This window comes from uncultured Gimesia sp. (assembly GCF_963976445.1).
Lineage (GTDB): Bacteria > Planctomycetota > Planctomycetia > Planctomycetales > Planctomycetaceae > Gimesia.
Map to the genome: position 1 here is coordinate 1 of NZ_CAXBKP010000001.1, position 57671 is coordinate 57671.

Consider the following 57671-nt stretch of genomic DNA (forward strand, 5'->3'; position numbering starts at 1 on the left):
TTTGGTTTTAATTGTAATTTGTGGTAAAGCGAACTGGCAGGAATTCGATCCCCACTGCCTACAGCAACATTACCGATACAGAGATAGTCCAGACGCAGTCCTGCCCCTCTGGCATCAGTCAGTTTCTGTTTTTCAATGTAAGCCCTCACACGAGTGTAATAGCGCTCTGGCACAAGCAAGCTGAGAGCAAACGGGCGCAGTACCATTTCAATGGCTGCTGTCCAGGAACGCTGATCGGGCTCGACGGCGATCAACTCTGCTGCATAAGGCAGTTCACTCTCGTTCAAATTCAGATCTGTACAGAGCCGGCTGCGAATTGTGGTAAACCGAGGTGGTAAATTACTGCGCTGCTGCTGTAACGCCTCCAGTTCGACGCGTTCTTCATTTAGCTGGTTTTCAACGGCTGATTTTTCCCCAATGGCAGTTTCGTGTTGATCTTTTAGGGCACCTAACTTTGGGAGATTCGTTGACAGCAGCTCCCGCAATTTAGCTTCAGCCTGTTGAAACTGATCTCGATCCCAGACTTCTTCAATCACCCCACACTGTTTGAGAGAATTGTGATAATGGTGAAAATGAGGCGTTTTCGTTTTCAGAAACACCCTTTCATTATCGATCAGTTCAGGAATTCTTCGTAACCGTTCGCCTCCAGCCTGATCAATGTCGTTTTTTAAATTCCGCACCGTTTCTCTGGTCTGCTCCAGATCCAGAGTGAGTCGTTCTAGGATGGTTTTCTGAGCCACTTCCTTTTTCTCAAGCAATTCCAACTCCGGTTCAACCACTTGAAGTTTTAATACTGGAAAACAGGATTGAGAGGCGGTATACAGAAATTGAAGCTGATCCAGTTTCTCTGCTTTAAGACGGTACTTTTTTCCAATGGAAGCAACCGGGACCAGAAGTTCCTGGGCTCTTTGCGCACGAACTAGTTCATGATGTGCATTACTGAGGTCATCAAAATGTTTCAGGAGTCCCTGAATTTTGTCCTGCCAGTTGGCTGCTTCCAGCATGTGGGATCTGATAAATGTATTCAGACTTTGAATATCTTTCACAGCAACTGTCTGATTGAACATGTTGATGGCTTTGCTTCTCATCCCAGTCTGCTTGATGAGCCATCGTTGGTATTCGGCATAAGAACGCGTCGTCTGGTAACCACACTGTTTAAGATGTTCGCGAACTTCGTCCGACTTCTGAAGGCCCTGCAGATCGGCCTTCAATTCATGTACCGCGGTGGAGAAAGCAAATACGCGGTCATCAGAGCCGTCTGATTTCAAATACAAGATTTGAGTCAAAGTGAAGGATCGATCCAGTTGCTCGTCCTTAAAGACAGCTGAGATCGCCGTCAACATATTCCCCTTTGGCCGGAGATAACGAATTACATTTCCCTGTAATTCATCAGTCGTACGGTCATAGGCTCCCTTGATATAGCTTTTGGCAGTACGTTCCGTTTTCCTGGCACCGGCTGCCACATTGTAATTTCGGGTTTTCCCATCCACTAATAATGTGAGGATGGCATCCACGAGTGTTGATTTTCCCGAACCGTTGTGCCCGACCAGCAGCGCAGTCCGCCCCTGTGGCTCAAAGCAGAATACATTTCCATCTGAACTGTCAAAGGTTCCCCAGTTGAAGACTTCCAGCTTTTGCAGCCGATAACCAGGACGATCAGGACGCATGTCGAATAAGTGCTGCATAGAAGTCTAGTCCTCTTTGCTTTCGGTCGCAGTGAGTTGATCCCGCAGACGTTCCAGTTCTTCGATGGGAATCCGCGCTTTCAATAACTTACGGACTTCCCAGGCATCTGGTTCATCCTTAATACTGCCTACAAATTTGATGTTTGCAAGTTGTTTCATGGCGGCAAGTAACTGCTTGCGTAATGTGACTTCATCGGATGTAGATGGAAAACAGGGTTTCCATAATTCGAAGAGAGAGTCTACCTCGACAACACATCGTTCGTTGTCGAGATCTTCCTCTTCAAATTTCCGGTATTCCTCACGTAAGAGAACACATAGCAAGGTCATATTATATGTCAGGGGCGTTTTTCTGAATAAACGCGGTAGTCGATCATAACCTCCGGTGCGTTCATCGTCACTAAACTGACGGAGGTAGGCGATACCTTCCGTTCGGTCAATCACTAACGACAAGCCGATCTCACAGAAATAATCCATTAAGTCTGATTCATGACTCAATAAAAGCGACCAGTGTTCCTCTTGTTCCTCATAGATTACGCCCTGCAGTAGCTGCACTGCTACTATTCCCCGTTCGCGGAATTCCGGTAATTCATTCATCGACGGCACTCCCCGAGAGACGCCCTGTTTTCTCTATCTCAGAAAGAAAAACAACTTGCGGAATCTCATAGTCCTGGGTTCCAGACTCTGATGTGATTCTGACCAGATCGAAGTCGTTTTCATGGACCTCATGCCCGCCGTCATAGGCAAGTTGAATATATCCGAGTATTTCAAGCGGGCCGTTTTCAGGAGGAAAAGCATTCAGTAAATCAGGCAGTGGTACACGATCTTTAAACTCGATTTGACTGTTAATATTGGCTCGCATGTCGTCCCAGTCAAGCCGCTGCAGTTCGGCGAGTCTTTGAAAAACATTTAGTCGTTCAACTGCATCAGGTTCTTCCTGTTTGATTTCTACCGCTTCAAATTCAATTGGTGTCTGCCAGAAAGGACGCTCCATTCCGTTATACAGATCCAGTTCCGTAAATACATTCATGGATAATTCAGGGGGAGATTCCGACTGACGCACTGCTGACGCATGGATTTCCCTTAGAACAGTTGCCAGACGCAGGCGTGTTGTACTGATGCGTGAATCCAACAGACGTCGGAGGGTGGAATTCAGGCGTCGCGTCGTTTGCTGAACCCTCGAAGCTTCTTTTGAGAGGTTGCCAATCATACCTTTGACACGAGATTTTCCCTCAGTTTGAGAGTCAAGCTCATCCAATTCGTCTAACTGTCGGATGATCTTTTCTAGTTCATCTTGCTGAGACTGTGATAGCAGCATTTTAAAAAATGCCTGGAAACTAGCGCCCTGATCTTCTTCCTTAAGTCGATCCTCGGCTGCCAGCGCAGACCCTAATATCTGCCCACGAGAGTCAACTGCCTTCGATTGCTGTTTCTGAACATTTCGAGTGATGGATTTGAAAGATTCTTCGACGGCTCGAAAATCGCCCTGCAAGGAAATCAAATCGGCGATCACATCCGAAAAACGTTCGCGAATGGCGGTCGAACTATGAGTTGAGACGATATCGCCCGCCTCGATGGACAGAATTTCTTCATCAATGCGATCTCGTTCTGATCGCAAGTGATCCAGTCGCCGTTCCCGGTCAGCAGAACCTCGAATAACAATGTCAGATAAAGTTTCAATGATGCGGGTCAATCGGGATTCTGTGCCAATAAAACCCAGTGAATGATCCATGACATCGGTAAGAAACTTCAGGACGTCTTCAGAATGCGGTGTCAGTTGAAATACGGATTCCGCATGTTGTGAATCAAAATAGCGTCTCAACCAACGCGTCTCTCCGGTAGACCATTGAGCGAGATAGACGTCAGCCTGATCACGCATGAGCTCGGGTTCTGTTTCGTGAATCTGTTCCAGATAACTCTTCAAACTTTGCACAAGCATGGAATGTGGAGTTGCCAGATTACTTTCCACCTTAAAGTGCTGATTCAGAAAATAAATGACATAAGCGGCGTGAGTTGCGCGTAGCAACTTCGCAGAAGGGTTGGTTGAAAAAAATGTGATCAAACGGTCCAGATCCATTACTGCTGTTCCCAGGTGCTTAAACCTTCATTTCATATATCTACCTTAATGTACACTTTGCTAAGACGAAATGGCACAAGAGAGTTTCGAAAAACGTCAACGAGACGAGTATTTCGATGGATTCCATAAAATGGATAAGGGCTAACAGTAGTAATGGTTTAGACTGTTGCATCGTAAGTCGATGACAGTTTTCAATCTGGAATTTCTATACATAATGGTATGTAGGTCTAAACTCGAATTGCTCTTTACTCATTACTCCACCTGAACGTAATGGTATACGCCAATTGTAACACTATTTTTAGTTGTAGATTGAAACGTGGCCCAGGGAGAAATTTCAGCTCAGGCTCTCCATTCTTTAAACGATTACAGTACCTGTAATATCGATGGTTTTTCTACTTCTGAATTGTTTGATTTTGCATATCTCAAAATCGGGATCGGACTGGGTACGGGCTGCCTGTCAGGAAACTGTAGAATGACCGATTTCTGAGGTTGAGGAATGGCAATGTGACTTGTAGTCTTCCAAGCAGATTCTGCAGGATAAAAACTGGAAAATTCCATTATTTAGGACTTGTGTGAGGCATTAGCTGAACTGGTATCAATCTGCCTGATGATATTGGAAAGGGGCGGGATGGTTTCTGACAGGGACTTGCGCAGAGTAATTCATGAAGTCCTCTTATATTTTGAAAAACGGTGTTCTATTGAGAATTTATGTCTAATTCAAAGGAAACTCTCACTAATTACGAATGCTTAATACTTTTCATTAGCAAGAATTTTTAATAGTTTTTTCACGAAGTCATTCAAAGTCACGCCAAGTGCACCACAGACATCATATAGCTCCAGAATGTCCAATCTGCGTTCCCCGGATTCGTATTTGCTGACAAATGACTGAGGCCGTCCCAGGCGTTCCGCCACATCATCCTGCCGCAGGCCTGCTTCTTCCCTTGTTTTCCGCAACAAATCGAGCAGAATCCGCTGTCGTTGCGTATATAGATTCTTCTTCAAACTCCCTGTACCTCCTAAAAATAGTACAGGGAGATTACATCCCACTTGAGGATATCCCATTACAGGATATAATGAACCGGTCAAAGTAACCTTTTACTCAAGGGGAATTAATGTTTGGAGTACTGAAACCACAACGAAAACTATTGAGTCCAGCTGAAAGCAGACGCCACATGTCAGCGTACTGCAGCCTATGCGGGCTACTAAGTAGCCAGTACGGACTGAAATCACGCATGCTAGTTGTACATGACATTGCCACCCTGTGGTGGTTACTGGAAGCACCTTCCAGTGAAAACGAGCAAAAGCTGACCATCGGGAATTGCGTACGAGGTGGAACTGGCCAGTTAGGAAAGAGAGGAGTTTCTGAACTGCAGAAGTTTTTGGCTGCAATGAGTGCTTACACCATCGGCATAAAGGTTAAGGATGACATCCAGGATGGTAGTAGTTGGAAAACACGGCTGGTAAATCGCATGTACTCAGCTCAATTTGAGAAAGCTCGGACTGATCTGGTAACAGTGGGATTCGATGTCGAGCATTTGGAGCAGATTCTGAGTACTCAGTTTGAATTGGAAAGAAAAGGAGAAAAAGATTTCCAGATCGCATCCGCGCCTACTTCTCAGGCCTATGGCCTGGTTACCAGAGAAATCGCAAAAAGATGCCATTCGCGTTTTACCGAAGAGAAGGCACAGCAGGTCGGAGAATCTCTGGGCCGTGCTGTTTACCTAACGGATGCGATTCGAGATTTCTCTCAAGACCAGGAAATATCGTTTAATCCTCTTTGTATCGAGGCAGGTCCGAAGAACCATACGTTGCCACCTGATCTAAAAGACAAGGTTTTGACCTATGTCGGTTCGCACTTGAGTGAAGCTGGCATCTTTGTAGCCCAGGTTGGTGAAGAACTGAAGCGATCTTGGCATGCTGTAGAGCGTTCACTCTTGGCAGCTGCTGGTATCAATGACCAGAAGAGTATCACACTCTATTCCAGTTGTTGTATTCCATGTGGTGATGGCGCCATCATTGTTGATGGTGATGAATGTGGTAAAGCGATTTCTGGTTGTATTTGCGGCAGTATTTGCTGCTGCTTCGCTTGTAACTGTATGTGAATCAATATTGGCACAAAGAATCACCTAAATTTTGGGCAAAAACGTGTCATAATACTAAGGATGAGGAGTGTTAGCTATTGTTAAGAACATGAAAGCTAATAATACCCGGCTGAATACTCGTTATCATCGGGTTTACCAGCTGGCTATTCTCATAAACAATCACTCCGTTTCTGGAAGTGGACTATCGATATCGACGGCCTTAATGCAGCGATTCAATCGGCGTTTAAATTCTAGTCTGATTTTTTTGGTACTTTCGAATTTTCGATCCAACACAGTACCATCGAGCGCTTTCCCTTCCAGAAATTCTGTAAACGCCATATCAATTTTTTTAACCTTCCGATTCAGGCGTCCTTTGTATCTGGCGTTCAAACCACATTCTAAGAAAGTAAACATCTTCAACATTGTCGCAAATCTTTCGTACCCCCATTTCTTTCTATCCTTGCTGTTTTTGTCCAACCAACCATTAAGATGTTTTTTATGACCATACAACAAATGATATTTTGCAATATCATGTAGCTTCAGATCTTGATCTGCGAGAAGATACCAGGGAACGAAAAGAGTGACTCCCGATCCAGCAAAAACATCCTGTCTATACTGAGAATATCCAACTGGATTTGAATGCATTGGTAATGGTAGATGAGGGGTAGTTAATGTCTCCAGGCTCCAATCGTAATAAAACCGTGTGTATTCTGCATAAAACGGTCTTTGATTTGTTGGGATGGGAGTCGAGTCATTTATCATGTCCATTGGAGGAATGATTGGTAACTCGCCTCGTTTTTTTATCTGGCCCTCCCACTGATCAATAAAAGCTGCTTTCTGAATCTGAAATTCGAGGCTTGTTACTAACCAGCCTGCGTATCCTTTTTGCCGCTCATTTGCATTGACTTTATATTGTTCCTGTTGCTTAACATAATTGTTGATTGTTAGATCTGAACAGCCATAGCTTTTCATATCCTCAATAGTTGCTTCTTGTAATTTCTGATTGACTCGGTCATGTTCCTCTTGGAGTTTAATTACAGCTTCACTCACTGGAGGAAAATACTCTTGGAGTAGTGGATAATGGAAAGGTTGTTTTAAATAGAGCCCCATACCAGCAATCTCATTCAAATCATACTCAAACTTGAGATCTTCTTTAGACCAGAGACTAGGAAGATGTTTTTTGATAGCTTTGATAAGGCCAGTTGGTAAAGAGTAAACGGTATCATCATCTAAGCAAGGCTGTTTAGGATAGCGATTTTTTAACTCTTCCCATGCTATAATATTTTCTACTGGGCTAACAGATTTTTGAGCCACGTAATATCTCCTTTGACTAAGCTGCTAAAATATAAAGGAAAAAGAACGAAATCTAATAGTTTAATCAGTATTTATAATCACAAAACCCTATAAGCATCAAAATGAGGGAAACGAATTCCAAAACGTTTCCCTCGATTATATTCCATGTGCTTGCGATAGTTTTACCAGATCAAATAATTCCTTTTTAATTATCTGGTAAGTTTGATGCATACTGATAAACACAGCGATCGTGACACGACGCCCGAAACTGACGAAAGTCAGATAATAAATTCTCCTGACAACTCCGAAGAAACCGTTCAAAAGACTCAGTCCGATGATCGTAAAATGGTTCGTTCGGAACTCATGGGAGCTCACACGCATGAAACAAGTGTCGGAGTCAACCTCCATATATGGGAACGAAATGGTATTAAACTAGCGCGCGGCCGCTATGAAAGAAGGGCTTTTGGAGAAACGCTCGGAGCAGATCCAAAAGAAGCCAAATCAAAACTAATACAACTGATACATAAGCTTGAGTCAGGATCATTCGTGCCCCCCAGTGAAGCGCGTAAGAAGATGTTAAAAACAAAGAAAATTCCCAATCTAACTCTACGCGAGCTTTATGATAGATTTCTGACTGAAAAGCGTAAGCTAGTGGGAGAAAAGACTGCCAGAACCTATTTCAATCGGCTTGCTCCGATCTTGGATTTTGCGGAATTAACTCGATCGCTTAAAAAATGGCCCATTGCACAAACAATCGATAGAGAATTTGCTCTTGAACTACTTGAATTTCTGTTCAACCGTAAAGTTACAAGAAACGGTAGTGCAAATGCTCCGACTAAATTAATATCATCAAGGCATATTAATAACTGCTTGGAGACATCAAGGATGGCCTTCAACTGGGCTTGTAGAGCTGATATACGCAATCTTCCCCCCGATTTCGTCAATCCTGTTACTCATGACCTTTTTGAAAAATCATTCAATAAAGACCCGCTTCGTGATTGTGTTTTTCCACTTGAGCGAAGGGTTGAGCTCTTAAATGCCATGGATGACTGGCAATTCAAAACTCTGAGCATAATATTCGTTTTGTCCCTCCGTTTAGAAGATGTTGAAGGGCTCATCATTGGTGATGTGGACTTCAAAAAACAGCAGGTATTTTTCGGGAGTCGATTTGGTGGATCAGATTTTAACAAAGGAAAAGTTAATGTTAAAATTCCATTACCGGATGAGCTGATGCCTTTATTACGGATGTCGGTGGGAGAGCGTTTGGAAGGCCCCCTTTTCCTAAATCGAAAAATATGTCAGGGTAAAACTTCGAGAAAATATACGTTTAATTCAACTTCAAATTTAGAACAACAGTATCAAGATGAATTGTCTAAAGCACCGAAAGGATCTGTTCTGAATAGCCAGGATAGGAAAATTGTATTTCGTAAATTCTTGAAAAAAGCTGGTGGCATCACCAGTCCCTATGTGGGAAAACAACTGCGTCAGGTGATTGGGAAAGCTGAGTTAGGTAAACCTCATGACTTTCGCGGTTCCATTACGCAGGAGATGAAAGAGGCTGGAATACCATTATTAGAATTACGATACCTTACAGAACATAGTGTGAATGATATTATCAACGTGTATTCCCCCGTGAATCCTGAGCAAGAGATCGTTAAGTATTACGACAAGATCAGACCTCTGCTGGAAGCGATTAAGACCCGCACAGAACAACTTATAATATCGGAAAAAAGTACTTGTCAGAGTCGCTCTAATGCAGTACAAGATACATTACCTGAAGGTGGTCAGGATGTTTAAATTCGGTTGGTGCACCGCTGGTGCACAATTGGTGCAAACACCAAACAGCTGAATGAAGTGTGTGGTTGCAGAACCGATAAAACATCGAAGTAAGCAACTGTTTTATTTTCAATTAGTTACGCACCATTGGGTTTATTTTTGTCGCGTTGAAATCAGGTTTGAAACCACCAATGCGGAGAGTCCCCCTCTCTCCGCATCCAAAGAAAACTGGCTCGCAAACACTTTAACCCCTTATGTTTGCGAGCCAGTTTTTTTTGTGGATTCAAGCATAGATTGCTTGGAATAGACAACGAGCAGGATTTTCCGCTTCATCCCGCTCCCTGTTTCAATGCAGTCGAGTCGATGCGGTATGCTATTGGTAATACTTCATAGAACCTTTATGATTCATTCGCTACCGATGTCTCGTATCGTTGTTTTTCAACCTGCTGGTATTCAATACGACAAGCCCTGATCAGCGCTATCGAGTCGGAACGAGATTCGCATTACTTGAATCAGAAACAAGTGATCGAGCAAAAACGCTTCTTTCTGTATCAGGAAGCATTTTTCCTGCGCACATCCTGCAAATTTATCAGGCAAACCTACCTCTGCCTGACAGTTGAAAAGTTAAAATATTTATGCCAGAACCGGAATGGGAACGTCTTGCCTCAGAGTCACGTCGTGAGTCGAGTGCGAACTGGAAACGCTGGGGGCCTTATCTGGCGGAGCGGCAATGGGGCACGGTACGCGAGAGTACCGCTGACGAAGACCCGTGGCTCGATTTCACCCATGAAGAAGCGACCTGGCGCACCTATCGCTGGGGGGAAGATGGCCTGCTGGGAATTTGCGACCGTCAATGTCGGCTCTGCTTCGGTCTGGCTTTGTGGAATGGGAAAGATCCGATTCTGAAAGAGCGACTGTTTGGTCTGACGGGTCCAGAAGGCAACCATGGCGAAGATGTCAAAGAGGCCTATTACTATCTCGATTCCACGCCGTCCCATTCGTATATGAAAGCGCTCTACAAATACCCGCAGGCCGAATTTCCGTATGCCGAACTACGCGAAGTAAACTCACAGCGCACTCGAGAAGAGCCCGAGTATGAACTGACCCACACAGGCATCTTTGACGAAAGCCGTTATTTCGACGTTCAGATGGAATATGCCAAGGCGGCCGACGAGGACATATTAATCCGGGTTACCATTTTCAACCGCGGGCCAGAAGATGCGCCGCTCCACTTCCTCCCTTCATGGTGGTATCGCAATACTTGGAACCCGACACTCGAGCGTCCCGATAAAAAACCGAGCCTGTCCCAGTTGGCAGACAACCAGCTTTTGGCCCGACACGGATCACTCGGTGATTTTCATCTTTACGCCGATGTTGGCCCAGATGGTGAACTCCCCCAATGGCTGTTTACCGAAAACGAAACCAACACCTGGCGATTCGATGATCCCAACAGCAGGCGTCCTTCCTGCAAAGACGCGTTTCACTTAGCGGTTGTCGATGGTATAGAAGGAGTTCTCAATCCCCGTCCTGCAGGCACCAAAGCGGCGGCCCATTTTCAGTGCACGATTGCAGCGGGTGAGTCAGTGCAATTTCGTCTGCGGATGTCGTCGGTCGATGAACTACCCGGACATGCATTTGGTGACGGGTTCGACGACGCCATGGAACTGCGGATTGCTGAAGCGGATCGCTATGCACAATCGCTGGTTTCACCGGGACTTTCAGAAGACGAACAACAAATTATGCGGCAAGCGGATGCCGGATTACTCTGGACGAAACAGTTCTATCATTACGAGATTCCCCGCTCTTTGAAAAACCGTAAGAACGGAGAAGCGGAATCCGTTCCACCGTTGCCTGGCGCGCCGGGCAGTCGGAATGCCGACTGGGGTCACTTATACAATCGCAATATTATTTCGATGCCCGACAAGTGGGAATACCCCTGGTACGCGGCCTGGGATTCAGCCTTTCATTTGATTCCCTTTGCCAAAATCGATCCCTTTTTCGCGAAGGATCAGGCGATTTTATTTCTCCGCGAATGGTATATGCACCCCAATGGTCAACTGCCGGCCTACGAGTGGAACTTTAGCGACGTGAACCCGCCGGTTCATGCCTGGGCCTGTTGGCGCGTTTATCAAATGACCGCTTCCAACGGCGATCGCGACCGCAACTTCCTGGAACGGGTATTCCAGAAGCTGTTGCTCAATTTTACCTGGTGGGTCAATCGGAAAGATATCCGCGGCAAGCATGTCTTCAGCGGCGGGTTTCTGGGGCTGGATAATATCGGGATCTTCGATCGTTCAAAGCCTTTACCCACCGGCGGGCACCTGGAACAGGCCGATGGAACTGCCTGGATGGCCTTCTTCTGTTCCAGCATGCTGTCGATTGCGTTTGAACTGGCCGATGATAATCCTGCCTACGAAGATATGGCCTCGAAGTTCTTCGAGCATTATGTTTCGATCGCCGAAGCAATGAACTCGCTTGATGGCACTGGGCTTTGGGATGAAGAAGACGGCTTCTACTACGACCATCTCCATCTCGATGGGCGTAGTATCCCGCTGAAAATCCGCTCGATTGTGGGGCTGATTCCGTTGTTCACAGTCGACGTGCTGTTTGATGAGACAATCGACAAGCTGCCCGGTTTTCGCAAACGAATGGAGTGGTTCCTGCAGAGCCGCCCTGACCTGGCCAAATTCATGACTTACATGGAACGTGATACAGAAACCACCGACGGTGGACGCCGCCTGTTGGCGATTCCCACACGAGATCGTCTGATGCGAATGTTGCGTTACCTGTTGGACGAAGACGAATTTTTGTCGAACTACGGCATTCGCTCTCTGTCCAAATACCACGAAGAACATCCATTCGAATACGAACTGAACGGCGAGATGCTGCGGGTACAGTACCAGCCGGCTGAGTCGGACAGCGGCCTGTTCGGTGGAAACTCGAACTGGCGCGGCCCGATCTGGTTCCCGCTCAACTATTTGTTGATCGAAGCACTGGAACGCTATCACATGTTTTATGGCAAGTCGCTGCGGGTCGAATGTCCCACGCGATCTGGTAACTATATGGACCTTCAGGAAGTGGCTGACGAAATTCGTAAGCGACTTTCAAAATTGTTTCTTTCGAATGAAGAAGGTGATCGTCCCAGTTACTTTAGGACCGATGTTTTGTTGAACGACCCACACTGGCGCGACCTGGTATTGTTCTATGAATACTTCGACGCGGAGACAGGCCGCGGCCTGGGGGCCAGCCACCAGACCGGTTGGACTGCTTTGATTTCACCAATTCTGGGCACACTTGCCAGTCGCGGTCAGCCCCAAAAACAGAGTGATTCCACCGCTGGTACAAAGCCCGCTGAAGAAGAAAAACATCGATTTTAAGAACCGGTTAAAATTAGTCTTCCTGCAGGGCTGGGGTAAGTGGTTTGCCTTGGGCGGTGGGAAGTTTGACTCCCAGCAAACGGGCGATCGTCGGAGCCACGTCGAGACTTTGGATCTTGCCGAGTTTGGTGCCGGGCTTGATGCCGTGACCTGAGATGACCAGAGAACCGAGCATGTCTGGCTGATCGGGAAGATACCCGTGGGTCCCGCCAGGGGTCTTACGTGGTGTCACCACATCGTCGCCTGAATCGCTGTTTGTGAATGAGTAGCCGGACTTTGCTGCCAGCCACAGATCCGGGGCACGGGAATCCTGTTCGGGAGTCGGCTGGCCGAGCTTTGTGTATTCATCTGCATCAAGCACCGCCTGCACGCCCTCGATGGCTGCAAGTTTTTTCTTCAGATTTTTGATTGTTTCTGCTCGATTCGTATCATCCAGAATGTAGACCATGCAGGCACCGCCTTGCGACAGACAATAGACCTGTTTTTTCTCCTTAGACAACAGTCCCTGCTGTTTGAGCAGAACATTCGGTCGGATGTCTTTCGTGATCGGGAAGAAACCATGATCGCTGGCGATGACCAGTGTTGTCTTGTCACGATGCGGAGAGAGCTTTATCGCTTCGACAATATCTCGCAGACGGTCATCGGCATAGCTGACCGACCAGTAGGCTTCAGGAGTCTTAGGACCATACTGGTGTTCCACATGGTCGACCTCGACGAGGTGAATCAATAATAAATTGGGCGGATGGTTCTGAAATAGATGCCGCGTCATGCGAGTATAAAGCCAGTCCCGTTTCACGCCGCCCCCTTTTTCCCCAGTCCATGAACCGTGCAGATCAACGGGAAGACCGGCTTGCCGCAGTTCTTCCAGCCAGATCTGGGTGCCGTACTTCGGCCATGCTTCTTTGCCAAACATATCCGGGACCGTCCAGTCGAGCGTACGGGCATTTCGCGTTGCAGGCCAGACAATTCCGGCAGTGACCAGTCCCGCCCGATGAGCGACGTCATAAATTGTAGGTACTTTGACAATCTGATCTTTGTCGAACAGCGGATCGGGAATAAACGCCACCGACGTGGCACTTTTACGATCCAGATAGTTATTACCGATGACACCATGTTTCGCGGGGGTGGTACCAGTCACGAGTGTTGTATGGTTGGGCCAGGTGACGGTAGGAAACGAGCAGACCATGCCTCCCTCCGCACGGGCTCCCTCCTGAGCGAGTTTTCTCAGCGTAGGCATCTGAGCCAGGGGATCATCCAGATAGAAGTTAGCCAAGCCATCCACGCTCACAAGAATCACACAACGGTCGTCATGAGGCTCGGCTGCTTGAGAAACCGTTCCCAGATGAAACAAGAACGTCCAGGCCAGAATGAAAACCACAAATTTTTCGCGCATTAGAGGATGTCTCCCAGGTTTGTAATCAGATCGCTTAATGTCTCGTCCCATCTCGGCGGACAGGCTTCTCTCCATTGTGCTGCCCCTGCTGAGGCATTGCAACCGAAGGCTGAGTCTGTTGTCCACGAATTACTGGTTTCGGATACAGGCTTCCACTTCCCGGATTTGTTCCTGCCTGTTTTGTGCTACCGGTGGAAAATGACGCGGTACGAGCACTTTGCCAGTTGTGATCCGCATGACTGTAATTGATGAAATAGAAATACCTAGCGCATAAAAAAACCGCTGTCATCTCTGACACCGGCCACTCAGCTCCGTAAGCGTGCGAATCGCAGTTCCCCGTTGGCAGGATGCCGCAGCCCAACGGCCTTGGCCCTCTTAATTCGAAGTTCACCCTCGGTTACGAAGCTGCCTTCCAATACTGATGCTTACCCGTACCATCTACCCTCCTCTCTTAGCAACTCATTCCGCGAGCCGGATGGCGGGACCGAATCTCGCGCCCCTTTTCGCATCCTTGCCTCCCTCTCTCCTCTCATACTTATTACGAAATAGTGGAGCTGAATGCTGGAAGAATTGCCGTTGATTCGATTGAAACACTTTAAATTCCGCCTTGAGTTCAAACAACGCCCGAATTCTTTCACGACAATCTCATTTGAATTCAAGAAATAGAAGAACTCGCCTTCCCTGTCTGATTATTTTTGATCTCTGAGCCCCCTTTTGCGTTTTCAATAGTAGTACTAACTGTGATTTATTACCGAGCCTTTACCAAAAGTGATAAGACACTACCATTTAACAGCTTACATCATTCAACCAACACTATACATGTTCACAACTGGTGCCATAGATCATGATTGCTCTTACAAGCTTTGGAAACTATTGTAACCTCGCAGTACAGATCACGAAAATATTGACTTCTTCACGACTAAGAGAAAATACATAGCAAGGGCCGACTCAGAGAGTTCTGCAGAAGCCGGCATCAACACAACAGGAGGAACAGACATGAGAGACGCGTATCAGACAAAAGCCAGAGTGCTTTGGATCAAGTTTGGAATCACAGGGCTTTTTCTGGGAGGATTATTTCTGGTCATTGGTGGATACATCGTTTACACGCAATTTCGCATCGATGTGCCTGCGAAACATTTTGCCGTCTTAACGAAAAAAACGGGGATTGACCTTACGAATGATCAGGAAATCTCGCCGGATACGACAATCAAGGCTGCGGTTCACAAAGGCCTGCAGCGTGAACTGCTGCCAGAAGGACGCTACTTTTTTAACTGCTACCACTGGCACTGGGAAATTTATCCGATGGTTGAAATCCCGGCTGACTCGATGGGAGTTCGCATTCGCCTGTATGGCGAGGATCTGCCGCCCGGAGATTTCATGTCAACCAGCGATAAACACAAGGGGATCATCAAAGAAGTCCTCAAGCCTGGTCGCTATGCGATCAACGCGATTGTGATCGACAGAACAACCAAGAAACCAATCGGGCGGCCCCGATCGAAGAGTGATTTCATCGAGATCATCGAACTCTGGGAGCCCAAAGTGATTCCGGCTGGCTATAAAGGCATCGTTACCGATCTGGCTGGTCCCATGCCTGATGATCCCAATCAACTGCTGGTGGAAGACAATCACCGAGGCCCCCAAGAAGCGACATTGGACGAGGGGACGTATTATCTGAATCCCTATACCATTCGAATCAACGCCATCGACACACGTTCGCTGCGGTTCGACCTTTCTCAAGGGGGCGATATGATGTTTCCCAGTAAGGACGGTTTTCCAATTACGCTCGATGGTGTGATTGAGTTCCGCGTGATTCCGGAAACGGCGGCTCAAACCTATGTGACCTATAACGATATTTCCAACGATGAACTCGGTTCGACTGCGATTGCGGACGAAATTATCAATAAGGTCATCATGCCGAATGCCCGCTCGTTCTGTCGTTTACGTGGTTCCAACACGAGTGCTCGTGAATTCATCGGTGGTGAAACCCGAGCAGCCTTCCAGAAAGAGTTTCAAACAAAAATCACCGAAACCTGTAAGGAGCAAGGCATTGAAATTGTACAAGCGCTGATCACCACGATCACGCCGCCCCAGGCAATTGCCCAACCGTTACGTGATCGGGAACTTGCCGTTCAGAAGAAGGGGCAATACAAACAGGAAACGTTGCAGAAAGAACAGGAAGCGATCCTGGCAACCGAAACCGCGTTGATTGAACAAAAGAAAGACCTGATTACCGCGGAACGTGAGATCATCAAGAAGATCACACTGGCGAAACAGGAACAAGGAGTCGCGCTTGAAGAAACGGAACGCGACAAAGAAGTGGCTCAAGAAGAACTCGAAGCCGCCAAAGACCAGGCTCTGGCGATTCTCGCCAAAGCACGTGCGGAAGCGGCCGTGATCGGATTTGAAAACGTTGCCGATGCCGCCGGCTGGAAACGGACTGTGGAAGCCTTTGGTGGTGATGGATCCAGCTTTGGCCGCTATGTGCTTTATCAGAAGCTCGCACCGGGCTTTAAAAAGATCATGACCAATACAGCGAACTCTCCACTGATGAGGGTGTTTGATAATTTTGTGGATGAAAAGCAGGCGACACCTCAACCTGCTCTCTCAAAATCGTCAGGCAACTAAGTCCGTCTATCGTTACATAAAACTATTCTCATCAGGAGAAGACTCATGAATAATATCAAAATATTAGCCATCCCCATTACGATCTTTCTGCTGTTGCTCATTATGGCTGGCCTTGCCTTGCACTGGACATTAGACCGGATCTATGTCAATGAAGGTCAGAGCCTGCAGCTGCGTTACAAAGGCCCGCTCATCTTTGGAAGTCGAAACAAAGCCGAACCGGGTATGTGGGCTAAAAAGGGACAGATGGGAGTACAAGCCGAACTTCGCGGTCCCGGACGGCACTTTTACAGTCCGATCTGGTGGGAACGCAAAATTGTCGATGATATTGTGATCAAGCCCGGTGAAATCGGTGAAGTCACCTGCAAACTGGGAAAGAATCTGGAAGGATCTAACTACCTCGTCGAAGGTGACATCGGAAACACGGAACATAAGGGTGTGCTCCGCAAAGTGCTACATCCCGGACGCTACCGAATTAATCCGTACGGATACACGGTCGAAGTGAAAAAGCGAATTGATTTCACATCCGGCCAATCCAGTAAAGTCGCTGGCTGGGTTGAGATTCCCACCGGATATGTGGGCGTGGTGACTCAGTTATCTGATAATCCGACTAGAGATGTCAAAAAGGGAGTTCAGAAAAAAGTGCTTCCCCCCGGGAACTACCCGGTCAACGGGCGTGAGCAGCAAATCGATATCGTAGAAATCGGATACCGTCACAGCACCATTCGAGTGGAAGTCAAGCGTGATGCCGCGGGCAACACTGTTGTCGACGAAAACGGCGAACCCCTCATTGCTGATATGCACAGTGGGATTGCCTTTCCCAGTGCGGATGGTTTTCCGATGCACATTGACTTCACCGGAATCTGGGGCTTGATGCCCAGCCAGGCCCCCCACGCGGTCCAAACATTCGGAAACGTGGATCAGGTCGAGAAAAAAGTCGTGCTACCGCAGATCGAATCCATCTGCCGTAACAATGGCTCGGAATACAAAGCCGTCCAACTGCTGGTGGGTAGCGACCGAGAGGTCTATCAGAGTACCTGTCTGGAACAGTTCCATGGTGTGCTGGACGACAAAGAGATTACGCTATTGTACGGTCTGGTTCGCCACGTCTACATTCCTAAAGAGGTACGTGAACCAATTCAGATGGCCTTCATTGCGGATGAAATGAAACTCACCCGTGAAGAAGAACAATCGACCGCCAAGGGAGAAGCCCAACTGCGTGAAGCGGAAATCAAAGTCGGTCTGGCGACGGATACGGTGGACGCAGACACCGAAAAGCAAGTGGAAGAAGCAAAAGCTGGCGGCGAGCGACAGGCTGCTAAGATTCATGCCGAAACGGGAAAACTGGTCGCAGCGATCAACAAAGAAACCGAAGAGTTGAAAGCGCAGGCTGCCACAATTCTAGGTGAAGCCACAAACAGCGGCAAACAAATGGTAGAAGAATCCAAAGCGGACCGGTTTAAACTCGCTGTGGAAGCATTTGGATCAGCCAAAGCCTACAACGACTGGTACTTTGCCACGAACCTGCCTGAGAATATCGACCTCAACTTCCTGTATGCAGGCGAAGGAACACTGTGGACCGACATGAGCGGAGTCAGTGGCGGATTCGGTGTGCGTGCGACGATTCCTCTGAAGCCGGCAGCAAATACCGTGCAACGCACAGGTTCAAAGTAGTAACTGATGGTTAACAGAAATGTGGAAGCATTAGATGGGACCTGTTTCTCATTTGATTTTCCTAGCACGAAAGACACGATATTCATTTTGAATGGGTTTGTTTTTTCGTGCTTTTAGTGTCTTTCATGGTAGTAAATTTCTCTATTTACTGATCGCGATTCACTTGGGTAACAAATAGTACTGACGAGCGCACAAAAAAAGTCTGCGTCGCGGGATGAGACTCCTGCGGCACAGACTTTTGGTATTTTATCCTGCCAGTTTTATTTCAGTTCTTTGATTTTGATGTTGCGCCAGCTGACCTGCTTGCCGACTTTCTGGGCATCATTGCCGACGCCATGTACCTGGAGGGCGATGAAACCTTCGGGAGTCAGACCATCTTTGAGGTCGGCGGCGGGTACGCCGTTAATCCAAGTCTTGATAGAATCACCTTTGCAGACGATCCGGTAATGATTCCACTCGTTCTGCTTGAAGGCCTTCTGGGCGGCTTCGTTTTTGGCGAGATTATTTAACCAGCCACGTCGACTTTCATCGTAAATTCCGCCCGACCAGGCACGTTTGGAAGGATCAATTTCGACCTGATAGCCGTGGACACGACCGGCGGGAATTTTCTTCTTGGTTTCTTTGCCGTTCGCATCTTTGATGTTAAGAACTTTGTCCTCATCAAACACATTACTGCGAATCTGGATACCTGAGTTCAATAGCGGATCGACCTTGAAATCGACTTCCAGTTCGAAGTCGTCGTACATCTTCTTCGTGCAGAGAAAGCTGTTGGGCGTTTTGGGAACCGAGGTGCCTACGATCATGTCATCAATGATTTCGTATTTGGCTTTCCCGCCTTGCTGAACCCAGCCATCAAGCGTCTTGCCGTCAAACAGAGGGGTGAAGCCTTTGTCTTCGGCGTAGGTTGTTACGTTGACGAGTAATGCGATGCAGATCGCGGAAAAAGTCAGGTGGTGTTTCATGGTGTATCCATCAGGTTAGGTGATTTAAAAAAGTAACAGACTCAACATCTCGTGAGAGAGTATTATGACTTGTTAACCAGGACGATTCCAGTCATTTGAGACAGTTTCCGAATGTATTACAGGCGGCTTGAATGATCCCGGAGCCTGTCCCTTCGATCGTAGAGTCTTGTGTTTTACACAAGCAGTCTTTGATATTAAAGCTTCGTCGTGCAACAAGACGCAACGCTTATTGAACCCTTCTGAGAATCAGTAAGCGAAAATCCATGACCTGGCTGCCTGGAATCTCCAGCGCACGCAGGGTTAACAAACCGGTTCCTTGTGACAATTTCATTTTCCCGAGCACCATCGGTTTGAAGTCTTTAACAAACGATTCTGACCGTTTAGCACGGTCCTGCGCTGCACCTTGCAGAGGTGGGTCGTGGCCCTTAGTGATCTTCCCCTTTAACTTGCTGCCGTTGAAACTCAATTCAACAGTCGAACCGACGTCATCCTGGGGACAGGTATAGTACAGCACCGCTTCATAAGTGCCTCCTTCGACGACTTCCGCATCCCAGGTGATGCTGTCCTCGGTGCTGGTCCAATGATAGAAGAAAGAACAGTTGGGGTGTCTGGACGAGCGTTTGATTTCACCATGCGAAATGGCATCGCGGGCTGGCAGCTGTGTGGTTGGTGCGCCACCATAGCCGATTAGAAATGGTCGAGCTATTTTTTGAAAGCCATGGGGCCAGACAGACTTCTTCCAGTCTGCAACGGCCCGTTTCAATTTTGCAGTCACCTCAGGCTTCTGTTTCGCGATGTCTTTTCGCTGGCCGGGATCTTGAATCATGTCATATAGTTCGCCTTTCTGTGACAGGCGATACTGATCAGTCCGAACACTGACCCGCTGACGCATGCTTGAAAAGATCATACGGTCAGGCCAGGCTGAGGCTGAATTCATCATCAGCGGTTTGAGACTGACTCCATCAATGGGTTTCGGTTCAGGTCGCGGAATTCCCGCCAGATCAGTCAGCGTGGGGAGAAGGTCAATTGCACCGGTGACCTGATCGACCTCACGACCGGCCGGCACGTGGCCCGTCCAGCGGATAACGAACGGTGAGCGGACTCCCCCTTCGTCGAGCGAACCTTTTTTGCCTTTCATATCCCCATTCCAGCGAAATCCGTTGGGGCCGTTGTCGGAGAAATAGATCACAATCGTATCGTCGGCGATCCCCAGGCTGTTCAGTTTTTTGAGCACACGCCCGACGTTCCAGTCAACGTTTTCACACATCGCCAGAGCGGCACGGAGGTGATCGGGCTGTTCTTTACCAGGCTCCCGATTGTGCATCTCCAGTTTTTTATCCGCAAAGCGATCCCAGAAACGATCGGGCACCTGCATGGGAGAGTGAGGTGTGCAGTAAGGAATGTAAGTAAAAAAGGGCTTGTCGTTTTGAACCTGTTTCTCGATAAACGCCAGCGCCTTGTCTGTCAGGTCATCCGTGATGTAGCCGTTCCCCTTCACAAAGGTGCCATTATGATCCAGCATGGGGCTGAAGTAGTGGCCCCAGTGCCCGGAGGTAAAGCCGTAATACTCCTCAAATCCCTTTGCATTGGGATGGTTCGGATACTGCGTTCCGTTGTGCCATTTTCCAAACGCCCCGGTTGCATAACCGGCTTTCTTGAAGACTTGCGCTATCGTGAATTCATCTGAATTGAAACGCTCTTCGCCTTTAGAGACTCCCGTGGTCCCCGTGCGCGCGTGGTAGCGTCCAGTGAGAAAAGCAGCTCGCGTAGGAGCACAGACCGCGCCGACATAAAAGTGGTTAAACCGTACGCCATCGCGGACCAGTGAATCAATATTCGGCGTATGTAGATTCGTATTTCCGTTGTGGCTTACATCGCCCCATCCCTGATCGTCAGCCAGAATCACAACGATATTCGGATGCGACGTTTTTTCTCCTGCGAAATCGGATGAGGAACCCTTAGTTTGTATTTGGGGCTTCTCTTCTGCCGACAGGCTACCGGTCAGAACGCAAACCAGCAGACCCAGTGTGAATACATGTTTCATTTTGATGCTCTTGTTGAGTAAAGAGGAAGCTCTCATTAATTAACCGGATGATATTCAGGGCCATGGATGTAAAACGTCAAGCATTTCAACTGCAATGATTCCAATGATACTGAACCAGGTTCTCAAGCTGTAGCGAAATCCCGTTTTTTCTACAAAGTGAACTGCGTCTGCTTTCACGTTCACTGAGTTCTTTAAGCATGTCTGGTCCCAACGGGAGATTGAAACCAACTTCTTGTTAGCAGGTTTGACTGTTGTAGACGAGCATGTCAGATCCGGGTAGACTATTCAGAGTAGTTGCTCCTGTTTACATGCTACTGATTCTTGATTTTTCTTAACAGGTGATCCCATGTCGCATTTACCCTGGAAACCGATTCGATTGCGGAATCTGGAACAGCAGATCGATCAGGCCTTTGATGAACTGATACACGGTCAATGGGGGCTTACGAGCCCGACCGGTGCCTGGCAGCCGGACATCGACCTTTATGAAACGACGGACAGTTATCTTGTGGAAGCGGATGTTCCTGGCGTTCCCCCCGAGGAGATTCATGTGGAAGTGGATCAGCATTCGCTGACGATCTCCGGCACGAGGCATGCGGGCTGTGTGGAGAAATCGGCACAAGGCGTCTGTATTGAGCGCCGCAAAGGGAGTTTTCACCGTCGTTTTTCCTTGGAACATGCGGTCGACCCCCACCATGTAAAACGCGAAAATCAGTCTGGTACGCTGATACTGAGAATTCACAAACTGAAACTCAAACAGCAACCCTGACCAGGCCGACCAACCGAGGAAACTCATGACGAACACCACGGAATATCGCGAACTGAGCGCGAGCGAAGTCACTTTAGACATTGATCCCAAATCGTTTGGCTTTGAAACAACAGCAGAATTAGAACCGTTAACCGAAATCGTCGGTCAGCCACGTGCATTGCGGGCCCTTGATCTGGGAACGGGAATTCGGCATCCCAATTACCACATCTATATTGCAGGTCTAGTCGGTACGGGCCGGATGGAACTGGTGACGCATGCTTTGCGTGAGCGGGTCCTGGATGATTCAACTCCTCTGGACTGGGTCTATGTCAACAATTTCGATGAGCCGGATTGCCCACTCGCGATCAGTCTGCCTGCGGGGCAAGGTGTCCAGCTTCGAGGAGACATGGAGACGTTGATTGAGCAATTGCAGGATTCTCTTCCCAAAGCGTTTAAAGAAGAAGACTTCGGCAAGGAAAAAGAAAAACTCCGACAAGTCTATCGCAAGCGCGGCGACGAGGTCTTCGAGAAACTGCTCAAACAGGCAGAGCAATACGGGATGACCGTCCAGCAACTTCCGGACGGTCAAATTATATTTATCCCACTCAAAGATAACCGTCCGATGACACAACAGGAGATTGAGCAACTTACCCCCGAAGAAATGAAAGTCCTGGATAGCCACCAGGACGAGTTGGTGGAGATAGCCGGACGCGTGCTGCAGGAGCAACGGGAAATCCAGAGACAACTTTCGACTGACGTGCGCGAAGTGGCACAGCGGTTCGCCGTTCATCTCGTGGAGCCTCTCGTCGAGGAACTCCAGAAAAAGTATGACAACCCTAAGCTCAGCGAGTGGTTTGATCGTCTCAAAGTACACATCATTGACCATCTCAACCTGTTCCGTGATGTGTCTGATATGCCGCCCCAGGTTGCTGCGATGATGATGGGCGAAGGAGCCACCGATCCGGAACAGCGTTTTCTGGAATACCGGATAAACGTAGTCGTGGATAACAGTCAGCTCAAAGAGCCGCCGATTATTGTGGAAGACGCGCCGAATTACCGAAACCTGTTTGGTACGATTGACCGGGTAGTGGATCATGCAGGACGCGTGATAACCAATTTCACGCGTATTAAATCGGGCAGTATCCTGAAGGCGAATGGGGGCTATCTGGTAGTCAACCTGATGGATGCGATCATTGAACCATTTGTGTGGAAAGAACTGAAACGGACGCTCAAGAGCCAGTCACTGGGAATTCAGGTTCAAGATCCATTTGCGATGTTTACCGTGACCGCGATGCAACCTGAACCGATCCCGCTGAATGTGCGTCTGGTCGCTCTGGGAGAACCCTTAATCTACCATTTGCTGTATCTGCATGATGAGGACTTTCGGGAAATCTTTCGTGTTAAAGCTGACTTTGATCCAGAAATGAATCGCGATGAAGAGACGGGGCTGATTTATGGTCGCCTGGTGCGTCAGCTCTCCGAAAAAGAAGAGTTACTCCCCTTCGATGCAGCGGCGATCGCAGAGTTGGTCTGTGTTGGAGCGCGGCTGGCAAGCGATCAGAAAAAAGTGACTTCAGTCTTCAGTCACATCGCGGATGTGGCACGTGAAGCCAGTTTCTGGGCCAGTAAGAAAAAGCTCAAAGTGGTCAAAGCGAAATACGTTCGGCAGGCTGTGCAGGAGCGTGTTTTTCGCTCAGACATGATTGCTGAAAAAATCCGTGGTCTGATTGCCGACGGCACGCTGTTGATTCAAGTAGAAGGTACTAAAATCAGTCAGATCAATGGTTTGGCTGTGGCTGACTTGGGAGATTATGCCTTTGGCCGTCCGTCCCGATTGACGGCCAGTGTGGGCGTGGGAACCGCTGGCATCATTAATATTGAACGCGAAAGTCGGATGAGCGGCAGTACGTTCGATAAGAGTATGCTGATTCTGGAGGGACTGTTACGAAATTATTATGCAGGTGAACAACCTTTGACACTATCCGCCAGTATTGCAATGGAGCAGAGTTATGGCGGTGTTGATGGTGACAGTGCTTCAGTCGCAGAACTACTTTGTCTGTTGAGTGCCCTGGCGAATGTTCCTCTCCGGCAGGATCTCGCCGTCACAGGGTCGATCAATCAATGGGGTGAAGTGCAGGCAATTGGTGGCGTGAATGAAAAGATCGAAGGTTTCTTTGACGTCTGTAACGAGTCCGGACTGACGGGAACACAGGGGGTCTGTTTTCCGGAATCGAATGCACAGAATCTTGTATTGCGAGACGATATTGTCAAAGCGATTCGAAAAAAACAATTTCATGTCTGGGCAATTTCAGACGTTGATCAGGCGATCGAGTTATTTACCGGCATGTCGGCAGGTGATATTTCTGACAAGCGTAGTTTTCATGGCCGCGTGCTAGAGCGATTGACAGAAATTGCGACTCTGTTAGAGCAGCAAATGCTGACCGACACCGGTCGCCTGTTATGGACTCCCGGCACCCCACTGGGCCTCCCCCCTGATCCCAGGCCGCCACTGCCGGGACAATAGTGACTGGAAAACAGCTAATGACAGAACGAACGATCCTGGCTCTGGGAGGTAACGCGTTTGCGGCACCGGGAGCGCCACTCACGATGGCCCGGCAGTTTGAATTCGCAAAACTGGTATTTCAATCTCTCTCCCCGTTACTGCTGGACGATCGCGAACTGATTATCTCTCATGGAAACGGTCCGCAGGTAGGCCATATGCTGATTCGCGTCGAGGAAGCACTGGGAAAAGCGTATGCGGTTCCGCTGGAAGTCTGCGTCGCAGAATCAGAGGGAGAACTGGGGTATGTGATTACACAAACGCTGCATAATGTTCTGGATGAAGCAGGGCGTCATCGCCCGATTGCTTCGATTCTGACACAAGTTGTCGTAGATCAGGACGACCCGGCCTTTCAACATCCCACAAAAGCAATCGGACCGTTTTACACTTCTGCACAGGCGGATGAGGTCCATCGGCGTGGATTTCCGTTACGCAAAGAAGCAGAACGCGGTTTCCGGCGAATCGTTCCGTCCCCTCATCCGCGTGAGATCGTCGACGTAGATGTAATCGAGTCACTACTTCGCGCAGGTGTGTTAGTTGTCGCAGCGGGAGGAGGTGGAATTCCGGTCATTCGCGAAGGAGCTCAACTGCGGGGAGTGGAAGCGGTCGTCGATAAGGATCTGACTTCCGCACTGCTGGGCACGTTGATCGAGGCACGTCTTCTGCTGATTCTGACAGACGTCCCTTGTGCGTATCTCAATTTTAATACCCCCGACCAGACGCCGCTCGGCAGGATTGGAATTACTGAGGCCCAGCAACTGCTTGATGAGGCGCATTTTGGTGAAGGCAGTATGCAGCCGAAGATTGAAGCTGGAATCCAATTTTCCCGTCGCCCTGACTGCCGCACCATCATCTGCAATGTTGACAATCTTGATCAGGCATTACAGGGTCTGGCAGGAACGATCATCGAACATGACTGAAGAGAAGGATTGAGTTCATGCACTCGAAATTCAATTGTATCATCGCCGGAGCTGCAGGCCGTGACTTCCATGATTTTCAGACCTTCTTCCGCAAGTATCCAGAATTCCATGTCTGTGCTTTTACTGCCACACAAATCCCTTTCATTGATTCGCGTGTTTTTCCACAATCACTGGCAGGGCCAAACTATGAATCGGATATTCCCATTTTCCCCGAAGAACAGTTGCCGGAACTCATTGGCCAGTTTGAGATCGATTTCGTCTTCCTGGCATACAGTGATCTCGCCTACGAAACGGTGATGCACACGGCATCGCTGGTGCAGTCGTGTGGAGCGAGTTTTGTACTCCTGGGCCCGGAACAGACACAATTGAAGTCAACCAGACCCGTGATTGCTGTGACAGCAGTCAGAACGGGCGCCGGGAAAAGTCCGCTAACACGCTGGATTGCCTGTCGACTTTCTGATTTGGGACTGACACCAGGCATCATTCGACATCCGATGCCTTACGGTGACCTGGCGCAACAGCGCTGTCAGCGGTTCGCTACTGAAGCAGATCTGGACGCTTATGATTGTACGATTGAAGAACGTGAGGAATACGAACCCTACCTGGAACTGGGGTTCTCCATTTTCGCCGGCGTCGATTACGAACTGATCCTGCGAACCGCCGAACAGGAAGCCGACATTGTTTTGTGGGACGGGGGGAATAATGACTTTTCGTTTGTCAAACCGGATTTGCTCATCACGGTTACCGACGCATTGCGTCCCGGTCACGAAGTACAGTATTACCCGGGCGAGTCAAATCTGCGGATGGCAGACGTGATCGTGATCAATAAAGTCTCTGCTGCAGAAACAGCAGCCATTATGCAAATCAAAGCAAATATCAAGCGACTGAATCCGACAGCTGAAGTGATTGAATCGAATCTTGAAATTGTTGTGAATCAACCTGAGCTGATTGCAAACCAGCGCGTGCTTGTGATCGAAGACGGCCCTACCCTGCTCCACGGGGGGATGGCAACAGGAGCCGGCTATTGTGCAGCAATTCAGTTTCAGGCCGAGCAGGTGATTGATCCGCGTGCGTTCGCTGTAGGAAGTATCGCTGAGGCATTTCAACAATACCCGCATATGGGGCCAATCTTACCAGCTTTAGGTTACTCAGAAGAGCAAAGGGCAGAGTTGAGCCAAACCATCAAAGGCTCGAATGCTGATCTCATTATCGACGCCACCCCGGCCGGCCTGTCTCATGTTATCCAGACATCCATACCCATTGTCCGCGTCCGGTACGAATTCCAACAGGTTACCGGAACATTACTTCAAGGCATGATCGAAGAATTTGTGCGTCAAACAATTCCCGGGTGCTCTTAATTCAAAACCGGCATTGCACAGGTTATTTCCTTCACGACAAGAGTGCTTGAACTGCACTATTTTTGCGCAAAGTATGATTGTTGACTAGGCGTTGAATATCCCTGAAAGATAATCTGCACAAAGACACCCCCTCAAAACTGGCTTGTCTCTGCTTCTCAGACCGATTTCCATAACCTATATCATTACAATAAGTTATGAATACTCACCTCTGTAATTTCAGTATTCATTTCTTAATTAATACATAATAGATTACAAATAAGTGTTCCACCTCCCTTTAATTAGTATTACTTTGTAATAGTGCATCATTGTGGCATTTAAGTTGCAGTATCTGAAAACCTCACCGCATACATTCCTTCCCATCCTTCCACAGGAAACTAATTATGAGATCTCGACCACACCTAAAACGAGGCTTTACTTTAATTGAGTTGCTCGTTGTGATTGCCATCATTGCGATACTGATTGCCTTACTGTTACCAGCAGTCCAGCAGGCACGTGAAGCAGCGCGGCGTTCCACCTGTAAAAACAACATGAAACAACTCGGACTGGCTTTGCACAATTACAATGATAACTTCACGGTTTTCCCGATTGGTTCACAAACCGGCTCTTTCCCCAACTGGCGCGTCGGCGTTCTGCCTTACCTGGATCAGGCGAATGTTTATAACCAGTTAACCAGAGCGAATGGCTATTGGGCTCACTCAGGATTTCCGGGAAACACGATTCTTTATTCCGTTCGTCTACCCGTGTATAAGTGCCCTTCAAATCCGTATGGCATGACCAACACGAGCGATTTCAATTACTCTGCCAGTAATTCAGATCCCGGTCAGCAAAGTATGATCATTGACTATGTTGGTATCTCTGGAGCGACTCCGGACCCTGCTGGACGAACCAATGTTTGTACGGGCGATATTCTGGCCAGCAGCTCCAGCAACTGTAATACGGGAATGTTGGTTCCATTTGAGAGCAAACGATTTCGTGATTGCACAGACGGAGCCACCAACACCATTATCGTGGCAGAACAGTCAGGACAAGTGAGCGGCACTCAAAAAAGTGCCAATGCATTGGGAGCCTGGCATGGATGGGCCAACTCCAGCCTGTCGGCCTGGAACGCACGGACTCCACTTCCACTGAGCGCCGGTGGTTTCTGGTATGCCGCTGGTACAACAACGGTTCGATATCCACCAAATGCCTATTGGGGTTCCACTGCCCCTTCACAGGGAAACAGCCGCTATTCTGCCAACACGATCATCAACTCACATCATGTCGGAGGTGTGCATGCAGTTTTAACTGATGGTTCCGTTCGTTTTATTTCTGAAAATATCGACATGGAAACTCTCAGACAATTGTGTGTTCGCGATGATGGAAAAGTGATTGGAGAATATTAAGTTCGTCCACTTGCTTAATGCTTTCTCAAATCCCCCGATCACTGATCGGGGGGCCTCACAACCTGCCTCCCTACCAAACACCGCTGCTGGAAAAGATCATGACCTACCTTCCGTTTTCCCCATCCGCATGTCGACAACTCGCTTTGACAGGACTCCTCGTTTTATTCCTCGTAGGTCTCAATAGTTGCGATCATTCACCTGGTTCAGAGAAGCCTCGAAGTGAAGTGACCATTGTAATTACGAACGGTAGCGATCCCGTCGCTAATGCGCAAGTCGATCTCGTGAATGAACAAACGGGGGAAGGGGGAGGTGGAACACTCGATGACGAGGGGAAAGCAACGATAATAAAGGTGGCGCTCGGATCATATACCGTCACCATCAATCCCCCTGCTGAGGAACCTGTTATCCCCGGAATCAAAACGGCCCCCAAACTGAAATCTTCCCTCTCGATTCCCAAGCAGGCTCAAAAAATCGCCACCAGCCCCTTCAAGGTCGAAGTCGGATCGGGCACCAATGAGTTTACATTCGATTTTGAAGCAATTGAAAAATAACTCATCCCCTCCAAGGAGGTCCATTCGAAAAGATTTCACTTCAGTCAGAAAACCAATTCTTTCTAGATAGCTTGCATCCCGATCTATGCAAAGAGTGAGACTATTTGTAATCTTTGTTACTTCTTCAAGAATATCAGCAACAAATCACAACATAATATGTGCCTTTTTTACGTAAAACCGTAATGGATTTCCGGCTGAAACAGTCGAACGTAAGAACACCCGCAACTGCCTAAAGATAAGGCAGACCTTCTAAAATAATGCTGATACATTACGCGGACGCCAGGTGGTAATTCCACCAAATCATGTGAATTCATCACAATTCTACGAAGCATCGATTATCGACCGAATACGGCACGCAATCTGCTTTGAATTGATTTTATATAGTATACTTGAAGAAATTCCGTCCAAGAACGCTCGTTGAGGAATCCAGTAAATGAGGCTCGCTCCCTATCAGTCCGGCGAAAGTTTTGATGAGATGTTTGCCCCCGACGGTCAGCCCAGACCAAGTGGGGAAAAGTTTGTTGAGCGACTGCAAACGCTCTCCGAAGGTAGTTTGCAGCAACGACAAAAAACAGCTGACCTCAGTCTGCAGAACATGGGGATTACCTTCAATGTTTACGGACATGAGGCGGGAACCGAAAAAGTCTGGCCGTTCGACCTCTTGCCGCGGATCATTGACGCACATGAATGGAAAATGATCGAAAGCGGATTGCGGCAACGCATTCACGCTCTGAACCTTTTTGTTGATGATATCTACAACGACGGAAAAATTTTAAAAGATGGCAAAGTCCCGGAAGAACTGATCCTGTCTTCCAAGACGCTGCGTCCTCAATGCAAAGGATTTCGGCCTCCCCAGGGAGTCTGGTGCCATATTACCGGCGTTGATCTGATTCGCGATTGCGATGGCCAGATTTACGTTCTGGAAGACAACCTGCGGTGTCCTTCAGGCGTGTCATATGTGCTTGAAAATCGCGAGTTGATGAAACGGACATTTTCACACGTCTTTCAAGGCATGTCCGTGGCGCCGATCGAAGATTACTCCGAACAGCTTCTGAAAACTCTGTTGGACTGCGCACCGGAAGGAGTCAGCGCTCCGACGGCCGTGGTACTCACGCCGGGTATCTACAATTCGGCTTATTTTGAGCATACGTTTCTTGCTCAGCAAATGGGCGTTGAACTGGTACAAGGTTCTGATCTAGTCGTAGAAAACGGCTACGTCCATATGAAAACAACACAAGGTCTGCGTCGTGTGGATGTCATCTATCGTCGCATTGATGATGATTTTATCGACCCGAAATGTTTTCGTCCGGATTCAACTTTGGGTGTGGACCATCTGATGGATGTCTGTCGTGCGGGACGTGTCACTTTAGCGAATGCGCCTGGTACCGGAGTCGCCGACGATAAAGCCGTTTATGCCTATGTACCGGAGATCATCAAATATTATCTCGGTGAAGAGATGATACTCCCTAACGTCCCTACATATCTCTGTTCTGACGAAAAGCAACGCAAACATGTGCTTGGAAATCTGGACAAACTAGTTGTAAAGCCAACAAATGAATCGGGCGGGTATGGAATCTTGATTGGTCCCCAGGCATCGCAGGCAGAACGTGATAAATGTGCCGATGCCATTCGTGCCAATCCGCGGGAGTGGATCGCCCAGCCAATGCTAAACCTCTCGACTGTTCCGACACTGATAGACGATGAACTCAAGCCACGTCACGTGGATTTGCGTCCGTTTGTACTGTGCGGCAAGGAGATTTATGTGATGCCGGGGGGACTAACGCGTGTTGCCCTGCGTGAAGGATCGATGATCGTTAACTCGTCGCAAGGTGGTGGAAGTAAAGATACGTGGATCCTGCGAAACGGTAGCTCGATTCCTGAGCCGCACATTTCACGAGCAGCTGAGGAGAATAAGAATGCTTAGTCGAGTCGCGAGTTCTGTATATTGGTTAAGTCGTTATGTTGAGCGAGCGGAAAACGTCGCACGATTTATCGACGTCAACTACAATCTGACACTGGGAGAAACTGACACACTCGGTAACCAGTGGGCGCCGCTGATCTTCACAACCGGTGACCAAGCCACATTTGAAGAACGATACGAGTCATTCACTCGCAAGAATGTATTAAAGTTTCTCTTATTTGACGAGAAAAATCCGAATTCGATTCTTTCTTGTGCCGCTCTCGCTCGCGAAAATGCCCGAACTATTCGGGAGATCATTCCTTCGGTTGTCTGGGAACAATTGAATCAGTTCTACTTCATGGTCCGGTCATCTGCCGGTCTTGAAACGACGCAGGATCAACCGCAGGAATTCTGTGAACGTGTGCGACTGGCGAGTCACATGCTGGTAGGTGCAACCGATTCAACCATGTCTCATGGAGAATCATGGCACTTTGCGCGTGTCGGACGAATGATCGAACGGGCCGATAAAACTTCGCGAATCGTCGACGTTCAGTATTATATTTTACTCCCCGATGCGAACGATGTGGGTTCCGCACTCGATGTCGTTCGCTGGTCGGCTTTATTGCAATCAGCCAGTGCCCTTGCCATGTATCGACGTCAATATGGAAAGATTCTGCCGGACCATGTTGCTGACTTCTTAGTTCTAGATAGCCGGTTCCCCCGTTCAATGCACTTCTGTCTGGCAAAAGCACAACAGTCTTTAAGAAGCATTACGGGAAGCACTGCAGGTACGTTTCTTAACCTGACCGAACAACGCATCGGCCTGCTATGTTCAAATATGGATTACACCAGCGTCGATAATATTATTGAACAAGGGCTGCATCAGTATATTGACGGCTTCCAGAAGCAGTTGAATCTCGTTGGTGAAGCCATTCAGAATGACTTTTTCATTTCAAAACAATCCCCACAGACACAGGTTCAAGCTCGTCAGACTGCCAGCCAGACCCAGTCGAGTTAATGGAATCAACACCATTGGGGAAGCATCTTATTTTTTTTTAATCTGAATGATAATACAACATGATCCGTATCGCATTAAATCACAAATCAATTTATCACTATAGCCGTAGCGTGGAATTAGCACCACAAGTCGTCCGTCTGCGTCCTGCGCCGCACTGTCGCACACCGATCTGCAGTTATTCACTTCGTGTTACCCCGGAAGAGCATTTTGTCAATTGGCTGCAGGACCCACACAGCAACCACTTGGCCCGGCTGATCTTTCCCGAAAAAACACGCCACCTCCAGGTGGAAATTGATCTCGTGGCGGAGATGACGGTGATCAATCCGTTTGATTTCTTTCTCGAACCGGAGGCGATGGAATATCCGTTTCAATACGAACCGAGCCTTGCTAAAGATTTACAACTATTTCTGGCTAAGATCGAACCCGGACCCGAATTTTCTGCCCTGCTTGAATCAATTGACCGCTCGGAGATCAAAACCATTGATTTTCTGGTTGGTCTGAATCAACGTCTGCAAGAAATGATTCGCTACGTCATTCGTATGGAACATGGAGTCCAGTCTCCGGAACAAACGTTAAAGCTGGCCAGCGGTTCGTGCCGCGACAGTGCCTGGCTGCTCGTGCAACTCCTGCGACATTTAGGACTGGCTTCCCGATTCGTTTCAGGCTATCTGATTCAGCTCAAGCCTGATGTCGAATCGCTCGACGGCCCGTCTGGTGCTACGGAAGACTTTACCGATTTACATGCCTGGACCGAAGTGTTCCTGCCCGGCGCTGGCTGGATCGGCCTCGACCCGACATCCGGTTTACTCGTAGGAGAAGGACATATTCCCCTGGCTTGTACGCCCGAGCCCTCCAATGCGGCCCCCATCAGCGGGAATATTGGGGAGTGCGAGGTCGAATTCCGGCATGAAATGACAGTGACTCGAGTTCATGAGGATGCCCGTATCACGAAACCCTACACAGAGGAAGAATGGCAGCGGATCGAAGCCGTTGGTCACCTGGTCGATGAGCAGTTAGAAAACAACGATGTTCGACTAACCATGGGGGGAGAACCAACTTTCGTTTCGATCGATGATATGGAAGGCGATGAATGGAAAACTGCCGCCGTTGGTCCCACGAAACGACGTCTGTCGGGAAATCTGATTGAACTACTGCGTCAACGTTTTGCCCCGGATGGTCTGATCCATTATGGACAGGGAAAATGGTACCCCGGTGAACCATTGCCTCGCTGGGCTATGACGTGCATGTGGAGAACAGACGGGCAACCCATCTGGAATAATACTCGACTTCTGGCTGATCCAGATCAAGACAATGGCCTGGAAATCAAACATGCCCAGCTTTTTGCAGAGCGACTAACAAAGCGACTGGGACTCGAGCCAGAACACGCTGCACTCGCTTATGAAGATGCGATGTACTACCTTTGGAAAGAGCGGCGTCTGGCCGTCAATGCCGACGTTTTCAATTCCGATCTTGACGATGAAGAGGAACGAATTCGTCTGGCGCGTGTGTTTGAACAGGGGTTGGATTCCCCCGTGGGATGCCTGCTCCCGTTAATGCACCAGTGGTGGTACGCCAAGCCACGTTGGAAAAGCGGTCACTGGCCGGTTCGTTCCGAAAATCTGTTCTTGATTCCCGGCGACTCTCCCATGGGACTCCGTCTTCCACTAGATTCCCTGCCAGCTCCGATTTCGGGTGAATATTCACCAGTTCCGGTAGTCCCCTTTGAAGAAACAGAAGCGCTGCCGGATTACGAGAATTTACGTCAGCAGACCGTATTTCAGCGTCCCGCACAAAGTACGAACGGCCGTGTGCAGCATCAGGTTTTCCAGCAGACCGGCGCAGGCGATGTCCTTGAGAAACCACGCCAGGATGAACAATCTGATATTGAAACTCCCTCGTACGACTCTGGCATCATTCGAACTGCGATGTGCTTTGAGCCGCGAGAAGGCAACCTGCATATTTTTATGCCTCCCGTAGACCGACTCGAAAGTTATCTGGAATTGGTCACGGAGATCGAGCTCACCGCAGAAGAACTAGATATCCCCGTGATTCTGGAAGGTTACCTCCCACCAACTGACTATCGATTACAACACATTAAAGTCACCCCCGACCCGGGAGTGATTGAAGTCAATATACAACCGGCTCAGAACTGGAAAGAACTGGTCAACATCACAGCCGGAGTCTATGAAGACGCGCGGCATACGCGACTGGGTACGGAACAATTTGACCTGGATGGAACACATACGGGCACCGGTGGTGGAAATCACATTGTGATGGGTTCTCACACTCCGTTTGACAGTCCTTTTTTACGACGCCCGGACCTGCTGCAAAGCCTGATTGCCTTCTGGCATAATCACCCCTCACTCTCGTATTTCTTTTCAGGGCGGTTTATTGGACCTACCAGTCAGGCGCCACGAGTCGACGAAGGCCGATGCGATGCGACATACGAATTGCAGATTGCGTTTGAGCAGATTCCCAAGAACGGCGAATGTCCCCCCTGGCTGGTGGATCGTGTTTTCCGGCATCTGCTGGTTGATTTGACAGGCAATACACACCGCGCGGAATTTTGTATTGATAAGCTTTACTCTCCTGACAGTGCAACAGGACGATTGGGGCTGGTGGAATTTCGAGGGTTCGAGATGCCTCCTCACTGGCAGATGAGTTTGACTCAACAACTGTTGCTCCGCGCACTGGTCGCCCGCTTCTGGAAAAAACCGTACACACCGGATCTGGTCGATTGGAATACTTCAATTCATGATCGCTGGTTGTTGCCGCACTTTATCCAGCAGGATTTTGAAGATGTGATCGAAGACTTAATTGCGGAAGATTTTCCGCTGGAAGCAAACTGGTTTGAACCTCACTATGAATTTCGATTTCCTTTCATTGGTGAAATCCAAAATCGGGGAATTCACCTTGAACTGAGAACTGCCATTGAGCCTTGGTACGTACTGGGTGAAGAACCCGCGGGGGGTGCGACAGCACGATTTGTTGATTCTTCTGTTCAACGTTTACAAGTGAAAGTGCGCGGGATGTCGAACGGACGTCATATCCTTTTATGTAACGGTCGAAAAATCCCGTTGCATTCAACGGGCACCGAAGGGGAATTTGTCGCCGGGGTGCGTTATCGTGCCTGGCAACCGCCTAGTTGTCTGCACCCCACAATTCCAGTCGACGGGCCACTGGTGTTCGACATACTGGACACCTGGGTGAACCGCTCTGTTGGGGGCTGTACTTACCATGTAGGTCATCCGGGGGGGCTTAATCCCGGATCATTCCCTGTAAATGGCTATGAAGCGGAAAGTCGCCGTGCAGCCCGCTTTTTCAAGATGGGACACACAGGAGGCACCAAGTCAATTCCTGAAGATGAGAAAAACCCTCTGTTTCCGATGACACTTGACCTTCGCCGGAACCGCGGCATTGTATAAAATAACGGCAATTCGGGTTTGCAGTGATCACTGCCCCCGGGTTGCCTTATTTTCTACCTGCACAGCTTTTCCTGTTAAATCAAGTATGGTTTGGCTACTGGTAGATTTACTTTTCACACTTTAGGATCAAAAGCGAACGTGCCGACCTCCCCAATTTCCGTGAATAATATTTTCCAAGGCTATTCTCCTCCTGGAGGTGTCTTTGATGAATTCATGATGGATGCAACTGAGCCGCGTCCCCACTCAAAATTATTTCTTGATGACGTCGTTAAAATTGGCCGAGACGAGTTTGAACATCGTTGGCAACAGGCACAAAATACTGTGCAGGCCAATGACTTTGCTTATAGTGGTTACGTCACGTCGGAGGATAAACCACGTCCGTGGGAACTGGATGCGATTCCCTTTCTGATCTCCGCTGAAGAATGGAATTCTGTATCGACGGCGCTAGAGCAACGTGCCCGCTTACTGAATCTGATTCTGAAAGACCTGTACGGTGAGCAATCGCTATTGAAACAGGGAGTCTTACCGCCGGAACTGGTTTTCTCGCATCCCGGATTCCTGCGTGCCTATCAGGGTAAAGATCTGGAAAACGACTGTTTTTTGCATTTTTATTCAGCAGATCTGGCGCGTGCTCCCAACGGTGAGTGGTGGGTTCTGGCGGATCGAACCGAAGCAGCATCTGGTATCGGCTTCGCTTTGGAAAATCGAATTCTGACCTCGCGCATGTTTCCGGATCTGTTTCAACAATACAATGTTGAACGCCTGGCTCCGTTTTTTATGGCAGCGCAAGAAACGCTACGCAGTCTGGCCTCCCAGGGACAGGAAAATCCGCGGGTTGTGCTCTTGAGTCATGGACCGTCGAGCTCGAATTACTTCGAGGACGCCTACCTGGCGCGCTATCTGGGTTACACACTTGTAGAAGGTGGTGACCTTGCGGTGCGTAAAAATCAAGTGATGCTGAAAACGCTCGGCGGACTGATTCCGGTAGACGTGATATTCAGACGACAAAACAGCAGTGATTGCGACTCGCTGGAACTGAATGCGTCTTCAAGGCTCGGAGTCGCCGGACTCACTCAAGCAGCACGGTCAGGGCAAGTCGGTATTGCGAACGCGCTGGGAAGCGGTTTACTAGAGTCTGCTGCGTTCATGGCTTTTATGCCACGCTTGTCACAATCACTATTCGGGGAAGACCTGCTGATGCCGGGTGTGGCTTCGTGGTGGTGCGGTCTGCCAGATCAATTGGATTATGTGCTTAAGAACCTTGAGAAGCTGACTATTCAACCTGCATTTCGCATCCGTGGCAAGGACAATCCCACCCTCGAATCATTGAATGAGATGTCACCCAAAAAGCTGGCGGAACTGATCGCAGCAAATCCAAGGCAGTTTGCTGCTCAGGAAAAAGTAATGCGATCCAGTGTGCCCGTCTGGCGCGGAACGATCCAACCCGCTCACCTGGCGCTGCGTGCGTATGCAGTTGCCAGCGGCGACTCCTACACAGTTATGCGAGGCGCACTGGCGCGCACTTCCACTTCGCTTGATCCACTGGAAGTCTCGATTCGTAAAGGGGAAGGTAGTAAAGATGCCTGGGTGTTAGCAGATAGCCCGGTCGAGCATGTGACTCTGCTCAAAGAACAAGGGCGTACGATCACGTTACGCCGCAGCGGTTCCGAACTTCCCAGCCGTGCTGCAGATAATATCTTCTGGTTAGGGCGTCAGCTGGAACGAGCCGAGGCTCTCGCCAGAGTACTGCGCGGCGCAGTCAACCGGATGAGTGGCGAAACTCGATCTACGAGCGATATCGAAGTGCCTGTGTTACTGCGGTGTCTGGCCGATCAAGGCCAGATCGAACCTGATTATGCGATTGATAAAATGCGCAACCTGATGCCGCCCATCGAGCATGTCTTACCAACTTGTGTGTTTGACAAAACACAATCTTCGTCGCTACGTTCTGTGATTGATGAACTGTTTCGACTGGGTTCCATCGTACGAGACCGAATTTCCCTTGACACCTGGCGGATTATCCGCCGCATTGATAAAGGGTTTCTTCCTGAACGATTCGGCGTTACTAATCTAGCAGATGTGTTGACGAAAACCGACGACCTGATTACCGAACTGTCCGCGTTCAGCGGCATCGTGATGGAGAGCATGACTCGAACCCAGGCCTTTCGATTTCTGGAATTAGGCCGCCGGGTAGAGCGGTCGTTCCAAATCATCAGCCTTGTTAAAAACTGTTTCATCCCGATGCCAGAAGCACAAGGTCCGATCTACGAAACGGTATTGGAAGTGGCAGACAGCCTGATGACCTACCGCTCGCGCTATCTGGCAAACCTGCAACTACCGGCGGTACTTGATCTTTTATTAACGGATGAAACAAACCCGCGTTCTCTGGTGTTCCAATTCATGCAGCTTTCCAAACATGTCGAACGACTGCCACGGAATCATGAGCAGCCGGATTATACGGCAGAACAAAGACTGGCCATGACGCTGCTACATTCGGTGCGTATGTTAGACATCCAGGAGGTGGCAGAAACCCATAGCTTGGGTGATTATGAACCGCTCGAACGTCTGATTGAAACCTGGGAGTTTCAGTTACCCAAGCTTTCAGAAGCAATTTCGCACCGGTATCTCGTGCATGCTGTTCCTTCACACCAACTCTCAGACATTAGCCCCCAATGAAATATAAAGTCACACATACGACGAAGTATGCCTATTCTCAGGCGGTACCGGTTTGCCATAACCTGGTGCATCTGGCGCCGCGTGAATTGCCGCATCAAAAGTGCAATAAGTTTAAGCTGCTGATTCACCCGGAGCCCTTCAGTATTACTAATCGCGAAGATTACTTCGGAAATAAAGTCTCTTATTTTTCGATCGATCAGCCTCATTTGGGTCTCACCGTGACCGCGACGAGTCATATTGTGGTTTCCCCCATTCCCAAGGTGCCTGAAAACGAAACGCCCCCCTGGGAGTCTGTGGTCACTCAACTGGAGCAAGACCGTTCTCCAGAAACACTCGACGCGTATCAGTTCGTGTTTAATTCCGCAGGTATAAAGCAATTTCCTGCGCTGCAAGATTATGTGAAAGTTTCATTCGAGAAGGATCGTCCGATCTTAGCTGCATTGACTGAGCTCACGGCACGCATTTATAAAGATTTTAAATACGATCCGCGCGCGACCACCGTGCATACCGAAATTAATGAAGTATACGAAAAACGTCATGGCGTCTGCCAGGACTTTGCGCATTTTCAGATCGGCTGCCTGCGATCACTGGGTTTGGCGGCACGTTATGTGAGTGGTTATTTACGAACGGAACCGCCGCCAGGCAAACCTCGTCTTGTGGGAGCCGATGCCTCACATGCGTGGCTCTCTGTGTACTGTGGCGAAAAAGCAGGCTGGATTGATCTCGACCCCACGAATAATGTCCTGGCTTCTACCGATCATATCACAGTCGCCTGGGGACGAGATTATTATGACGTCTGTCCGATCCAGGGAACGATTGTCGGGGGTGGTGAACATCGCATGAACGTTTCCGTTGACGTCGCTCCCGAAGAAGATCCCCCAACATCGAAACGGGAGTCAGCCTGATTGAAAGCAGTCCTCTGGATGTTCATGCTGCTATCAATTGCGACAGAACTTGAATCATTTCAGGATTTGAGCCCTGCCAGTGTTGTATGACCTGACCCAAACTGATCCGTCTCGACACCAAGGCGTTGCAACATACTCACATACAGATTACAGAGTGGTGCGTTGTGATCGCGATTGAAGGCCAGGTGCTGACCGTGTCGAAACCCACCGCCGGCCAGTAGAATCGGCAAGTTGGTGTTGTCATGCGTGTTGGCATCGCCCATGTTACTTCCATAGAGGACCATCGTACTGTCCAGCAGCCGACCGGATTCGCCTGGCACATTCGCAAGTGTTTGCAGAAACTGTTTTAACAGTTTCATCTGACGACGATCCGCTTTTTCCAGTTGGGCCAAGTGATCTGCGCGCATGCCGTGATGACTGAGTGAGTGGTAGCCAGTCGTACTTTTCTCATTCTCACTCTCCTGCAACTGAAATACAGGAGTTGCAAAGGCATCGACCATCAATGTGACGATACGAGTGGAATCCGATTGCAGCGCCAAAGTCGCCATCGTCAACATCTGTTCGAATTTTTCGAACAACAGAGCCCGGTCTACAATGTCCAGGGGCGGTTCCTGATCCATTTTCGGTTTGGGGCTTTGTTCCCACTCGCCAGCAGCGACCAGTCTCTCTTCCAGTTCGCGAATTGATGTAAAATACTGATCCAGACGCGCCCGATCATTGCGTCCCAGATTCTTACTGAATTTTTGTGTCGATTCTGAAACGGCATCCAGAATACTGCCTCGCCGTTTGAGCTGATGCAGGCGCTGTTCGATCTTTGCATCACTCCCCTGGATAAACATCTTTTGAAACAGCCGGGCCGGACTGTCTTCGGCCGGTAACAAGACACCGTCCCTGGTCCACGACAGGCTGCGATTTGCCTTATCGATATTCACGCCGAGATTCAGCGTACCGAAACGGGTTTGTCGGCCCAGTTGCTCTGCCGCATACTGATCGAGCGAGACCGTATTCCGAAAGCCACTACTCGTGGGATGTCTGGCTCCCGTGAGGAAACAGTTTTCGGTCGAGTGTCCCCCTTCGCATGCCGGATGAGACAGGCCGCTGAAGACGGTAAAATCCTGGGAATATTCTTTGAGCTCCTGTAAATAGGGAGAGAGCTGATACTTGGCGCCCGTTGTCTTGGGGAAGAATGGTTTTGGTAAGACACCTAGATTATTTGAAATTAACAACATGCGACCAGGTTCCGACTTCCCGGTTGGTGCGGCGACGGAACGTTGCGTCATGCACTCCAGCAATGGTAGAGCCAGCGATACCCCTGTGCCACGCAGAAAGCGACGGCGGGACATCGTTTTTGTAGTCGGAATATAATTGGGTTTTGAAGTCATAATACGCTTCTCGTTATTGAGAGTGCTGCATCGAGTTGAAAGCATCGTTTTATTTTCAGCGTTTTATCCTCATCGTGTCATTCGGAATTTTGTGTCACAGGAGATCGCAGATCAGTGCCGAGAAAAATCGGGCTTTGGATAAACGTCTGCAGAAGATCTCGTGTGCGATATCCATTCTCACTGCATTGATCGAGGATTGATTCAACAGTGGGGCGATCAGAGAACCGGACGGGAGTTCCCGTCGCATAAACGGTTAATTGATGGATCAGATTTCGCGCCAACTGCCTGGGATCGGACGCGAGAATCTGTTTGAGTTCCCGTATATCACGAAATCCCCGACCGTCTCTGAGCTGCCCACTGGCATCAATGGGTCCAGCAACACGGTAGGAAAACGCATGGCCGGCGCGATCGATGCCGGTTATCTTTACTCCACTGCCCAAACTACGATAACGTTGTCTCCAGGCCCCCATAATATCGAAATTTTCCAGCGCGAATCCAACCGGATCGAAGCGGGCATGACAGGCGGCACAAGCCGGGTCTTTCGTGTGTCGAGCCAACTGTTCGCGAATCGTAGTTGCCCCTCGAATATCAGGTTCGACCGCAGGAACAGAGACCGGCGGTGGTGGAGCCGGGTCTCCCATGATGCGTTCCATAATCCAGGCACCACGTAATACCGGTGACGTCGTGGTGCCGTTGGCCGTGACTTTCATCATCGCTGCCTGTGTAAGTACTCCACCATAAGAACCAGAGGCAGGCAGAGCCACACGCCTTAACCGTGACCCACTGACCGGTTCCAGGTCATAATGCCGCGAAAGTCTGTCATTGATGAAAGCATAGTCTGAATCCACCAGCACGGTAATGGGCTGATTATTTTGAAGCATGTCTTTAAAAAACGTTCGCGTTTCTGCTGCCATCGATTCGATCAGATAATCATCAAAGCGGTACTCCGGATAAAGTCGCACATCGGGTTCATCACGGCGGATCTCTTTTAACGACAACCAGTAATCGGTGAAATTCGTTACAAAGTTTTCACTCGACGCAGCTTTGAGCAATCGATCGGTTTCATGCTGTAAGATGCCCGGATCCAGTAGTTCTCCTTGTGCTGCATGCGACATCAATTCGGAATCGGGACGCGTGTTTCCCAGAAAATGAGACAGCCGAGAAGCAATGGCATAATGTCGATGGGGCGAATCAGACTGAGTTTCCGGGAGATACAGATACTGGCCAGAACACAAAAATGCACTGTACCCTGACAACAATGCTTCGGCCAGAGGTGTTCCGTGACTCAGTTCACTTAACACAAGCCGCTCATAAACTTTGATGACATCATCAGAAGTTGGTTGACGCTGAGCGAGATGGATAAAACGCCTGAGGAGTCGCACCGCATCCTGCTCTGGTTGAGCCGAAACGAGTTCAACAGTTAATGCGCTCCGATTTGCCTGACGAATCGGGAGGTCGGCAAAGAGCTGTATGTGTGAAGAGGGAGGCCACTCGGCCGAGTCGATAGGGCCGGTCACTTCCAGCCATTGAAATGCGATTCCCCCATGTCCCCCCTCAGGCATTGGTGGAAAGTCGTAATACAGCGGTGCATTCGGCGGATTGATGGCGCGTGGAACCGGCAACCCTAACAAACTGTACTCGAATGTTTCATTCTTCTTGAGTTGAATGGTCGTTTCGTATTCGGCAACCTGTGGTTGAATGTCGAGGATTTCGCGTGTAGCACGGACATCGCCTGAAACATCGGGGCCGGATCGTTTGCGGGCCCGGAAATTCATGGGAATGGAATCTCGTGCCGGCCTGAGACTGAAGTCGGGTAACTGCCGGACTGCGCGGGCTGAAAAACGGAGCCGGTACGTGCCGGGTTCGACAGCTTTGAACACATCCGGATATCCATAATAGGGCCAGGAAGCCGACCGAAAAATAGCCAATTCCATTTCCGGATCATGTTTGTTTTCTTTACGGATTCGAGCCAGATCAGCGCCGGTGAGGGGAACCATTTGCGAGTGCTTCGCGTAAAACATCGCCTCACGTTCGCCGAATGTGTTTGCAGTCTGAAACATGCGCGTGGCTGGCAGACGATGGTGCTCTGGTTGACGAGGTTTCAGACCTGAGGCAACTGCCTGTCGCAGTGCAGTTGCCGTGGCATTGAGATAAGCTTCCATCTGAATCCGAGAGATATCGAGAACTTCGGCGACTTTATTACAATGATACCGTTCCCGATCTGCGGGCAGCATGTCTTTGATATCGAGATGCGGCAGCTTGAGCAGATCGCGCAGGTTTTGTTCATATTCATGACGTGTCAGTCGTCGCATTGGTCCGCGTCCTTCTGTGCGAACTTCCCGAGTATCAGCGTTCAGAATTGCGTGTGAGAGCTGATTGACCAGAGTCTGGCGGTCTGCTTGCGGGAGGTCACTCGCCTCAGGGGGCATTTCATCTGCAGCGATACGATCATGGATCTGTACCCAGCGGAGACGAACCTGGGGGTCGTCCAGCTTCCAGTCGACTCGTTTCAAATTGAGGCCGCCTTCTGTAGTCTCATCATTGTGACAGTCGATGCAGGAATTCCGGATCAACTTGCGAACAACATCGCCCGACGATCGTTTGACAGACTCTGCTGAAAATCCACTTTGGGAGAGAACGACGAGTGTGATCCCCAAACCGAAGACACCTCTCATGATCCAATTGAATTGCAGTTCCTGTTGAAGCAACACGCGGCTGAACATAGTAATAATTACTTTCGTAAGACCCGGAATTCTTATCATTGAGTTTGAATTAGCGCGAGGCTCCTTATGCCTCAGGAAGACCATGCATAAATACTCCTTTAATGGCGCGTTCACAGGTTGCTTTCAGGTGACGAGCCATGGCTTCACCAGCAGCGTCTTTATCCCGAAGAATGATTGCTTCCAGGACATCGATATGTTCTGCATGAATTTGGTCCAGAAATGGCTGCCAATCATTGACCAACACTCGAATGATATGCATCAGACGATCGTAGCGGTTCAATTCTGCTTTCAACCTTGCATTACCTGCAGCATTCGCAATTGTGATGTGTGTTCTTTTATCTAAATCAGAACAGCGAACACCCCAGTCTGCATCGCGGCTTGCCTGCTGTAAGACTTTTGTATCAACCAGGAGTTGTTTCATCTCGTGCAGATCGAGGCAATCACAGGCACAGCGCACCGCTTCGACTTCCAGAATTCTCCGAACGTGATAGATTTCTCGAATCTCGGGAACGCCGAACGGAGCTACCACCGCACCGCGGTTGGGAATCAATTCTACGACTCCAATGCCCGTTAACTCGACGATGGCTTCCCGAACAGGTGTGCTGCTCACTCCATATTGTGTTGCCAGATGCTGCACTTTTAAACGCATCCCTGCTGGGTACTCGCCTGTAAAAATGGAGAGCAGAATCTGACTGAAAATATCGAATCGCAGCGAACCTACATTTAACCGATGTTCGGAAAGTGATGTCGGTGGATTCATTGCCAAAACTCCTCAAAAAGCGTTGTTTGAGAACCAAGAGATGCAATCAAATTCAATGAGGGCTCCTTTGATTACACATAATGCATAATACATCATCTTGCGCTCTGAATGCGAATGTTCAAATACAGGACAGCAAGATTTCGCAAACCAGCAGCTCCCAAAAGCCTAACTGATCCTATCCCTTCTCGATTCCAATCGGCTGTAAACATTACTCGTATATCTTTACATAACAGTTACTTATTTACATCCATTCGAACAAGTACATTCAGATTGATCAATAATCATAACTGGCTTTATTGACATTACACATTATGCATTATATATTATGCATAATAATTATCAAGCTATCTCTTAAAACAGTTGTCGCAGCATTTCGACCTGTCGACGGAAAATTCTTTCTTTGCTGCCCGTTCATTTCATTAATCTGTTTCTTTCTTGAGGAGCGCTCAAACGATGATACGAAATCAAAAACGCGGATTTACTCTCATTGAATTACTGGTGGTAATCGCCATCATTGCCATTCTAATTGCGCTGTTGTTACCCGCAGTGCAACAAGCGCGCGAGGCGGCTCGCAGATCAAGCTGCAAAAACAATTTGAAGCAGTTAGGACTGGCGTTACACAACTATCATGATGCCCATACGCGTTTTCCCCCCGGGATGCTGTATCGCGTTAACCAGCCAGGTACTTCACCGACGAAGCGAACTCCTTTCTGTTTGTTCCTGCTGCCATTCATAGATCAGGCGAATATCTACAATCTCTACAATCACAATGACAGCTGGCACCTTACTTCAAACGACGCAGCTCGCATCGTACCGATCCCGACGTGGCAATGTCCCAGTGATCGAGAAGCGATCTTTCCTTTTCAATTCTACATGGCCGGTGAAAGTATTCGCGGAAATTATGGTCTCAACTGGGGCCGGAATACCTTCGCAAGTCAGGGCGTAGCGTCACCCTTTAATAATATTTTTGGTGCCAAGTTCCGTGATATCACAGATGGAACCAGTAATACACTGGCGATGATGGAAATGCTGAAGCCTGCGACAACGGCCTGGGATCTGCGTGCCTGGATCTGGAACGATGAACCGGACGCGTATCCGCTGATGACGCGGGTCGGGCCCAACTCCTCTTCCCCGGACCTCGTTACCCGTTGTGTCAATGAAGCGGATCGACTGCCGTGCATTGCAGAAGCGACTCCCGGCAACCGCAGCGTTGCAGCGCGCAGTATGCACACAGGCGGCGTGCATGCCCTGTTGTGTGATGGATCTGTTCGATTTATCTCGAACAATATTGATCTCACAACCTGGCAAAGCCTGAGCAGTATGGCAGGTGGCGAAGTGGTTGGTGAATTCTAAGTCATTCAGATGAAATTCCGGCGGGAGCATGTGGCGAGATTATTATAAGCCGTTGCTCCTGCGGGTTCTCTCGACGAATTTGAAATGTGTAGAGTCGGTAACGATTGTCTTGCTCGCATCAAAGGACCTGAATCATGAAGCCTCGAAATCTATTTTGCCTCGCTCTCTCCCTCGTCTTGATCTTGTCATCTGGTTGCGGATCAGACAACAGCGTTCAGGGACTGGAACTGAAAGGCGCGGTCACATTGGATGGAGTGCCGCTTCCCACAGGGGCGATCACATTCATCCCGGTGGGGCAAGGGACTTCCGTTGGCGCAACAATTACACAAGGAACATACCAGATTGACTCCACCAAGGGAGCACTAGCAGGAGAATATAAGGTGGAAATTGATTCCAGCCAACCGACGGGAAAAAAAGTTCAGAGCAGTATAGGTGAAACAGTAGAAGAGGAGTTCATGAATCTGATTCCAGAGAAATATAATCGGAAGAGCGTTTTGAAAGTGTTGATCACAGCAGAAGGTGACCACATTCATGATTTTGAGCTAAAAAGCAAACCGTAATTAACTGATCCGCAATTCTAAGCGGCATTCACATGTGGGTTCGATTCACTCGTTCACAGTCGAATCATCTTCGATGACTGTGTGCAACTGCTTGAGCACAAAATGAGGCTCCAACCCCATTTGCTGACAAACAAATTCGAGGGACTTTCCCTGGCAAGACTGGTCGATCCCCAATGATTCCAATACGCACTGAACTTCGGGGTACTCCATGACCCATTCGACCACACTGGATTCCAACCCAAGGCTTGTCATCAGTAACCATTCCTTTCAAAGACAATTGAAGCGTCTCATTGTATCATAACAGATTTTATTTAGAATCAAATCCGAGAACCGTTTTCGGGAAGCCTGCCAGGGCGTTTATCCTTTTAAGGCTTCGCGTTTTTCCTGGATCAGCTGAATATGATGTGGGATATGATGAGTAATCCGATCCAACAAGTGAGCGACAGTTAATTCGCCATCATGAGAATGAAGGCCCGTTCGTTGGAACTGTTCAGGACTGAGTGTTTTCAGGATCCGAGCGGTCTGCTGACGCACGGCTGTAATCAGCTGCAGTTCCTCTTCCATATCCCGGTGCTCGTAAGCCAGTCGTTCAGCGAACAGATTGTGATCAGCCCCCGGGATCGGCGGATTATCTTCTGCGATGATCCACTTCATGCGATCGGCATACACCGGCTCGAAATCAGCAATATGACAGATGACCTGCCGCGTGGACCATTTTTCGGGAACGGGAGCCGCGTCAATTTCTGCAGGCGTCATGCCGGCAACGGACTGACGTAATTCTTCTGGTCCAGCCAGATACTCTTCAATCCGCTGTGCGATATCCATACGTAACTCAATTTCAGTTTGAAATGACAGGCTTGAACAGAACGCGAAACGATTTCACCCGTTCGCAAAGACGACTTCATTATCGTCTGCAGTACGCTGATGTTCAACCATGAGGCTCGTTCAAACTGTTGCGTTCAGCCCTTACTTTCGGGGAGGACGACGACTGAGTTGTGATTTTCCGATACCACCTTTGATGGTTCCGTCCTCATTCTCTTCTGCGGTTTTTCCCAGGACGATATCGAAATTCGCAGCCAGTTCACCCAGCTTGGATTGAGGCAGCGGTTTGAAATCGACCAGAATCGTTTTGCGCAGTTCCGGTTTTCTGATCTGGCGGTAGACACCATCCTCTGCGTTAAGTTCATGTCCGTTAATTAACAGTTGCGTCGTCAGAATACGTTTCCCATTTTTGCTGACGGCAACATGAATGTGCGGGGTGCGAAATCCGCGACCGGCCCGATAGGGAACCGGTTTAATCGTGCGAAAGTAATACTGACCTTTGGAATCCGTCAGAAATCGGCCATAGCCTTGAAAGTTCCCGTCTCGGCCATCTTTGTTTTCGCCACGGGTATGGATATATGACGCTTTTTGATCAACCTGCCAGATTTCGACGAAGGCGTTTCTAAGCGGTTGGCCTTTCGCATCCAGAACCTTGCCCGTCAGGTGGGTAATTTCTCCCACGGCGGGTGTGATGGAATCATTAATGACCAGCAAGTCATTATCAGTATCCAAAGGCATTTTATCGGGATAGAACGGACCTTCCGTCATCGAGGGCGTACGGGTTAGTTCTTCGGCCATCAGCCCCGGTGTTGTGAACGCCGCCACACTGAAGGAAGACCATTTCAAAAAATCCCGTCGATCCCACTCTGGCAATTGAAAGTTCATCGCGCGTCCTCTGATAGCTGTTAGAATAAAGTTTACCGGTAAAGCATTCTAACATTAAACCACAGAACGGGAAACAGGTTTCGCAGAAAGTTAGATATTTCTGCATCTCTCTTAGTTGATTGACGTTAGTTCCTGCATGAGAGCAAGTCCTGCATTGGATCCAGCTCAAACGTATTGGGAATCGTCACCATTAATGTGCCATGCCCGTCACTAGCGAACTTGATGGAATTCGGTGGCATATCGCCGGCGTCTTTTTTGACTAAGATGACATTTTTATCACGAATCACGAAAAAATGTTCCTTGAGTCCATCCTGATCGGCCGTGACAAAGATCAAAACTCCCTCTTTCAGTCTGACAGACTGCACCCGATGAAACAATGTGGTCTTAGCGAGCGGATGTGGTGCCTTTAGAAATTCTTTGCCGTTGTGGGCTGAGATCATCTCCAGATCTTGCTCCTGTAGAGCTGTCTCTTCATTGTCTACGAGAAACAAAATAGAAATACAAAACAGGATTACAATGACGGATGAAGTGGTCGTAAGCAGATCTTTCATTTGTGCCATCTCCCACTTTCGGTGCCCTCGAAAGCGATTATTTAAATTTGAATACGATTGAAAGGCTGAAAAAGAAATCAATCCTCTTATCTTATCTGACTCTATTTGACATTCTTAAGATATAGAACGTTCCCGCTTTTGCTCATGTTTCCTCTCATTTCTGGTAGAAAATAGTAAATCGTTATGCTGACTAAGCTTGACTCATTTTGAACCTATCATGTGCTTCGCATCCAGAAAGAAAATATTGGACGGAATCAGGAAAGGAACTGGAAATTATCAGAATAGTTCGGCGACATAGGCCTCAATACCAACACTGATCAGCAACTGACCTACGTATCTGGTAAATACATTTAAAATTCCTGCTTCTGTAAGGTTCCCGGTTAACTATTCCTGTTCCTTCCAGTTTGATAAGATGGGTACAACAAGTGAATATTAGAGATTCAGATCCGCTTTTACATCAAATGAGTGCGATCATGTAGCCTACCCCCTTTATCATCTTTTAATGAGGAACTGCGCCTTGAAGATTTTTCATCCCTACTCCGCTCTGGCCCTGATGGCCTGCTTCTGTTTCAGCCTGTCCAGCAACACCCCGGTTGCCGCTGAAGTGACCAAAGCTCAACAGGCACAAATCTCAAAAGCGAGCAGTGAAATGGCGTCTGCAGCCAAACGCTGGTTAGCATCGCTGACCCCCGAACAACGGAAACAGGCGACATTCAAACTGGATGATAAAGAACGCACAAACTGGCATTTCATTCCTGACTTTGCCATCAAGCCAGCAGGTCGCAACGGCCTGCCGATGACCCAAATGACTCCACAACAGAAAATCTTCGCCGTCACCCTGCCCGCGACGGCTTTATCGCATCGCGGCTATCTGGAGGTGATGTCGATCCGCGCTCTGGAACAGGTCTTGTTCGAGCAGGAAGGCAAAGACCATCGCAATCCCGAACTGTATTATGTTTCCATCTTCGGCAAACCCGATGCGAAAGGAACCTGGGGCTGGCGATTTGAAGGGCATCACCTGTCGGTGAATGTGACGATCGTGGACGGCAAGAAGTTTTCGGTCACCCCCTCCTTTTTCGGCTCCAATCCCGCAACCGTGAAACAGGGCCCACTGAAGGGCGTAGAAGTACTCAAACTGGAACAACAGTTGGCGCTGAACCTCGTCAAGTCGTTTAATCCGGATCAGCTGGCAATTGCCACGATCGACACCGCTGCCATGGATCAAAAACTGCTGGCGAAAAGTGTCATCAAGGAGGTCCTGACGACCGACGATCCCATCGCCGACAAAGGGTTGTTTACCTACAAGGGTATCCAATACGCCGACCTGGATCCCAAACAGCAGAAACAGTTGCTGCGTCTGGTGAATGTCTACCTGGGCCGTTTCCGACCGGAACTTCTCAAAGGAACGAACTACCTGGGGAATCTCAGAGATGGCGACCATCTGTACTTTGCCTGGAGTGGTGGCCAAAAACGAGGCGAGTTCCATTACTACCGCATTCAATCCAAAACATTCCTGATCGAGTTCGCGAATACCCAGAATGATGCGAATCATGTGCACGCCACCTGGCGTGACTTCGATGGCGATTTCGGTCGCGATCTGCTGAAAGAGCATTTCAAGAATCATCATCAGAAGTAAACCTGATAACATGATTTGAGAATCTGATTTTCCCAAACAGGGAGAGCGCCCGCCGCTCTCCCTGTTTGCATGCGCCCTCGAAATAAGTCAACCGCCAGCCCTTCCCCATTAGCCGCAGGGCATTAGCCCCGGTTTCCCAAGTCCGTTTTCGGCTTCCCAATTTTTACTACCACGAAAGCACACGAAAGGCAGAATACGAGACGGGAAGGTCCCAAATACAATCAGGTTCGGCAGCACTATTGGCTTGCCAACAGTGAAAAGAAATCACATCCAATCCCCCATATCAAAGCCCCCGTGTGCCACCGCTCGGCTTGTCCGACGGTGCCTGTTTGCTTCCCAATCCCCGGTAATCCACCAGTCGGCTCGCTTCATTTCCCTAACTCCTCATTCGTAAAAAACAAACCAACCCTGAGCGGCTCGGCGCCAGCCGCCGGTAGATTGGTAACAAACAAACGACTCAAAACAAAACCAACCACGACACAAACCTCCTCCTGCTGATCCCATCACCAGCCCCTCGCCCCAACCTCCTCAACAATGAATAAAATGAACTTGACGCGAACCCGCCGTTGTAGAATCTTAAGTGCTTTAAGCATCGCGCGCACGAGAGTCACTAACAGATTCACTGAAACATCCCACAGCAGTGCCGCAAGCACACTATCAAACCGACTGGTTTCAGACCGATTTTCAAAAACGCTGCTCAGACACACCCCGGTTATCGATGACGTTCGCAGACACTTCATAAGCGTTCGCAGGAACTTCATCAAACTTCGCAGCACGTTCAACTGACGTTCAAAGTACCAATTCATGCTTCCCCCCTTGACAGTCCCGCGCCCCTGCAGAAAATAATTCACACTCGCATGGGCTAAACCAGGATGCCAAGCAAGAGCGGCTGTATGAGTCCATCCGCGCGTGAAAACGAGTCGCGTGAAAATGAGTCGCGTGAAAATGAACCGTGTAAAATATCGTAGAGGCAGCCCTATCTCACCGTCCGCCAAATCCAGCACACCCATCAGAAATAACGCCTCACAAATAAAAACCAAACCCACCCTGAGCGGCTCGGCGCCAGCCGCCGTTTTTCCCGCCCGTGGGTAAACCAAAGACAAATTCTACCCGATCCCCACTCACCCGCTGAGATGAAAATCGGTAAGCTGATGAGATGAGCAGTGAATGCAAGAGGAGATACCATCTTGGACTGCTTCGGCGGTTCCATGCTGCTGGCCCAAGCCTGCAGAGATCATGGCCGCCGGTTGATCAGGATTGAGATTGAAAAATAGTGGTGTGAAGCGGCGGTGAAGCGGCTGGTCCAGGGTGTGTTGTTTTGAGTGGTCATGATAGAGAGGAGAGGATCAACATCCGCTGTCATTTCAGTCTTACCTTAATCTCACACCCACAGATTCCCACATGACCATACAGTGTCAGTTGATAATGAACAAAAACACTGATAGATTGAGACAGAACCAAATTCTGTCTATCAACAGTTAGCCAGCAAAGGCGCTGATCGCTCAATGAAGTTCGTGCACCTAACCCCGCAGCCAAAGATCGCCCGCATCACGCGAAATGGAATCCGACTTGGTAGCGGTCGCCGTGGCAAAGGCATCTACGCTGTTCCGTTGATGCTGATGCAGCGTATTTCCTTTCTCGACGATGACACTGCTATTGAAGCTGACCCGCGTTCATCCACAACCCTTTGGCACTGGCTATCGACACTAAGCCATCGTCATCGAAATCTCGCAGCAGTCACTTTCACGACATCCGCGGACCACTGGCCAGCAACACTCCACCTTGAACTGAAACCAGCTGTCGGCACCGCTTGGCTGCAGAACGTCGAGACTGACACCGTCAACATTGCAGACGAAGACCTTCAATTCGTTCGTGACGCTCACCAACAACAATTCGTTGCGGACCTTAAAGTGACTGTTGGGACCGTAGTGGGTCTTGGTAAGTTATTACGTGCAGTGCAGTCTGCGGGTCTCACAACATGGGATCGGTATGACGAAACAATCGAAATCGTATTTCCAAAGCTAGTACCATCCAATTTGATCACTCGAATCACACCGCTGTATCGTACAAACAAACAGTTCAAGCAGGACCGTCAGCGTCACCACGAGGCTGGCGAACCATTGCGTGAACCGAAGTGCAAATTCGGTCTCACTTCAAATCAATGCGTAACAGGGTGTACCAGAGAGAAACCAGACTGATTCAAGGTAGATCTAGATGAAGATAAAACGGAAAACCGTAATTGTTCTGGCCGTAGTATATATAATCGTGAACATTTTCTGGGGATGGTTTACTACCGGACTCGCCGTGAAAGGCTCGACCAATAGTCCTTCTTATTCCATAGGACAATCAAAGGCCAAAGATTGTTTTTTATCAGAATTAACTTTCAGTCCGAATGAAGTTGATTGGAATGGGACTAAAATTGAGTTTAATGAGGTCTGGTTAGAGAAACGAACACAATTAGATTACCGAATATCACTTGTTCCGCTTTTTTGGGAAATCCCCATATATAAACAAAAACCTGGTTTTAATATTTGTTTCAACCTGAGTTCCGGCTATGAAGTGATTCTGTCCAACGATTTCGTATTCTTTGTAATTGAAGATAAGGGACACTCTATTGCGCAGCGTGGGACCGTTATATTCTGGGAAGAAATTGATAGCCTCGATTGGGATTCACTAGTATGCAAAATAACAAATAATTGGAAATTCAATGGAGCCAAAGAAATCATCATTACAAAGGATGAGAAATAGGGAGCAGGACTAAATAAATTCCTGACCCCTTTAATGTCCCTGGATCCTATGAGGATCTGAAAACGAAATACGAGCAACGGAAGACCGAATAGGAACAGCTACGCCGCCCATTCTACGCCACGCCCCGCCGTCCTTTCACTGACGTCTGGGATTTTGAAACCGTCAAACCATCCAAGTGCAAACACCCCTGTCAGAAGCCCCTGGAAATGATGGAACATATCATCCTGACCAGCACGCGCGAGGGAGACACCGTCCTGGACTGTTTCGACGGTTCCATGCTGCTGGCCCAGGCCTGCAGAGATCACGGCCGGCGGTTTATTGGCATTGAGATAGAAAAACAGTGGTGTGAGGTGGCGGTAAATCGTTTGGCACAGAGGGTTTTGTCTTGACCGGTTTCAGTCGTGTTAAACACCATTGGTTAAAGGAGTTAAGCGTATTTTCATTCTCAGGATAAGTTTTTTATAAACAAGAGACTCAAATTCAGGGATTAAATAGTGTGTGTATGAGCTATTCGGAAATCGAATGTTTTTGGAAAGCCAGATCTTGTATTTCCTTCCCAGGCAATTCCCGGTCGATCTTCTTCGTCGTATTCCTATTCACTGGGGTTGAATTCCCCTGCCCTATTGTTATGTTCATTACAAAGTCATTTTGTGAAATTCATCCGACTTAACAGAAGATATTTGGAATATCGACGCGAACTACTTCTAGGAGTTGCGAAAGCAGTTTTACATGCGATCCAAACAAAGCAAAAACAAGTTTGAAAATATCCCGTTCCGAATCCACCCTCGTGTTTTCGCTGCACTTGGTGCAGATTTGGTGACCAACGATGTTGTCGCGGTGATCGAGCTTGTCAAAAATTCTTATGATGCGTTCGCCTCGAATTGCTGGATTCGATTTCACCGTGATAACGAATCAAACCTTTTTTTGGAGATCGAGGACAACGGCCAGGGAATGAGCCGAGATGTCATCGAAGATGTTTGGGCAGTGGTCGCAACACCAAACAAGCTGAACAATCCTAAAACAAAATCAGGAAAAAAGACGCGGCGAGTCGTTGGTGAGAAGGGGCTCGGTCGTCTTTCTGTTTCACGGCTTGGCATGCAATTGGAAATGGTGACGCAGTCAAGAAATGACGATTGTTGGGAAGTCGGCGTTGACTGGCAATTACTAGCACAAGGCTCTTCACTCTCTGACTGTTTTGTGAGTGTTCGTGAGTTCCCTGATGAATCACCATTTGAAAATACGGGGACAAGACTCCGTATCCTTAATCTTCAGAGTGCTTGGGATGAAGCTATGATTGCCGATCTCGAAGACAATCTTGAGCGGTTGATATCACCTTTCGCAGAAGTTTCCGATTTTAAAGTAATGCTCCTTGCTCCCGATAACGACGAATCAGAAACGATTCATGTCGAATCTCCCAAATTTCTTTCTCGGCCCAAATACCTCATCAGAGGTGACGTCGATAATGAAGGAAACGTAACTGCCGGTTACAAATTTCGACCGATTCGGGAGGGCAAACCAAGACAGAAAAAAATAAATCTGGTGTGGGAACAGATTTATGATTCAATTCAAGACAAGAAACGGTTTCCTTTTTTGCCTGAAAACTATCGATGTGGTGCATTTGAATTCGAGATTCGTGGTTGGGATATCGGATCGGATGATACCCAAGAGATTGCCGATAAATTTGATTTGCAGAAGAACACAATTCGAAAAGCAATTCGGGGACACAAGGGAATTTCGGTTTATCGTGATGATGTACTCGTACTTCCAAAGTCAGACGACGCCCGCGATTGGTTGGGACTTGACTTGCGACGAGTCAGCAAAGTAGGCAGCCGAATGAGCACAAGCCAGTTAGTTGGATACGTAGCGATCACGGCCGAACACAACCCTGGAATCGTGGATACCAGTGATCGTGAACGACTTGTTAGTAGAATCGAAGTTGCGGAATTTCAAGAACTATTGAAAGCAATCGTTTCTGTGATGGAGAATGAACGTGAACAAGACCGCGAAGTGGGAAAAGATGACGATGATCCGATGCAAGACCTTTTCGAACAATTGTCAGCCGAAGAATTGATCGCCGAAGTCATCTCACTTGCTGAGGAAGGGGCAGAAGCATCCGAAGCTGTTCCACTACTTACTGCATTTAATAAGTCCCTCGATAAAGCAAGAAAGACGATTCAGGATCGTTTCGTTCACTACAGTCGAATGGCAACTGTAGGAACAATCGCACAAATGCTGGTTCACGAAATCCGTAACAGAACGACATCATTTGGCGAATTTCTCGAATTAGTGCATAGTCAATTTGGCCCTTTTGATGATCGTAAATTAAAGACCGAATATCGTAATGCAGATGAAGCCATAGATGCATTAGAAAGACTTGCCGATATCTTTTCTCCTCTAGCAAGCCGATCGTTTAACCGAAGACGTCGGGATTCAATTTTGGAGGAACAAATTGAGAAATGTCTTGAGTTACACAATTCAGAACTCGAGCGAAAAAATATTGAGACTCGTTATCCAAAGACTAAAACCAAAGTCAACGTAGATCCAGGAGAGCTAGACGCTGTCATCTTGAATCTGCTTTCCAATGCTATATTTTGGCTAAGCGAGACTTCAAAAGATGCCCGCGTGATCGAATTCAAGTTTTCCACGATCAATGATGGTCAGCGAATTCGTGTATGGATTCACGATTCTGGAGGTGGTATTGAAAAGGAAGATATCAACAAGATTTTTCAACCTGGCGTGACACGTAAACCTAATGGGATAGGGATGGGGCTCACCGTCGCTTCTGAAATCGTATCTGAGTATGGTGGTCGAATGACCGCAAAATACCCAGGCAGTCACGGAGGTGCTTCATTCGCTTTCGACTTCCCTATCAAGAATTGATGGACATCACCGATGATAAAACTCCTGTTTGTGGAAGATGATGAGCGTGCCATACGTCACGCACGAAGTCGCGTATTAGAGGAACATCAAGACGTAATTTGCGATGTCCAGAACTTCGGCGATGTAGAAGATTGGCTCACCAAGAACACTCCTGATATCATAAGCCTCGATTTACTCTTAGGTGGTTTGTCTGGTGAAGCTGAGGTTGCAGGTCAAGAAGTTTATAACTTGATTTGGAAAAGCCACTTTTGCCCGATCATCGTTTATTCTGCTCAGCCAGATGCGCAAGAAACGGAACGTCCCCCACATCCGTTTTTACGAACAATCAAGAAGGGCAAAGGTAGCCCCGAAGCATTTTCCGCAGCCGTGAACGATTTTCGGCCACATGTTGATACTCTACGTGATGCTGAACAACAGGTACGGCATGAGTTTTCCGTCGCCATGCGAGACCTTGCTCCAAGCGTGTTTGAAAATATTAGCGACGCGGCAGAACGGCACCGAATAGTCACACGCTCAGGACGACGTCGACTCGCAGCACAAATGGATGACTTTTCAGAGTATGAGGGCGAAGAAGCGAAACAGCTTGCGCCGTGGGAGCATTATCTTTGTCCGCCAGTGTCAGACGATCTCTTACTCGGGGACATTCTTCAGGAAACTGATAGCGATGCTGTAAAACCAGAATCATTTCGGATTGTATTGACGCCATCATGTGATTTGGTCGCTTCTGGTGAAAGAAAGCCAAAGGTTCAGAATGTACTGGTTGCAAAATGTATAACAATGAAAACGGGATTAACGAAGGTGGCAATGGGATTGGATCGAAAGACGCGTCGAGACGAAAACAGATTAGAGGAGTACAAGAAAATACTGAAGTCATCGTTGAGTCAAGCGTTCATACGCAACATTGTTCCGTTCCCGAAATATGGTAGCCACATTCCGACGATGGCAGCCGACCTTCGTCAACTAGATTTGGTTGAATTTAGCCAAATTAATGGAGATAACGCGACGTTTCAACGAGTTGCTTCGATAGACAGTCCTTTTCGTGAATTGATTTCGTGGGCCTATATGCAGACAGCGTGTCGACCTGGCCTGCCGGACCGCAACATTCATGATTGGTGCGAAGAAATTGTGGCCCTATATTCGAATTAGTGATTTCGTGACAAAATGAAAGCAATTGATTTTTTTTGTGGAGCCGGCGGTCTCACTCATGGTTTGTTGAATGCCGGTATTGAAGTCGTTGGTGGATTTGACATTGATGAAGAATGCCGCGAAACGTACGAACATAACAACGCAGCAAGTTTTCATTCAATCGACATTCGAGATGTCTCTCTTAAAGAACTCAAATCTCGCTCTCGGCTTCGAAAATTTGACAACGTTCTGTTCGCTGGCTGCGCACCCTGTCAGCCCTTTAGCCAACAACGCAAGTCCGAAACTGTCCACCATAGCACGACCCTACTTACTGCATTTGGACGGCTCATTGAAGAGGCGTTGCCACGAGCCGTTGTTATCGAAAATGTTCCTGGAATGGCACGAGTAAAAGGATTTAGTACGTTTCGTCGGTTTCTTCATATGCTTGAAAAGAATGGCTACGGCTATGTCTACGATGTTCTCGATGCTAAGAAGTTTGGAGTACCACAAAACCGTCGTCGACTTGTGTTGATCGCAATTCGATCGAAGGAAGTTTCGATCCCTATAAACACGCATGGAAGAGATCTCCAGCCCTTTCGTACCGTGCGTGATGCAATTTCACATTTTCCTGAAGTTGCTGCTGGTAAAACACATCCAAAAGTTCCAAATCATTCCACCGCAAATATTTCCGAAATCAACTTGCAAAGACTTCAATACACTCCACTCAATGGGGGTGATCGTCGAACTTGGCCTAAGCGTCTTCAGCTAGATTGCCATAAAAATGGATACGAAGGTCATACCGATGTCTATGGGAGAATGTTTTGGGACTTGCCAGCACCAACATTAACCGCACGGTGTTATAGCATTTCGAACGGACGGTATGGTCATCCTGAGCAGGATCGTGCCATTTCCCTTCGCGAAGCTGCCGCACTGCAATCATTTCCAGATAATTATCAGTTTTTCGGCTCAAATACTCACATAGCTCAACAAATTGGAAACGCCGTTCCAGTCCGATTTGCGGCAGCACTTGGTATGCATATCAAAGATTTGACGTAAGAACTCCATCACAGTGGAAACAGAGGCTATCTTGCAGCCGTCATCACAACACTATATTTAATCGTCAGGTGAGCTAAATGGTGTCAGCGACTGTGTTGAAACCATTTTGACTGCCAAGTGATCTTTTATCCTTACCATACGCCCGGAATCAGCTTGTACCGAACCCGCATTGCGTATTCCTTGTACCCGTTCAATTCTTCCTGCAACGTCTGGTCCTCCCACTGGGTCCGCACGATCAACACCATGGAAGCCAAACCCGCAGGAATCAATGCCCACAAAGAACCCAACGAGAGTGCCATGCCGATGGCATGGAGAATTCCCCCGACATAACCGGGATGTCGCGCGATGGCATAGGGGCCGGTGTCGATCACCGAATGCCCCCGCTCCGTTTGAATCCGCACGGTGACTTCAAAGAACTTGTTCACGCCTTCGGCCCAAGTGACGATTCCAATTCCGGCAAGCAGCAAAGCGTAGCCGACGCCGCAAACCCACCACGGGACCGGGAACCAGTGGAATCGGCTATCATCCAGAGCCGCCACGAGTAAGACGGCCGACATCGCTGGAAAGTAAAAGCTGAGCAGAATCTTGTCCCAGCGTTTTGTTCCTTCGTGGATGTGACTTCTGGCAACGATGACTTCCGGATTCACACGCTGAAGAACAAGAAATACTGCTGAAATGACGCCCAGCAGAATAAGGAGGAACAGCCAGCCTTTCGGCCACGCCCATGTGCCAGCAGGCAGGAACATAAACAGGGCGAAGAATACAGGCA

Annotated in this window: 42 protein-coding genes (1 of these 42 running past the window's edge); 24 read left to right on the top strand and 18 right to left on the bottom strand. The window is 48.5% G+C overall.

The genetic code is table 11. From position 1 onward, the window contains the following. From AAC022_RS00005 to AAC022_RS00020, 4 genes are all read right to left on the bottom strand, one after another. On the bottom strand, positions 1-1685 hold a 1685-nt coding region (locus AAC022_RS00005), incomplete at its 3' end, for an ATP-binding protein (protein WP_339726734.1). A 6-nt stretch (positions 1686-1691) separates the two neighbouring features. Beyond that, on the bottom strand, positions 1692-2279 hold the full coding sequence (locus tag AAC022_RS00010) for a DUF4194 domain-containing protein (RefSeq protein ID WP_339726735.1): 588 nt from the start codon (positions 2277-2279) through the stop codon (positions 1692-1694). Beyond that, positions 2272-3759, bottom strand: coding sequence for a DUF3375 family protein (locus AAC022_RS00015; RefSeq protein ID WP_339726737.1), 1488 nt, complete (start codon positions 3757-3759; stop codon positions 2272-2274). Before AAC022_RS00015 ends, AAC022_RS00010 begins: the two co-directional genes overlap by 8 nt. Before the next feature lie 747 nt (positions 3760-4506). Further along, a complete protein-coding gene (locus tag AAC022_RS00020; protein WP_339726740.1) occupies positions 4507-4761 on the bottom strand; it encodes a helix-turn-helix transcriptional regulator in 255 nt (84 codons plus the stop codon). 110 nt (positions 4762-4871) lie between these two features. On the opposite strand from AAC022_RS00020, the gene AAC022_RS00025 reads away from it, so the two are divergent. Next, positions 4872-5861: a DUF5685 family protein gene (locus tag AAC022_RS00025; RefSeq protein ID WP_339726743.1), complete on the top strand. Its 990-nt coding sequence runs from the start codon at positions 4872-4874 to the stop codon at positions 5859-5861. Between the two features lie 159 nt (positions 5862-6020). Here the strand turns inward: AAC022_RS00025 and AAC022_RS00030 are convergent, their stop codons facing one another. Beyond that, on the bottom strand, positions 6021-7154 hold the full coding sequence (locus AAC022_RS00030) for a hypothetical protein (protein ID WP_339726747.1): 1134 nt from the start codon (positions 7152-7154) through the stop codon (positions 6021-6023). Between the two features lie 204 nt (positions 7155-7358). Between AAC022_RS00030 and AAC022_RS00035 the strand changes: the two genes are divergently transcribed. Then, complete coding sequence (locus AAC022_RS00035) at positions 7359-8930, top strand: tyrosine-type recombinase/integrase (RefSeq protein ID WP_339726750.1); 1572 nt, start codon at positions 7359-7361, stop codon at positions 8928-8930. 614 nt (positions 8931-9544) lie between these two features. Next, positions 9545-12286 carry a glucosidase gene (locus AAC022_RS00040; protein WP_339726753.1) on the top strand — a complete coding sequence of 914 codons (2742 nt, stop codon included), beginning with the start codon at positions 9545-9547 and terminating at the stop codon, positions 12284-12286. A 13-nt stretch (positions 12287-12299) separates the two neighbouring features. Here AAC022_RS00040 and AAC022_RS00045 read toward each other — a convergent pair whose 3' ends face one another. Both AAC022_RS00045 and AAC022_RS00050 read right to left on the bottom strand, forming a co-directional pair. Next, positions 12300-13679 carry an ectonucleotide pyrophosphatase/phosphodiesterase gene (locus tag AAC022_RS00045; RefSeq protein ID WP_339726756.1) on the bottom strand — a complete coding sequence of 460 codons (1380 nt, stop codon included), beginning with the start codon at positions 13677-13679 and terminating at the stop codon, positions 12300-12302. Between the two features lie 34 nt (positions 13680-13713). After that, complete coding sequence (locus AAC022_RS00050; protein WP_339726759.1) at positions 13714-13968, bottom strand: hypothetical protein; 255 nt, start codon at positions 13966-13968, stop codon at positions 13714-13716. 707 nt (positions 13969-14675) lie between these two features. Between AAC022_RS00050 and AAC022_RS00055 the strand changes: the two genes are divergently transcribed. After that, positions 14676-16304: an SPFH domain-containing protein gene (locus AAC022_RS00055; RefSeq protein WP_339726762.1), complete on the top strand. Its 1629-nt coding sequence runs from the start codon at positions 14676-14678 to the stop codon at positions 16302-16304. 45 nt (positions 16305-16349) lie between these two features. Then, the gene (locus AAC022_RS00060; protein WP_339726765.1) at positions 16350-17975 is read left to right on the top strand and encodes an SPFH domain-containing protein; all 1626 of its coding nucleotides are present in this window, start codon (positions 16350-16352) and stop codon (positions 17973-17975) included. A 260-nt stretch (positions 17976-18235) separates the two neighbouring features. On the opposite strand, the gene AAC022_RS00065 is transcribed toward AAC022_RS00060, so the two are convergent. Beyond that, positions 18236-18937: a DUF1080 domain-containing protein gene (locus AAC022_RS00065; RefSeq protein WP_339726768.1), complete on the bottom strand. Its 702-nt coding sequence runs from the start codon at positions 18935-18937 to the stop codon at positions 18236-18238. 226 nt (positions 18938-19163) lie between these two features. After that, positions 19164-20981 (bottom strand): arylsulfatase, encoded by a 1818-nt coding sequence (locus tag AAC022_RS00070; RefSeq protein ID WP_339726771.1) that lies wholly within the window; start codon positions 20979-20981, stop codon positions 19164-19166. 346 nt (positions 20982-21327) lie between these two features. On the opposite strand from AAC022_RS00070, the gene AAC022_RS00075 reads away from it, so the two are divergent. The 11 genes from AAC022_RS00075 (at position 21328) to AAC022_RS00125 (ending at position 38421) form a co-directional block, all read left to right on the top strand. Next, on the top strand, positions 21328-21747 hold the full coding sequence (locus tag AAC022_RS00075; protein ID WP_339726774.1) for an Hsp20/alpha crystallin family protein: 420 nt from the start codon (positions 21328-21330) through the stop codon (positions 21745-21747). Positions 21748-21772: 25 nt separating this feature from the next. Then, positions 21773-24250, top strand: coding sequence for an ATP-binding protein (locus AAC022_RS00080; RefSeq protein ID WP_339726776.1), 2478 nt, complete (start codon positions 21773-21775; stop codon positions 24248-24250). Positions 24251-24267: 17 nt separating this feature from the next. Beyond that, on the top strand, positions 24268-25206 hold the full coding sequence (locus tag AAC022_RS00085) for a carbamate kinase (protein ID WP_339726779.1): 939 nt from the start codon (positions 24268-24270) through the stop codon (positions 25204-25206). A 17-nt stretch (positions 25207-25223) separates the two neighbouring features. Then, entirely contained in the window at positions 25224-26564 is a 1341-nt protein-coding gene (locus AAC022_RS00090; RefSeq protein WP_339726781.1) for a cyclic 2,3-diphosphoglycerate synthase, read from the top strand. 380 nt (positions 26565-26944) lie between these two features. Then, positions 26945-27946, top strand: a complete 1002-nt coding sequence (locus AAC022_RS00095) for a DUF1559 domain-containing protein (protein ID WP_339726783.1) — start codon at positions 26945-26947, stop codon at positions 27944-27946. A 98-nt stretch (positions 27947-28044) separates the two neighbouring features. After that, positions 28045-28497 carry a carboxypeptidase-like regulatory domain-containing protein gene (locus AAC022_RS00100; protein ID WP_339726786.1) on the top strand — a complete coding sequence of 151 codons (453 nt, stop codon included), beginning with the start codon at positions 28045-28047 and terminating at the stop codon, positions 28495-28497. A gap of 433 nt (positions 28498-28930) precedes the next feature. Further along, complete coding sequence (locus AAC022_RS00105) at positions 28931-30421, top strand: circularly permuted type 2 ATP-grasp protein (RefSeq protein ID WP_339726789.1); 1491 nt, start codon at positions 28931-28933, stop codon at positions 30419-30421. Next, positions 30414-31415 carry an alpha-E domain-containing protein gene (locus AAC022_RS00110; protein WP_339726792.1) on the top strand — a complete coding sequence of 334 codons (1002 nt, stop codon included), beginning with the start codon at positions 30414-30416 and terminating at the stop codon, positions 31413-31415. Before AAC022_RS00105 ends, AAC022_RS00110 begins: the two co-directional genes overlap by 8 nt. Before the next feature lie 59 nt (positions 31416-31474). Next, positions 31475-34840, top strand: a complete 3366-nt coding sequence (locus AAC022_RS00115) for a transglutaminase family protein (protein WP_339726794.1) — start codon at positions 31475-31477, stop codon at positions 34838-34840. A gap of 138 nt (positions 34841-34978) precedes the next feature. Beyond that, positions 34979-37516 (top strand): circularly permuted type 2 ATP-grasp protein, encoded by a 2538-nt coding sequence (locus AAC022_RS00120; protein ID WP_339726796.1) that lies wholly within the window; start codon positions 34979-34981, stop codon positions 37514-37516. After that, a complete protein-coding gene (locus AAC022_RS00125; RefSeq protein WP_339726798.1) occupies positions 37513-38421 on the top strand; it encodes a transglutaminase family protein in 909 nt (302 codons plus the stop codon). The genes AAC022_RS00120 and AAC022_RS00125 overlap by 4 nt, the downstream gene beginning before the upstream one ends. A gap of 59 nt (positions 38422-38480) precedes the next feature. On the opposite strand, the gene AAC022_RS00130 is transcribed toward AAC022_RS00125, so the two are convergent. The 3 genes from AAC022_RS00130 to AAC022_RS00140 all read right to left on the bottom strand — a co-directional run bounded on the left by AAC022_RS00130 (position 38481) and on the right by AAC022_RS00140 (position 43286). Next, positions 38481-39803: a DUF1552 domain-containing protein gene (locus AAC022_RS00130; RefSeq protein ID WP_339726800.1), complete on the bottom strand. Its 1323-nt coding sequence runs from the start codon at positions 39801-39803 to the stop codon at positions 38481-38483. Between the two features lie 77 nt (positions 39804-39880). After that, positions 39881-42526, bottom strand: a complete 2646-nt coding sequence (locus tag AAC022_RS00135) for a DUF1592 domain-containing protein (RefSeq protein ID WP_339726802.1) — start codon at positions 42524-42526, stop codon at positions 39881-39883. 64 nt (positions 42527-42590) lie between these two features. Then, a complete protein-coding gene (locus AAC022_RS00140; protein ID WP_339726805.1) occupies positions 42591-43286 on the bottom strand; it encodes a GntR family transcriptional regulator in 696 nt (231 codons plus the stop codon). Between the two features lie 453 nt (positions 43287-43739). Between AAC022_RS00140 and AAC022_RS00145 the strand changes: the two genes are divergently transcribed. Beyond that, positions 43740-44639 carry a DUF1559 domain-containing protein gene (locus AAC022_RS00145; protein WP_339726808.1) on the top strand — a complete coding sequence of 300 codons (900 nt, stop codon included), beginning with the start codon at positions 43740-43742 and terminating at the stop codon, positions 44637-44639. Positions 44640-44773: 134 nt separating this feature from the next. Next, positions 44774-45199 carry a hypothetical protein gene (locus AAC022_RS00150; RefSeq protein ID WP_339726810.1) on the top strand — a complete coding sequence of 142 codons (426 nt, stop codon included), beginning with the start codon at positions 44774-44776 and terminating at the stop codon, positions 45197-45199. 45 nt (positions 45200-45244) lie between these two features. Here AAC022_RS00150 and AAC022_RS00155 read toward each other — a convergent pair whose 3' ends face one another. From AAC022_RS00155 to AAC022_RS00170, 4 genes are all read right to left on the bottom strand, one after another. Next, positions 45245-45451: a hypothetical protein gene (locus tag AAC022_RS00155; protein WP_339726812.1), complete on the bottom strand. Its 207-nt coding sequence runs from the start codon at positions 45449-45451 to the stop codon at positions 45245-45247. A gap of 105 nt (positions 45452-45556) precedes the next feature. Next, positions 45557-46024, bottom strand: coding sequence for a DinB family protein (locus AAC022_RS00160; RefSeq protein ID WP_339726815.1), 468 nt, complete (start codon positions 46022-46024; stop codon positions 45557-45559). Positions 46025-46165: 141 nt separating this feature from the next. Further along, entirely contained in the window at positions 46166-46906 is a 741-nt protein-coding gene (locus AAC022_RS00165; RefSeq protein WP_339726818.1) for a protocatechuate 3,4-dioxygenase, read from the bottom strand. 125 nt (positions 46907-47031) lie between these two features. Then, complete coding sequence (locus tag AAC022_RS00170) at positions 47032-47457, bottom strand: hypothetical protein (RefSeq protein ID WP_339726821.1); 426 nt, start codon at positions 47455-47457, stop codon at positions 47032-47034. Positions 47458-47974: 517 nt separating this feature from the next. Between AAC022_RS00170 and AAC022_RS00175 the strand changes: the two genes are divergently transcribed. From AAC022_RS00175 to AAC022_RS00185, 3 genes are all read left to right on the top strand, one after another. Continuing rightward, on the top strand, positions 47975-49093 hold the full coding sequence (locus AAC022_RS00175; protein ID WP_339726822.1) for a DUF3500 domain-containing protein: 1119 nt from the start codon (positions 47975-47977) through the stop codon (positions 49091-49093). A gap of 1505 nt (positions 49094-50598) precedes the next feature. Beyond that, on the top strand, positions 50599-51291 hold the full coding sequence (locus AAC022_RS00180) for a hypothetical protein (RefSeq protein ID WP_339726823.1): 693 nt from the start codon (positions 50599-50601) through the stop codon (positions 51289-51291). A 16-nt stretch (positions 51292-51307) separates the two neighbouring features. Next, positions 51308-51841 (top strand): hypothetical protein, encoded by a 534-nt coding sequence (locus AAC022_RS00185; protein WP_339726825.1) that lies wholly within the window; start codon positions 51308-51310, stop codon positions 51839-51841. Positions 51842-51939: 98 nt separating this feature from the next. On the opposite strand, the gene AAC022_RS00190 is transcribed toward AAC022_RS00185, so the two are convergent. Next, complete coding sequence (locus AAC022_RS00190) at positions 51940-52146, bottom strand: hypothetical protein (RefSeq protein ID WP_339726827.1); 207 nt, start codon at positions 52144-52146, stop codon at positions 51940-51942. Between the two features lie 424 nt (positions 52147-52570). Between AAC022_RS00190 and AAC022_RS00195 the strand changes: the two genes are divergently transcribed. From AAC022_RS00195 to AAC022_RS00205, 3 genes are read left to right on the top strand one after another with little or no spacing between them, the layout of a single operon-like run. Further along, the gene (locus AAC022_RS00195) at positions 52571-54721 is read left to right on the top strand and encodes a sensor histidine kinase (protein WP_339726829.1); all 2151 of its coding nucleotides are present in this window, start codon (positions 52571-52573) and stop codon (positions 54719-54721) included. 12 nt (positions 54722-54733) lie between these two features. Next, complete coding sequence (locus tag AAC022_RS00200; protein ID WP_339726832.1) at positions 54734-55867, top strand: hypothetical protein; 1134 nt, start codon at positions 54734-54736, stop codon at positions 55865-55867. Between the two features lie 15 nt (positions 55868-55882). After that, entirely contained in the window at positions 55883-56902 is a 1020-nt protein-coding gene (locus AAC022_RS00205; protein WP_339726835.1) for a DNA cytosine methyltransferase, read from the top strand. Positions 56903-57033: 131 nt separating this feature from the next. On the opposite strand, the gene AAC022_RS00210 is transcribed toward AAC022_RS00205, so the two are convergent. Then, positions 57034-57671, bottom strand: partial view of an isoprenylcysteine carboxylmethyltransferase family protein gene (locus AAC022_RS00210; protein WP_339726838.1) — the 3' portion only. It continues 76 nt past the right edge of the window; 638 of the gene's 714 nt are visible here — the last part of the coding sequence; the start codon falls outside the window, past its right edge; it ends in the stop codon at positions 57034-57036.

What these genes read in the sequence shown, in the direction of transcription:
- AAC022_RS00010 (WP_339726735.1), bottom strand. Translation starts at nt 2,279, where the DNA reads ATGAATGAATTACCGGAATTCCGCGAACGGGGAATAGTAGCAGTGCAG.
- AAC022_RS00015 (WP_339726737.1), bottom strand. Translation starts at nt 3,759, where the DNA reads ATGGATCTGGACCGTTTGATCACATTTTTTTCAACCAACCCTTCTGCG.
- AAC022_RS00025 (WP_339726743.1), top strand. Translation starts at nt 4,872, where the DNA reads ATGTTTGGAGTACTGAAACCACAACGAAAACTATTGAGTCCAGCTGAA.
- AAC022_RS00035 (WP_339726750.1), top strand. Translation starts at nt 7,359, where the DNA reads ATGCATACTGATAAACACAGCGATCGTGACACGACGCCCGAAACTGAC.
- AAC022_RS00040 (WP_339726753.1), top strand. Translation starts at nt 9,545, where the DNA reads ATGCCAGAACCGGAATGGGAACGTCTTGCCTCAGAGTCACGTCGTGAG.
- AAC022_RS00045 (WP_339726756.1), bottom strand. Translation starts at nt 13,679, where the DNA reads ATGCGCGAAAAATTTGTGGTTTTCATTCTGGCCTGGACGTTCTTGTTT.
- AAC022_RS00050 (WP_339726759.1), bottom strand. Translation starts at nt 13,968, where the DNA reads ATGACAGCGGTTTTTTTATGCGCTAGGTATTTCTATTTCATCAATTAC.
- AAC022_RS00055 (WP_339726762.1), top strand. Translation starts at nt 14,676, where the DNA reads ATGAGAGACGCGTATCAGACAAAAGCCAGAGTGCTTTGGATCAAGTTT.
- AAC022_RS00060 (WP_339726765.1), top strand. Translation starts at nt 16,350, where the DNA reads ATGAATAATATCAAAATATTAGCCATCCCCATTACGATCTTTCTGCTG.
- AAC022_RS00065 (WP_339726768.1), bottom strand. Translation starts at nt 18,937, where the DNA reads ATGAAACACCACCTGACTTTTTCCGCGATCTGCATCGCATTACTCGTC.
- AAC022_RS00070 (WP_339726771.1), bottom strand. Translation starts at nt 20,981, where the DNA reads ATGAAACATGTATTCACACTGGGTCTGCTGGTTTGCGTTCTGACCGGT.
- AAC022_RS00075 (WP_339726774.1), top strand. Translation starts at nt 21,328, where the DNA reads ATGTCGCATTTACCCTGGAAACCGATTCGATTGCGGAATCTGGAACAG.
- AAC022_RS00080 (WP_339726776.1), top strand. Translation starts at nt 21,773, where the DNA reads ATGACGAACACCACGGAATATCGCGAACTGAGCGCGAGCGAAGTCACT.
- AAC022_RS00085 (WP_339726779.1), top strand. Translation starts at nt 24,268, where the DNA reads ATGACAGAACGAACGATCCTGGCTCTGGGAGGTAACGCGTTTGCGGCA.
- AAC022_RS00090 (WP_339726781.1), top strand. Translation starts at nt 25,224, where the DNA reads ATGCACTCGAAATTCAATTGTATCATCGCCGGAGCTGCAGGCCGTGAC.
- AAC022_RS00095 (WP_339726783.1), top strand. Translation starts at nt 26,945, where the DNA reads ATGAGATCTCGACCACACCTAAAACGAGGCTTTACTTTAATTGAGTTG.
- AAC022_RS00100 (WP_339726786.1), top strand. Translation starts at nt 28,045, where the DNA reads ATGACCTACCTTCCGTTTTCCCCATCCGCATGTCGACAACTCGCTTTG.
- AAC022_RS00105 (WP_339726789.1), top strand. Translation starts at nt 28,931, where the DNA reads ATGAGGCTCGCTCCCTATCAGTCCGGCGAAAGTTTTGATGAGATGTTT.
- AAC022_RS00110 (WP_339726792.1), top strand. Translation starts at nt 30,414, where the DNA reads ATGCTTAGTCGAGTCGCGAGTTCTGTATATTGGTTAAGTCGTTATGTT.
- AAC022_RS00115 (WP_339726794.1), top strand. Translation starts at nt 31,475, where the DNA reads ATGATCCGTATCGCATTAAATCACAAATCAATTTATCACTATAGCCGT.
- AAC022_RS00125 (WP_339726798.1), top strand. Translation starts at nt 37,513, where the DNA reads ATGAAATATAAAGTCACACATACGACGAAGTATGCCTATTCTCAGGCG.
- AAC022_RS00130 (WP_339726800.1), bottom strand. Translation starts at nt 39,803, where the DNA reads ATGACTTCAAAACCCAATTATATTCCGACTACAAAAACGATGTCCCGC.
- AAC022_RS00135 (WP_339726802.1), bottom strand. Translation starts at nt 42,526, where the DNA reads ATGTTCAGCCGCGTGTTGCTTCAACAGGAACTGCAATTCAATTGGATC.
- AAC022_RS00140 (WP_339726805.1), bottom strand. Translation starts at nt 43,286, where the DNA reads ATGAATCCACCGACATCACTTTCCGAACATCGGTTAAATGTAGGTTCG.
- AAC022_RS00145 (WP_339726808.1), top strand. Translation starts at nt 43,740, where the DNA reads ATGATACGAAATCAAAAACGCGGATTTACTCTCATTGAATTACTGGTG.
- AAC022_RS00150 (WP_339726810.1), top strand. Translation starts at nt 44,774, where the DNA reads ATGAAGCCTCGAAATCTATTTTGCCTCGCTCTCTCCCTCGTCTTGATC.
- AAC022_RS00155 (WP_339726812.1), bottom strand. Translation starts at nt 45,451, where the DNA reads ATGACAAGCCTTGGGTTGGAATCCAGTGTGGTCGAATGGGTCATGGAG.
- AAC022_RS00160 (WP_339726815.1), bottom strand. Translation starts at nt 46,024, where the DNA reads ATGGATATCGCACAGCGGATTGAAGAGTATCTGGCTGGACCAGAAGAA.
- AAC022_RS00165 (WP_339726818.1), bottom strand. Translation starts at nt 46,906, where the DNA reads ATGAACTTTCAATTGCCAGAGTGGGATCGACGGGATTTTTTGAAATGG.
- AAC022_RS00170 (WP_339726821.1), bottom strand. Translation starts at nt 47,457, where the DNA reads ATGAAAGATCTGCTTACGACCACTTCATCCGTCATTGTAATCCTGTTT.
- AAC022_RS00180 (WP_339726823.1), top strand. Translation starts at nt 50,599, where the DNA reads ATGAAGTTCGTGCACCTAACCCCGCAGCCAAAGATCGCCCGCATCACG.
- AAC022_RS00185 (WP_339726825.1), top strand. Translation starts at nt 51,308, where the DNA reads ATGAAGATAAAACGGAAAACCGTAATTGTTCTGGCCGTAGTATATATA.
- AAC022_RS00195 (WP_339726829.1), top strand. Translation starts at nt 52,571, where the DNA reads ATGCGATCCAAACAAAGCAAAAACAAGTTTGAAAATATCCCGTTCCGA.
- AAC022_RS00200 (WP_339726832.1), top strand. Translation starts at nt 54,734, where the DNA reads ATGATAAAACTCCTGTTTGTGGAAGATGATGAGCGTGCCATACGTCAC.
- AAC022_RS00205 (WP_339726835.1), top strand. Translation starts at nt 55,883, where the DNA reads ATGAAAGCAATTGATTTTTTTTGTGGAGCCGGCGGTCTCACTCATGGT.